Here is a 56,964-nt window from a genome sequence, read left to right as displayed (position 1 = left end):
CCGCGACCGCGACTGCGGTGAAGGCCAGCGCGGCGACCGCACCGCCGACCTTTCGGGATGCCGCTGCCCGCCACACTCCGGGCCGGTCCGCGGCGGCGCTCGCGATGGCGTCCACCACGTCGTCGAAGAGCATCGGGGTGGCTCGTCGGTCGACCGTGTCCAGGTAGAGCACCTCGCCGTCGCGCACCCCGGCGCCGCTGACGGTGACCGCACCGTCCAACGGCGGCCCACCGAAGCGACGCAGTTCCCAGCCGACCCCGCCGGCCCGATCGGCCCGGTCGGCGTTGGTCGCCAGCAGCCGGACCAGTTGCGGAAGCAGCTCCGCCACCGTGCTCTGTATCGGCAACGACACGTCGAGACGGGCGTGGGGAGCTACCACGGTGACCCGCCGAGGGGCAACCGCAGTGGTCACTGCTGCGCCTCGCCGAGCAGCGGAGCGTACTTCGCCTCGTTGGCCGCCGCCAGCTTGGCCAGGCCGTCGTTCACCGCCTCCAACACGAGTTGACCGAGGGTGTGCGCGTCGTAGCGACGCAGCACCTGCGGGTCGATGGTCACCTCGGTGAACCGGCCGTCACCCTTGAGCTTCACGGTGACGTCGCCGTTGCCGGCGTACGCGGTCAGCTCCATTGTCGCCACCGAGCGCTGAATCTCCTCGATCCGCTGCTGCTGCTCACGCACCTGGGCGAGCAGATCCTCGATCGCCGGTTCCATCTGTCGTCTTCCCTCCGGTGTCACCGCTACCCGCCCGTGCCGTGGCCCGCCAGTGGGCTACGGCCGCCGCCCCTGCACGTCGTATTGGATCGACTCACGGGTATGAGTCGCAAGGTTTGCGAGATACACGTACTGCGCGGCGGTGGTGTAGGCGTCCATGTAGTCGGCCCGGCCCGGGTCGGCCCGGGCCCACCGTACGGCTTCCTCCGCGGCCGCGCCATGCAGCGCGCCAACCGGTACGGTCGGGGCCGATCCGCCGTTGCGTAGCTCGAAACTGGCGAGGTCGCCGGCCGCCGTGTATACGGTCCCGTTGCCGGTGAACTGCGGGTGGTGGAACACATCGGTGGGCACGCTCTGTGGATGCACCGGAGCGGGTGCCTGCAGGGCGCCGGTGACCACGTCGGCCGCCTGCCCGAAGGCGAAGCCGGCGAACTCGCCGACCTGTGGCAGCTTGCCGACACCGAACCCGACCACGTCCTTGACCGCGTTGGCGATCGCCACCTGCCGGGCGTACGCCTCCTGCGCCGTACGGGTGGCCTGCTCGGCGTCCTGCACGTTGGCGTACCAGATCGCGTTGGCGGCCGCGGCGTTGGTCAGGCCGTCGACGTTGCCGGCGTACCGGCCCGCCTGTTCCATCGGGATCGTGCCGGCGTCGGCCTGGCGCAGCAGGTACTCCTGGTACAGGTCCGCGGCCGCGCTGATCTCGTCACGACCGTCCTGGGTGACCTGACCGAGCATCAGCATGTGCCGGGCGTCGGTGCTGCCCAGGCGCTGCGCCGCCGGATCGGTGTCCAACCCGTCGAGCGGCTGGGCGTACAGATCCAGGTTCGGCACGGTGGCCCGGGCGATCGCCTCGGCGAAGTGCGGGTTCTCCCGCATCGCGGCCAGGGTCTGCGGGTACGACGCCGGGTCGGTCATCGTCTGCGTGAGGTTGACGTAGGCACCGCGGGCCAGGTCGTGCTCGGCGGGATCGGCGGTTCCGGCACCGATCCAGTCGACGACCCGGCCCGCGGTGCTGCCGTCGTCCGCCCACCCGAAGCCGGCCAGTCGGCGCAGTGTCTCGCCGTCGCTGGCCAGCGCCGCGTCGGCGACGTGGTTCCGGGTGGACACGTCGAGCAGCGTGGTCATCGTCGCATCCACCCGGGGCTTGTCCCAGAGCACCGCGTCGTCGGTAGACACGTAGTACCCGGGCTGGTCGGGGCTGTGCCGGGAGAGATCGTCCAGTCGCTGGGTGACGTCGGCCATCTCGCCGACCCGACGGGTCACCGCGGCGGAGTAGTCGGCTCCGGCGACGAGATCGCGGTCGGCCGCGCCGGTCAGCTGCGACAGCGCCTCCCACTGGGCGTAGCGGGGCACGTCGAGCCGGTTGGTGTAGACCGTCTCGCCGAGCACCCCGGTCAACGGTGCGCGGCCCGGCGTCGCCGGCACCTCGTGCGTGAAGCCGAACGAGTTGGTGCCGATGTTGGTCTCGGTGGCCGCCGGGGTGTGCACGAGGTCGCGGACCGCGGCAGGCAGGTCGGCCGGGTCCTGTGACAGGGTGAGGATGCCGTTGCCGACGGTCCGCAGCATCTCCTGCCGGTCGGCGGGGGCGAAGCCCGGGGCGGTCTCGCCGAAGATGCCGAACAGACTCGTCTGGTAGCGGTGCTCGGTGGCGTTGACGTAGCCCGGCAGGTCGAACACCCGGTCGCCGAGCGCGCCGTAGAACGAGGTCAGGAAGGCCTTGTCCGCAGCGGACGGTGGTTGGCCGGTGCGTACCCGGTCGGTGATCACGGCGAGTTGCGCCATGCTCTGGCGGAACTGCGCTGGCGAGGCGTCTCCGGCGAGCGCGGCCCGCACCGCCTCTCCCGCCAGGCGTCCGTCGGCGCCGGCTGCGGCGGCCGGACCGGCGGCGCCCACCGGGTGCGGCCCGCCGAGCTCGGTGGCGACCTGCGCCAGCACCACCCCAAGCCGGTCCCACACTCCGCGCATCGCACCCAACGCCTGCTCACCGATGTTCCGGGCGTGCCCGAGCAGAGCGGAGACCTGGCTGCTCGGCACCGCCCCGGCGGCGGCCACCAGGAGCTGGGCGTTGGCCCGGAACCGGGCGATGACCGTGTCGGCGGTGCTCGCGGCGGCCTCCAGGCCGCCGGCTGCGCGTTCCAGCGCGGCGGCGTGCCGGCGCAGCCGCGCCTCGGTGCCGTCCAGCCCGGTGGTGACCCGGCCGGCGGCGGCGCCGAACGCGTCGTACGCCGAGCCGTGCCACTGCGCCGAGAGCCCGGTGCGGCGTCGGACCAGCTCGCCGGAGACGCCCGCCGCCTGGTCGGCGATCGCCAGATAGGAGTGGGCCACGGCCCGCAGCCCGGCCGGGTCGCCGGTCATCTGCCGGCGGTATTCGGCGAGCACCGTGGCGTACCGGGAGAGCAGCCAGGACAGCGCGCCCGACAGGTTCACGGTGTGGCCGACGAGGGCGGGAGAGACGCCGGTCACCGGTCAGTCCACCTTGATCGAGCCGTCGGCGCCGACGCTGATGTCGGCGTTGACGCTCTGCCCACCGGAGCTGGCGGTGACCTCGATGTCGAACGCGCGTCCGGTGTCCACCGGCACCTCGACGGTCAACGTCATGTCACCCTTGCTGGCCGTAATCGTCACGTCGTCGTCGCCGTCGTCGCCGGGCCCGGACGGGGCGGGCGACGCCGGCCCGTCAACCGGCGCGGCCGGTGGGATCGGCAGGGTCTGCACCGGGCCGTGTGGCGTCATCGTCACCGGCGCCGCACCGGTAGGGAGCGAGGGCTGACCGGGTTGGACCGCGATCCACTGGTCGGTGCCGAGCGCCGGCGGCATGTAGTTGCTCATCGAACCGCCGGCCGGGTAGCCCGCGCCGGTGAACGACGGCATGCCGTAGCCGCTGGTGCCGTAGCTGCCGCCCAGGGCCACCTGTCCCGCGCCGGTGGCGACGCTGGCCATCGGTGGTGGCGCGAGCACGGGGTTGCCCGCGCTACCGGGCGGCAGCGCCGGAGCGGGCACCGAGCCGCCGTCGTTGTTCTTCGAGAACAACTGCTCGACCTGGCCGACGATGGTGGCCAGACCGGTCAGGATCTGGCCGAGGTTGGTCACCCCGATGGCGGTGAGGATGCCACCGATTCCGGTGAGGAACGCCTTGAGGATCCCGGTGGTGCTGACCGCCAGGGCCCGACCGGCCGCCCGGGTGTACGGATTGGACATCAGGGCGGCCACTGTCGGGTTGACCGCGCTGACCACTGCCCGGTAGGCCGCCTGCGCGGTGGTCAACTGCGCGGCGGCGCCCTCGAGTTCCCGGACGCCGGCGTACACGGTCTCGATGATCTGCTGGAAGCTGGCGAAGGACTTGTTCAGCTTCTGCACCACGGAGTCGCTCGCCGACCCGGCGGACCACACTTCACGCAGTTGCTGGCGGGCCCGCTCCAGGTCGGCCAACAGAGTGACCAGCCGGGCCACCCGCGCGGTCAACGCCGCAGAGTGGGCAAGGATGGCTTGCGGGTTACCGCCCACGATCGTGGGCAGTGCGACGGTGCCGGGCCCGCGTCCGCCGGCGGCGGCGTCCATCGCGCCCGAGTTGGGGATGTCAAACACGACGCACCTCTCTCGGCTTCAGGCCGTCGGGGTTCACCACAGCGAGGTCGCATCCGTCATCGGGCGGTAGACCCGGACGCGTCCGAACTCCGCCGCCGACCCGACCGCCCCGTGGTTGTAGAGCTGGCCGCCCGCGCCGGCGACACCGATGACCGGGCCACCGTCACCGACGACGGGCTGCACGACCACCACGTCGCCGGGGTGCACCAGGCCGGAGACGTCCCGCCCGCTGCCCGAGTAGACCGCCAACAGGCCGACCCGTTCCTGGTTGGCCGGGCTGCGGTCGAGCCAGTCGGCGAAGTCCCGGGCGTCGCGGAAGGTCACCTCGGTCAGGGGCCGGGCCGAAAGCTCACCGAGCCCCGCCCGGCCCAGGTAGTCCAGGATGTTGCCGACCGACCCGGGCTCCCCCGCCGCGCCCGCGCTGTCGTTGATCGCGTAGCCGGCGAGGGCGGCGCTGGGCGCCGCACCAGTGCCGGTGGGCGCCCCGCCCAACGCGGCGGCCACCGCCCGGTCCGCGTCGTCGTAGTCGTTGGCGCTACGGTGCACCAGGTCGTTGATCTCCTGCAGCAGTTGCAGCAGCGTCCGCATGGTGCCGACGACCTGCCCCTGCATCGCGATGTTCGCCGACGCGACCGGCGAGCCCAGCTTCGCGAACGACGTCGGCGCGAGGGTGAGCCGCTCCAACTCCATCACCGTGCTGTACGCCTGGAGCAGAATGCCGACGACGTTGCCGACCACTCCACGTACGGCATCCGGCCGCACGTTGTACGACGAGCCTGTCGTCATCGTTCGCACCTTCCCGCCAGATCGCCCACGCCGGGCCGGGCAACTCGGCCGCGCTGGGGCGGTTCCCGGATCGTTGCGGGTCATCGTAGGTTGGTGCGCGCGAGCCCTTAAACGGCAAAACTACCCACTACCTGCTCTGTCAAAGTGACCACGGGTTCCGACTCTTCGGGCCGAGGAGGCACCGCCGGATGTCCGCCGACACCTTCCGCCGCCGGGCTGTACTGCCCGAACCACCACGCGGCGAGATCATGCTGCAGTCCCCGCCCGCCCTGCCCCGCGGGTCCGGCCAGGCCGGCATGCAACTGATGTTCATGCTGCCGATGATGCTCGGCATGGGCGCCATGTCGTTCGTCTACATCGGGCGGTCCGGCGGGGCGATGACCTGGATCTTCGGCGCCCTGTACATCAGCGCCATGGCCGGCATGCTGATCATGAGCCTGTCCCGGGGCGGCGCCTCGAAGAAGGCGCAGATCAACGACGAACGACGAGACTACCTGCGCTACCTCGGCGGCCTGCGCGGCCAGGTCCGTGAGGTGGCGGTCCGCCAACGGGAGACGGCCCTGGCGGCGCTGCCCGACCCGGCCGACCTGTGGTCGTTCGCCGGCACCGAGCGGCTCTGGGAACGGGCCCGCACCGATCCCGACTTCGGCCGGGTCCGGGTCGGCACCGGGCCGCAGCGGCTGGCCACCGCGCTGCGGGCGCCGCAGACCGCCCCGCTGGAGGACCTCGACCCGGTGGCGTCCACCTCGCTGCGGCACTTCATCCGCACCTACGCGACCGTCGGAGGGCTGCCGGTGGCGGTGTCCCTACGTTCCTTCCAGCGGGTCACCCTGGCCGGCGACCGCCCCGAGATCCTGGCCCTCGCCCGGGCCCTGCTGGCCCACCTGGTCACCTTCCATTCCCCGGACAACCTGCGCGTCGCCGCCTGCGTCGGGCCGGACCGGCAGGACGGCTGGGACTGGCTGAAGTGGCTGCCCCACGCGGTGCATCCGGGCCGGGCCGACGCGAGTGGACCGACCCGGTTGGTCGCGCCCACCCTCAGCGAGTTGGCCGCGCTACTGGCCGACGATCCGGCCGACCCGGCGGCCCGCGGCCCGTTCAGACCCGGTGCCCGGCCCGAGGAACCGCACCTGCTGATCGTGCTCGACGGGGCCGGCACGCTGCCCGATGCCGGGCTGGCCCCGCCCGGCGGCCTGGCCGGCACCACCATGCTGGAGCTCGGCGGCGGGTCTGGTGGTGGCGCTGGCACGCTCGACCTGGTGATCTTCGAAGGTCGGCTCGGCATGCGCACCCCGGACGGCGTCTCGCTGGTCGGTGTGCCCGACCGGCTCAGCGTCGCCGGCGCCGAGGTGGTCGCCCGGCAGCTCACCGCGCTGCACACCGGCACGGCGGCGGTCAGCGAGCAACCGCTGTCCACCACCTTCGGCCTGGCCGACCTGCTCGGCATCGGCGACCCGCGCCGGCTCGACCCGGCGGTCACCTGGCGCCCCCGGTCGGCCCGGGACCGGCTGCGCATCCCGATCGGGGTGGATCCCGACGGGCGCCCGGTTGACCTGGACCTCAAGGAGTCGGCCGAAGGGGGCATGGGCCCGCACGGGCTGGTCATCGGGGCCACCGGGTCCGGCAAGAGCGAGCTGCTGCGCACCCTGGTCACCGGGCTCGCCGCCACCCACTCCTCGGAGACGCTCAACCTCGCGTTGATCGACTTCAAGGGCGGCGCCACCTTCGCCGGCATGACCGGCCTGCCGCACACCTGCGCGGTGATCACCAACCTCGCGGCCGACCTGACCCTGGTCGACCGGATGGCCGACGCGCTCCGCGGCGAGCTGGTCCGCCGCCAGGAACTGCTGCGGGCCGCCGGGAACTACGCCTCGGTACGCGACTACGAGCGGGCCCGAACCGAGGGCACGCCGCTGCAACCGCTGCCCTCGCTGCTGGTGATCATCGACGAGTTCAGCGAACTGCTGTCCAGCCGGCCCGAGTTCATCGACCTGTTCGTGATGATCGGTCGACTCGGCCGCAGCCTCGGCGTACACCTGATGCTCGCCTCGCAACGGCTCGAGGAGGGGCGGCTACGCGGCCTGGACAGCCACCTGAGCTACCGGATCGGGCTGCGCACCTTCTCCGCGGCGGAGAGCCGGGCGGTGCTCGGGGTGTCCGACGCGTACGAACTGCCGCCGGTACCCGGCTCGGCGTACCTGAAGTGGGACACCACCACCCTGCAACGGTTCAAGGCCGCGTACGTCTCCGGCGAACTGCCGCCCGAGCAGGCCGCCGCCGTGGCCGAGGAGATCCCGTACGAGCGGCGGGTGCTGCCGTTCGGGCTCGCCCCGCTGGCGCCGGCCGAGCCGGTCCGCGCACCGGCACCAGCGAACGGCCCCGACACCGCGGCGACCAAGGGCGAGACCGTGCTGAGCGCCATGATCGGCCGGCTGCTCGGCAACGGGCCGGCCGCGCACCAGATCTGGCTGCCGCCGCTGGCCGAACCGCCCGCCCTGGACCAACTGCTGCCGCCGCTGGGCATCGATCCGCGGCGCGGTCTGACCCCGGTGGGCTGGGCCGGCAACGGTCAGCTCACCGTGCCACTGGCCATCGTGGACAAGCCGTTCGAGCAGCGCCGGGACCTGCTGTGGGCGGAGCTGTCCGGGGCGGCCGGGCACGTGCTCGTGCTCGGCGCACCGCAGAGCGGCAAGAGCACCCTGCTGCGTACCCTGGTTACCGCGCTGGCGCTCACCCACACCCCGACCGAGGCGCAGTTCTTCCTGCTCGACTTCGGTGGCGGCGGCCTGGCCACCCTCGCCGGCCTGCCGCATGTCAGCGGCTACGCCAACCGGATGGACACCGAACGGGTCCGCCGGATCGTCGCCGAGCTGACCGGCCTGCTGGCCGAGCGGGAGCAATCGTTCGCCGCGCACGGCATCGACTCGATCTCCGACTTCCGGCGCCGCCCACCGCCCAGCCCGGACGGGCGTACGTTCGGCGACGTGTTCCTCGTCGTCGACGGCTGGATGACCCTGCGCCAGGAGTTCGAGCCGCTGGACGAGTCGGTCACCACACTCGCCGCCCGCGGCCTCGGGTTCGGCCTGCACGTCGTACTGTCGGCCAACCGGGCGATGGAGATCCGACCGGCCCTGCGCGACCTGATCGGCACCCACGTCGAGCTGCGCCTCGGCGACCCGGCCGACTCGGCGTACGACCGGCGGGCCGCGGCCGACGTGCCGAAGGGGGCTCCGGGACGCGGACTCACCGCCGACAAGCTGCACTTCCTCGGCGGGCTGCCGCGCATCGACGGCCGCACCACGGTCAGCGACCTGCCCGACGGCGCGAGCGACCTGGTCAAGCAGGTGGACGCGAGCTGGCACGGCCCGCGCGCTCCACAGGTGCGGTTGCTGCCCAGGCTGGTGCCGGCCGCCGACCTGCCCGGTCCGGTTCCCGGTGACCGGCGGATCCCGATCGGGCTGGCCGAGGCGGACCTGGGACCGGCCTACCTGAACTTCGACGCCGACCCGCACTTCATCGCCTTCGGCGACGTGGAGTCCGGCAAGACCGGGCTGCTGCGGGTACTCGCCCAGCAGATCGCGGCCCGCTATCCGGTGGCCGAGGCCGCGGTCATCGTCGCCGACTACCGGCGCGGCCTGGTGGACGCCCTCACCGGCCCGCACCTGCTCGGCTACGCCGGTAGTGAGCCGGTGCTCGAGCAGCTCGTCGCCGAGGCCGCGGAGGGACTGCGGCGACGCCTGCCCGGTCCGGAGGTGACCGCCGCCGAGTTGCGCGAGCGCAGCTGGTGGAGCGGCCCTGAGCTGTTCGTCCTCGTCGACGACTACGACCTGGTGGTGTCACCGAGCCGCAACCCACTCGCGCCCCTGCTGGACTTCCTGCCCCAGGCCAAGGACGTCGGCCTGCATCTGGTGCTCACCCGCCGGTCCGGCGGCGCCAGCCGAAGCCTGTTCGAGCCGGTCGTGCAGCGGCTGCGCGACCTGGGTACACCGGGCCTGCTGCTCTCCGGTTCCCGCGACGAGGGCGCACTGCTGGGCGACGTCAAGCCCAGCAAACAGCCGCCCGGACGTGGGCAGTTGGTGGACCGGCGGACCGGGGTGTCGCTGGTGCAGCTCGCCTGGTCGCAGACCGACCCGGCCTGATCCGAACCGGTCGGCGCACGGACCCGGCGGCCCCGGCCGCCGGGTCCCTGTGGGTAATAGTGCCGTGTCGGCGACGGGTACTTGTGCCGTACTACCAAGGGTGACGGATGCATAGCATCCCCAGCGTGTACGGCGCCGCAAGTCGGCGCGCGACCCTGCCAAGAGGAGGTGACCCGACGTGGCCAGTCCTGGATACCAGAGTGATGCCGCCGCGATGACGCGAGCGGTCAGCGGGTTCGACGAAGCCGCCACCAACACGGCTCGGAGCATGGCACAACTCGAGAGCGAACTCGTGTCGGTACTGAGCCGGTACGCCGGTAACCAGGCCACCGCTTTCTGGCAGCTGCAAGGCCGGCTGCAGGAGAGCATGCGGGTTGCGTCACGGGAACTGCAGACCATGTCCGGTCTGGTCAACGAGAGTTTCCGCAACTACAACACCGGTGACATGGCGGCCGCCGATTCCCTGCGGGGCCTCACCGGCGCCGTGGGCGAGGGCAGCCCCGTACTCAGCCGGCTGGCCGGTGCCTGATCTGCCCGGAAAGGGGTGATGTGAGATGACCGCCGATGTGATCAATGTGGAATTCGGCGCGCTGCGGGCCGCCGCCGACTCGCTGCAGGTGAAGGCCCAGGCGTTGAACGGCCACGTGGAACAGCTGCAGAGCAGCCTGGCCCCGATCAAGCAGACCTGGTACGCCTCCGGCAGTGCCGCCGGTCAGGCCGCGGAGCAGTCCGAGACGCGGCTGCGCGCCGCACTGGCCGACATCATCGCGGTGATCGGTCAGTTCTCCGGCAAGGTGAACGAGGCGCACGACACCCAGTTGGCGCTGGAGAACAGGAACACCAGCTTCTTCGCCTGAGCCGGTGCGATCAGCGGCGGCGTGGGGTGGGGCGGGATCCGCCTCCACCCGACGCCGCCGCCCCGCTGGCCGGCGTTGTTCTCAGCCGAGCTCCGAGACAGGAGAGCGCGACGATGTCCCACGAGGAGTCGTTCCGGGTCCACCTCGAATCGCTGCTGGCGTTCGCCCGCGAGTTGGAGGACCAACTGGAGGCGATGCGCAAACCGACGGACGGCCTCGGCCAGTTGCGCATCCGGCCGGTCCGGCTCGGCGAGTTCGGCGAGGCGGCGTCCCTGGCCGAGCGGCACCGGGCCGCCGCCGAACAGATGCACGAACTGCTGCACACCGTGCGGGAGGCGATCGCCTTCGCCAACGACGTGACCCGCATGATCGCGGACGGGTACGCCGACTACGACATCGGCGTCGCCACGTCCTTCCGGGCGTACGGAAGGGACTGACACGATGCCGCGTGGACACGGTCGGGCGCGTAGCGACTTCAGCCAGTACAGCCATCACGAACTCGTGCGGATGCTGCACGCTGGCGAACCGAAGTCGGTGACCGAGGCGGCGGAGGGCTGGGGAGCCGCCGGCACCGCGCTGCACGAGCGCGCCGGCGACATCGAGCGCCAGCTCCGCGAGTTCGAGCAGTGGTGGGACGGCGGCGCCGCCCGACAGTACAAGTTGATGATCAATGATCTGACCTCGGGTATCCGGCAGGTGGCCAGCACCGCGTTCACGGTGCGTGACCTGGCCTACTCCTCCGCCGAGGCGCTCACGACGGCCCAGAAGGCGATGCCCGCCCCGGTCGCCGTACCCGATCTCGCCCCCTCCGTCGTCGCCGCCGCGACCACGCCCCTGGTCGTACCCGCGGACACTCCGGCCAGCACGGTCGACGCGCTCCGCCAGCACCAGGCCGAGGCGGTCGCCGAGGTCAACGCCCAGCAGCGGGCACAGGCCGCCTCGAACGCGGCCCACCAGCAGGCGGTGCAGGTGATGTCCACCCTCGCCACCGAGTACGTCACCACCGAGGACGCGATGCCGGTCACCCCGAGCGCCGCGTCCCGGCCAACCGCCGGCACGCCGATCGAGGAGCCACCGCCGGTCACGCCAGCCCCACCGCTGGCTCCGCAGACCGGTAGCGGCCTGCCGTCCGTACCGGCCGAGACACCGGTCGACCCGGACAAGGCACCCGTCGACCCGGACGCGGCACCGCCGGTGACCCAACCCCGGCCGCTGTTCGGCACGATGTTCACCGCCGGGTTGGCCGCGGCCGCCGCCGCGCTCGGCGGGCGGTTCGCCACCGTGCCGCCTGGCCTCGGGGCCAAGCCGAAGGACGAGAAGAAGGAAACCGCCCCGGTGGCCGCGGCCAACGACAAGGCCACCGCCGGCAGCGCCCGGATCCCCGCCGGCGGCGCGGGTGGCGGTGTGGGTGGCGGTGTGGGTGGCGGCGGAGGCGGCGTCGACATGTCGCCGGTGGCGAACCAGTCCTTGGCCGGTCAGGCCGGCGGCCCGACGGCGAGCGGGCTCGCCGGAGCCGCAGGGGCCGCCGCCGGGGTAGCCGCGGCGAAGGGCATGGCCGGCGGCTTCATGCCGGCGATGCCCTTCGCCCCGATGGGCGCGGGCGACGCCGCCGGCGGCCGGCGCATCCCGCCCTGGCTGGTCGAGACCGAAGACGTGTGGGGCGAGCAGTCGGTGGTGACGCCCGCGGTGATCGGCGAGGAGCCTGAGTCGGACCAGTCTGGGGCCAGGTCATGGAGGTGACCACCGCCGGCTTCCGAGCCGTCCCGACCGCACTGGACGCCGCGGCGGCCGACCTCACCGGAAGCGCCGACCGGTTGAACACCATCCGCGGGCAGCTCACCACGCAAGCCATCAACGGCGAGGCGTTCGGGTTGGTGCCGCAGTCCCAACGCGCCATGCAGGCACACGGCAACAGCCTGCAGCTCAGCAGCACCGAGCTGGAGTCGGCGGCGACGCAGACCCGGCGGTTGGCCACCGGGGTGACCGCCGCGGTGACCAACTACCGGCAGGGCGACACCCAGGTCAGCCAGGCATTCCGACAGCTGCTCGGTGGTCTGGCCGGTGGCACCACCACCCTGGCCGCCGCCGGGGCCGCCGCGCCCGCCGGCACTGCCCCGTTCGGCACCCGGATCGAGGCCAACCGGGCGGCGATCACCGCCGAGTTGGCCGCCGAACGGCAGCGCCTCGCCGGCTATCAGGCCCAGCTCACCGGGGACCCGGTCGTCGACCACCGTCTGCAGGAGACCATCACCAAGTCGCAGGCGCGCATCGACCTGTACGAGAACGTCATCGCCGAGAACCGCAAGATCCTCTCGTTCGACCCCTCCGGTGACGGATCGATGGTCGAGCTGGTCGGCGACATCGACGCCGGCACCCGCAACGTCGCCGTGTTCGTTCCGGGCACCTTCTCCGAGCTGGCCAACTTCGAGCGGTACCGCGACGCGGCGGCCGGTTTCGTCGACGCCGCCCCCCGGCGGGACCTGGCCATGGTCACCTGGATGGACGGCGACCTGCCCTCCAACCTGTTCCCGCAGGCCCCGTCGGCCAGCTACGCCGACGACCTCGGGCCCCGGCTCGCCGACTTCTCCCGTGAGCTGCGTGCCGAGATCGCCGGCTCCGCCGCGGCCGGCAACGACGTGCAGGTCACCTTCGCCGGCCACTCGTATGGCGGCGCCGTGGTCGGCACCGCCGAGCAGCACGGGTTGGACGCCGACCGGGTCCTGCACATCGAGTCGGCGGGCATGGGTCACCGCGTGGACGGCCCGGAGGACCTGCGCCCCGCCCAGCCCGATGTGCAGCGCTACTCGATGACCGCCCCGGGCGACCCGATCGCCTGGGTCCGGGACATCAACATCTTCAACTGGGGGCACGGGGCCGACCCCGACGAGTTCCCCGGTGTGGTCCGGCTGGAGACCGGCAACTACCCCGACGGCCGACCGCTGGAGGGCACCGCCGCGCACTCCGACGTGCTGACCTACCACAGTGACGCGTGGTGGAACATGTACCAGGTGTTCACCGGCGGCCCGGTGGTGACGGTACCGTCGACGCCATGACCAGCCCGATCGACTACGAGCCGCTGGCCGCCGTGGCGGGGCCGCTGCGGGCCGTGCTGCACGCGGTCGCCGCGCGGTTCGGCGCCGACGCCCGGATCAGCCGCGACGAGCAGCTCGACTGCGACCCGTTCCGGCCGGCCGGCGTACCGAGCGAATCGGTGCGCTGGGAGTACAACCTACGGGTTCCCGTCCCGCCCGGCGCCGCCGAGATCCTGTTGACCGAGGTGGTGCCGGAGCTGAGCGCGGACGGTTGGCGAGCCACCGACCGCAGCAGCGAGACCGAGGTGGCCTACCAGTTCCAGCGGGACGGGGCGAACCTCGGCGTACACATCTCCCGGGACGGCACCGGCGAAGTGGTGGTGGGCGGCTCCAGCCGCTGCGTACCGACCGAGATCCCGTAGCGCCGGCCGCACCACGGGTGGGGCCGGTCAGCCGCCGGGACGCCAACCGCGGGCCCGGCCCCGACGCGCCACGGCCGTACCGATCCCGAGCAGCAGCGCCGCCCCGAGTCCCGCCGACGCCAGCGGCAGCACCAACGGATCCACACGGGAACCAGGGTTCGCACGGGCCGCGGCGACCGGCTGCGCGCTCGCGCCCACGGCTCCCGGCGGATCCTCGACGCCCTCTGCGGCCACCGCCCGGTACGGATCCACCATTCCCCAGCCGAGCTGCGGGTGGTGCCCGTCAACCGCGGTCCGGTGCGCGGTCGACTCGATCCGCCGCACCACCTCGGCGGCGCTGAGTTCTGGCCGGTACGACCGCAGCAGCGCCGCCGTGCCCGCCACGTACGCCGCCGCGTAGGCCGGATCGTCGACCGTGGGTGAGTGTCCCAGCCGACCGTCCGCTCCGGCGGAGAGGCTCACCAGTTGTCTTCCGGGGGCGGCCACCCCGATGTAGTCACCGGATTCGGTAGAGGCCACCGCGCCGTCCGGCCCGAAGGCACCGACCGCCAGCACCCCGGGCAGGGCGGTCGGGTAGCTGGTCGCACCCTGGGTCCGCGCGCCGGAAGCCGCCGGCGACACCACCACGATGTCGGCCGCGATCGCCCGTGCGGTGGCGTCCCGCAACTGGGCACTGTTCCTGGTTGCCGGCAGTACCACGTAGATCACTCGGGCGCGGGCGGTGACCGCGAAATCGATGGCGGCGGCGAGCCGACCGGGGTCGACGTTCCCGTCTCCCTGTCTGGTGGTCTGGGTGTAGCGAACCGGGAGCACGGACACGCCGGGAGCCAGACCGGCGAAAGTGGTCTTGTCGTGCGGCCGGGCGGCGATCAGGCCGGCGGCGAAGGTACCTCGGCCATCACAGTCGTCGGTCGCCCCGTCTCTGTTGGCCAGGACGTCCCGACCGTCCTCGACCTGACCTGGGCGAAACTGTGCGTTACGGTCGTCGACGCCGGTGCCGAGCACCGCGATCCGCACCCCGGAGCCCGTGCTCAGTGGCCACACCCGGCGCGGCCCGAGCAGCTCCATCGCCCACGGGGTGCCGGCGGTGTGCACTCCCACCGGGTTGGCGCAGCCGGCCGGCGCACCGTAGCTGGCCGGCGCGGCTACCGGCAGCGCCCCGACCAGCGCGCCGACGACACCCGCCAGCGCGCCGAGAGCAGGTCGTGAGCCAGCCGGCCCCGGTCGGGCCGCCGTGCCGGCGCCGCGCCTGGGACTGCCCAACCGGATCATGCCGGCACCCGCAGGGTCACCCGGGTGCCGCGACCGGGCCAGGACTCCACGGTCGCCTTGCCGCCGACCTCGCGCAACCGGGCCACGATCGACTCCCGGATGCCGAACCCGGGTCGGCCGGCGACATCGAAGCCGCAGCCGTGGTCACGGACCACCACGACCAGGCCGCTGCTCTCCTCGTCGGCGCGGACCACCGCGTCACCGATCCCGGCGTGCTTGGCCACGTTGCCCAGAGCCTCCCGCACCCCACCGAGGACCGCGTCCCGGTACGGGCCGGACATCCGACTGCCGGCGCCGGCGGCCACGGCCAACTCCACCCGCAGCCCGCGTTCCGCGAGTTCCTCCACCAGTTCGGCCAACCCGTCGGCGAGCGGGTTGTCGCTGCCGCCACCGGGATCGTCGAGCGTCCTACGCAGCCGAGCGGCCTGGACCCGGGCGGTGGCCCGCACCTGGGCGAGCTGCACCGCTGACGCCGTCTCATCCGCCGCGCTGTGCAGGGCGATCGCCTCCAGGGTCTGCAACACCGTGTCGTGCAGCGACCGCAGCCACCGGGCCCGCTCGGCCTCCCGACCGGCTTGGATCCCGTACGACATGGTCAGGTGCAGACTCAGCCCGCAGATCACGAGCGCCGCCAACGCGACCACCACCGCCAGTCCGAGCCACCCGGCCCGGCCGGCGAGCGTTCCGCTGTCCACGGCGGCGCCGAACGCGACCGTCGCCAACTGGACCGGCATCGACAGCAGCACCGCGAGCACGCCACCGACCAGGCCGTACGCGCCGGTCACCAGGACCACGGCACCGGCCAGGTACGACCAGAACACCTCGGTGTGGGGCACCACCGCACTTCCCACCACGTTCACCCCGTACGCCACGGCGAGGTCGACCAACACGGCCCCGCGTACCCGTTCGAGGTCCACCGTCGACCGCCGGTAGACCGTGACGATCGCCGCGACGTTGGCGGCCAGCAGCAGAGCCGCAACCGGCAGCAGAGCAACCAGTGCCACCGGCTCCCCGCGCAGCACGAGCAGGCCCATGGCGACGGGCAGGACGCACACCCGGTATGCCAGAGCACCGAGCAGCAGGAAACGCGAGGTCTGGCGATGCAGCACGGCAGCGGCGGTGCCGTCGACCGGACCGGAACCCTCCGCGAGGGCCGCCGGCGTCCACATCGGAGGGCGACGCGGGAAGACGACCCCCGCCATGGCGGCGCGGGTCAGCAGCGCGAACACCATGGCCGGCATGGCGACACTGTCGACTGTCACGGACCCTCCCCCGCCGCGCCGACCAATGCCCACGTGTCAGCTCCTTGTCCATCACCGACCGCGCGTCGCGACTGGCCCCACGAGGATCATGGACAGTTTTCCCGACATTTGACCTTCGAAGCAAGAGCCGGCCGCGCATTGATCCGCGCCGACGCCGAATGGCGCCCGGACCCGCGAAGGTCATCCCGCTGTGGCCCGCCCCACCCCCGGTGGGAGTCGCTCGCCTCTACAGCGATGAGCCACAACAATCCGTCGAAACCCGGTGAACGTTGGTGGACACCGCACCAGGGCTGGCACAGCGGAGGGCTGCCCACAGCGCGAGAGGTGTCTTCTCGCTGGAGAGCGTGCAGCTGATCGCCCACGAGGTGCGTCACCATCCGCCGTCGAAGAAGGCCAGGAGTGCCGGCGCCGGGTCCGCTGCGGTGGTCGTGTTCGCCACAGCGACAACGATCACGACCAGCGACAACAACGCCGAGAGAACACCGAAGGACCCCAACACGCGCCTCGTCCGCCTGTCGGACCGCCCTGTTCTCGCAAACCTCTTCCACAACACCACGCTCGTGCCGACGAGGACGACCGCCACGATCCCAGCAACCACGGCCATCGCCACGTGATATCGAGAAAAGTCGCTGACCATCACCTCGAGGGCCGGCGGGGTCCGGTCACTCACACTCAGGGAGTCCGCCAGTCGCTGCCTGACCTGATCGAGCGTGTCGGCGAGCTCTCCGTCGGTTTCGCCGGCCGTCAACATCGGCAACAGCGAGGCGTAGGGCGCTACCGCACCCTGCACGTTGGCCATCACCATCGCCAACGAGAACAGCGCGAGCATCGTGACAAGAACGCCGCCCGACGTGAGGGCGGCCCTCCTTCCCGCCCCGAGACCGCCGGCCCTCAGGAATGCCTTCCAGAGAAGAAGGCCGAGTGCGACGAGCACGATCAGCAAGATCGCAGCGATCACGGCCTTGGCCAGGTGGTAACGGAACCAGTAATCGACAACCCTCTGCATTCCCGGGGAAAAATCCCGGTCGCCGGAACGCCAGTACTTGACGAATTCTTCGCCCAGGGCTTCTACGAGGTCGCGCCTCTCGACGAAGCCGCCGCCCGACCCGCTCGCCGCCAGCGTGCGCGGGGCGACGACGAAGGCGGCGGCGAGGGCCACAGCGAGGGCGACGAGCATAACGAGGATGCGACCGGAGATGCCTGCGGATCGCGACGGGGCTGCGGGACTGCGCAAGGAGATTCCTTCGGCTCGGTCGAGTGTGTGTAGACGGCCCGGCCGCAGCCAGGAGGGCCGCCGCCACCATGAGTCGGTTACCGCGTCGGCGGTGAGCGGATCGTGTTCGGGAACGTTCGTGCGCGCCGGCGGGTTGTGATGCTGTCGTTCGTTCCGATCACCATCCCGCACCGGCGGTCGCCCGGTCACGGGGGTGCGCCGGACACTTGGAGGTGGGGCCTGCCCCACCTCTCAGGGCAGGGCGGGCGCAGAGAGTCGGCCGCGACAGGCGTCGGCCCCGCAGCCCACGCTCGGTCAGCCTGGCGTACGGCGCGCGGTGTGATGGCCGGCGCATCCCCCGCTGATCGCGCTCATCGGCCTGGGCATCGGCGCGACCATCCGGCACGCCGCGGGCGTCATCTGTGCCCTTGTCGGCGTGCTGATCGTGCTGCCGCTGCTGTCCGTTCCGGCAAGCCCTCGATTCCGGACACGGTGCAGAAGTTCCTGCCCAACGCGATGCCGAACTCGCTGACCGCGGTCAAGCCAGTCGCGCACATGCCGTCGCCCGGCTGACCTTCCGGCCTGCTGCGCCCGTATACGATGGACGCGCCAGCGGCCGGGGTTGGGCTCTCACCCGCCGTGATGCCTGAACCGCCACGGCAGCACCACGATGTCAGAACCGCTGCGCCAGAACAGGGAACAATGGGGCATGAACACGGTCCAGCGGGCCGGGCGACGAGTTACCGCCAGCGCACGTCGGCGCTGTGCATCCTGCTCTTCGAGGACCACAGCCGGACCGGCACCGGGTCACCTCCACCGGGCAGATGGTCGACCTGAAGGCGGATCGGCGTGCGCTCGACGGTGGGGAATCCGCCGTCGTGGTCGGTCCAGGCCGAGCGGTGGCGAGCCGCGGGCGTCGGTGGCGGGCGGGCGTCAGGTTCGTCTTCCGTACGGGGCGTCGCACGGTCGTGGAGTCGCTGTACCTGCTCACCGCGCCGGTGACCGCCGCGGCCGGCCTGCTGCTGGTGCTCACTGGTCTGTGTATCGGAGCGGTCGGTCTGCTGTTGCCGGGCCGGTCGCCGGTCGTGGCCGGCGGTTTGGCGCTGGTGCGGTGGTTCGCCGACGTGGAACGGTGGCGGATTGCCAAGGTGCGTCCCCCGGCCGTCGGCGTGGAGGGTGTGGGCCAGCGGCGGAGACCGAAGGAGACAGCCGCCGCGGCCGGCCCGGGGCTGTGGCTCGGTGTGGCGCACGCGGTGGCGGTGCTCCCTGTCGCCCTGGTCACCTCGGTGGTGACGGTGCTGTGGTGGTTCGTCGGGCTCGGTGCCGGCACGTCCGCCCTGCGCAGCCCCTGCTCCTCCGCGGGGCCGATGCGGCCGACGACCCTGACCGTGGGCAGCCCCCGGTCCCACATCGCCGTGACCCTGGGACTGACGTCGCCGACCGAGCGGCTCGCCTTCGGGACCGCGGTCGGCCTGCTGTTGCTGTTCACCCTGCCGCTGGTGACCCGGGCGTGCGTCGCCGCCCAGGCCGGACTGGGGCAGACGCTGCTGTCTGACGCGTCCGCGTTGCACCGCAGGATCAGCGGAAGGGAGCGGGAGCGGGACACCGCCCGCGGGCGGACCGTCGCCGCGGTGACGGCCGAGGCGACCGCGCTGCGCCGGCTCGAACGCGACATCCACGACGGGCCCCAGCAGCGGCTGGTCCGCCTGGCGATGGAACTGGGCCGCGCCCAGCACCACCTCGACAGCAGGCCGGAGGCCGTCCGCGCGGCGCTCGCCGACGCGATCGTCCAGACCGAGGAGGCGCTGGACGAGCTACGGGCCCTGTCGCGTGGCATCGCCCCGCCGATCCTCGTCGACCGTGGCCTGCGCGCGGCGCTCACCGCCCTGGCCGCGCGCTCGACCGTACCGGTTGAGCTCGATGCCGACCCCCTGAACGACCGGCTGGACGCGGCGGTCGAGACGGCCGCGTATTTTGTGATCGCCGAGGCCCTGACCAACGTGGCCAAGCACAGCCGCGCCGCCCGGTGTGCGATCGGGCTGCGCCACAGTGAGGGAACCTTGCGGGTCTGGGTGGCGGACGACGGGGTGGGCGGCGCCGCGCTGGACAAGGGACACGGGCTGCGCGGGTTGGAAGACCGGCTGCACGCGGTCGGCGGCCGGCTGTGGGTCACCAGTCCCTACGGCGGCCCGACGGCGATCACCGCGGAGCTGCCGTGCTGCTGAATCCGCACGAACCACCACCGGACCGCGCGGCCCGCGGTCCGCTGCGGATCGTCCTGGCCGACGACGCGGTACTGCTGCGTGAGGGCCTGGTCCGCCTGCTCGCCGAGGACGGTCACCAGGTGGTGGCCGCGATCGGTGATGGCCCGGCCCTGGTCGAGGCGGTGCTCAGACACCGCCCGGACGTGTCGATCGTCGATGTGCGGATGCCGCCGACCTACACGGACGAGGGCTTGCGCGCGGCGATCACCGCCCGCTCGCAGTTGCCCGGCGCCCCCATGCTGGTGCTCAGCCAGTATGTGGAGGCGTCCTACGCCGGCGATCTGCTCGCGGACGGCTCCGGTGCGGTCGGGTACCTGCTGAAGAACCGGGTCGCCAGGGTCGAGGAGTTTCTGGATGCCCTGGATCGCGTCGCCCGGGGCGCGACGGTGCTCGACCCGCAGGTCGTTGCGCAGTTGCTGGCCGGGCAGCGCCGGGACAACGCCCTGGGGGCGCTGACCACGCGTGAACGGCAACTCCTGGCGCTGATGGCCGAGGGTCATTCCAACACGGCCATCGCCGAGCGGCTGGTGGTCTCCGCCAGCACGGTGGAAAAGCACATCGGCAATGTTTTCGCCAAGCTCGGCCTGCCGCCTGACGACGCCCAGCACCGTCGGGTGCTCGCCGTCCTTGCCTACCTCAGGTCCTGACGGCGGCCCGTCCGCAACCTCTCTCGGTGGGGCCTGCCCCACCGAGGACGCCGGCCGGGCCCGCGAGCGTCCCTCAGAGAGTGCTGCGGTACGGCGGCATGAACCGCAGTCGGGGCATCTGGTCAGCGAGCACTCCCCCGTCGACGACCAGGTGGGTGCCGTTGATGTAACGGCCGGCCTCGGAGGCGAGCAACAGGAGCGCGCCGACGCAGTCGGCCGGCGTACCGTAGCCGCCCCGCAGGGGGATCCGCTCCTCCCAGGCTGCCTCGAACGCCTGGCGGTCCAGGGAGAACTCACCGTCGATCGGGGTGGCGATCATCCCGGGAGCGATCGTGTTGGCGGTGATGCCGTGCGGCCCCAGCTCGGCGGCGAGCGACCGGGTGAGTAGCTCGACGGCACCCTTGGATGCGTTGTAGTGGGCCAGCCCGGCCTCGGCCATCAGCCCGTTCTTCGAGGAGACGTTGACGATGCGGCCAGCCACCCCGTCGGCGATCATGTGCTCGGCGACGCGTTGCGCGAGGAAGAAGACGGCGTCCACGTTCACGCGCATCACCTCCCGCCAGTTGGCGACGGTGATCTCGTTGAAGTGCTCCAACCGGGCTACCCCGGCGTTGTTGACCAGGACGTGCACCGGCCCGTGGGCGCGCCGCAGGTCGTCCACCCAGGGTGCGATCGCCTCGGTGTCGGCCAGGTCGAAGGCGTACGGGTGGCAGGCGCGGCCGTGGTCGGTGACCGCGGCGGCGACCGCGCCGAGGTCGACGCCGGGCCGGTCGACGACCACGACGTCGGCGCCGGCGGCGGCGAGCCCGGTGGCGAAGGCCGCCCCGAGCCCGCGCGCCGCACCGGTCACCACGGCCAGCCGGCCGGACAGGTCGAAGGAGGACGGGACGATGGTCATGCCAACCCCAGCAGGTCGAGCGACGGGCGGTGGATGAGCTGCTCGATCTGCTCGGTGTCGAGCGGGTCGAGGCCGGGGATGCCGGGCACCCGACCCACCGCCCGCAGCCCCTCGATCGAGGCGTCGACGGTGGTGAAGGGATAGTCGCTGCCGAACAGCAACTTGTGCCACACCCCGTAGTCCTGGACGAGCCGGAGGCTGTGCCAGAGTTGGAAGGGTCGGTAGTGCAGCGCGGAGACGTCGGCGTAGACGTGCCGGTGCTTGCGGATGACCGCGATGCACTCCCCCTCGTACGGGTGGCCGAGGTGGGCCAGCACCATCCGCAGCTCCGGGTGGCGGATCGCCACCTCGTCGAGGTGCACCGGAAGGGCGAAGCGCAGCGGTGCGGTGGAGACGAAGGTGGTCCCGGTGTGCACGAGCAGCGGCAGTCCGTGCCGGACGGCGTAGGTGTACAGGTCGTCGTAGGCCGGGTCGGCGGGGTCGAACCCGGCGTACATCGGCATCAGCTTGATGCCGCGCAGGCCGAGGTCGCGGTGCCCGTGCTCCAGCTCGTCGCGCCAGCCGGGCTGGGTGGGGTCCAGGGCGAGGTAGCCGACCAGCCGGTCGGGCTGGGCGGCGACGTACGCGGCCACGGCGGCGTCGTCGACCCACAGCCCGGAGCGGCGGGCCTTGCCGCCGACCACGATCGTCTTCGTGTCCTCCGGTGCGGTGGCCGCGTACTCCGACCACCGCACCGTCAGGTCGACCTCGCCGCCGTGCGCCCGGGCCGCCTCGGCGGCGAACGGGTCGCCGACGTGGTCCGGGCAGTCGAACAGGTGCGAGTGCACGTCGACGATCATCGGCGGTCCCGTTTCTCCCAACCCTCGGCGAACATGTTCCAGAAGCCGTGGCTCGGCGGGTGCTCGACGAACACCTCGTCGACCAGCTCGACGCCGAGGCCGGGTGCGGTGGGCAGGTCGATGTGCCCGTCGACCACGGGCAGGGCACCGCGCACGGCGTCGAAGACGTATTCCTCCAACAGGCCGTCGAACGTCTCGAGGATCTTGAAGTTCGGCATCCCGAGGACCGCGTGCACCGAGGCGGTGGTGCACAGCGGCGAGTTGGAGTTGTGCGGGGCGACCACCATGGCGTGCTGGTCGGCGATGGCGGCGAGCTTGCGTACCTCGGTGAACCCGCCGGCCATGGACAGGTCGGGTTGGATGATGTCGACCGCGTTGGTGGCGAACAGCCGGGCGTACTCGTAACGGTTGTGGAAGTGCTCGCCGCCGGAGATCGGCATGGTGGCGCGGGCGCGCAGCTCGGCGTACCGCTCGATGTGGGTCCACGGCAGCGGTTCCTCGAACCAGCCGAGGTCGAACGGCTCCAGCTCCCGGACGAGCCGGGCGGCGGTGTGCATGGCGAAACGGGCGTGGCCCTCGACGAACAGCTCGGTCTCGGGCCCGACGGCCTCGCGGACGGCGGCGACGATGTCGACCGATCGGCGCAGCTCGGCGCGGGACAGCTCGCCGAGACCGGCGCCGAACGGGTCGAACTTCAGCGCGGTGTACCCCTTGGCGACGGTGGCGACGGCCCGTTCGGCGAAGGCGGCGGGCTCCCGGTCGCCGGTGTACCAGCCGTTGGCGTAGACCCGGACGCGGTCGCGACAGGCCCCGCCGGTCAGCCGGTACGCGGGCACGCCGAGGGCCTTGCCCATGATGTCGTAGAGGGCCTGGTCGACGCCGGAGACGACGATCCCGCCGACGTCGCCGCCGCGCAGGAAGTCGCCCTGGTACATGCGCAGCCAGATCTCCTCGACGTCGAACGGGTCGGCGCCGATCAGGTGCCGCCCGGCCATCGCCTCGGCGAGCTGGCAGGTCTCCCGGGCCCGGTACGGGTGGGTGATCTCGCCGACGCCGGAGAGCCCGGCGTCGGTGTGCACGCGTACGTAGGAGAAGTCCCGCCAGGCGGTGCCGAGGGTGAGGGTCTCCACCCGGCTGATCCGCCCGGCCGGGCCGACCGGGCGTGTCTTGTCGACGGTCAGCATCACCGCCGCCCTCCCCCGGTGGGGGTCGCGCCGCCCATGGTGGCGGTGCCGGCCAGCTCGGTCACCCCGCCGGCGGCGAGGGTGTCGCGGACGGCCGCCCGGGTGGCGTCGACGAGGTGGTCGATGTCGGCGTCGGTGTGGGCGTACGAGATGTGGTTGCGCTTGAGGTTCAGCGGCAGCTCGAAGATGCCGTGCTCGGGCATCCGCCGACGGTAGCCGATGAACATGCCGGCATCGTTGCGCAGCAGGTCGTCGTAGCTGCGCGGCGCCGGGCCGGCCATGAAGTACGTCACGAAGACGGAGCCGTGGCCGGTGACCACGGCGGGGACGCCGAGGTCGGCGAGGACCTCGGTGATGCCGGCGCGGGCCCGCTCGCCGAGCCGGTAGACGTGCTCGTGCACGGGCTCCGCGCGCAGCTTGCCGAGGGTGGCGATGGCGGCGGCGACCACGGCCGGGTGGCCGTTGTAGGTGCCGGCGAAGAACGCGGGCGCGCCGGGGTGGGTGCTGAACATGTCCATCAGGTCGGCCCGGCCGCCCAGGGCGCCGATCGGGTAGCCGTTGGCGATGGCCTTGCCGAGGGTGGTCAGGTCCGGGGTGACGCCGCTGATCTTCTGCCAGCCGCCGAGGTCGTGCCGGAAGCCGGTGATCACCTCGTCGAAGACGAGCACGCTGCCGGCCCGGGTGCACTCCTCGCGCAGGGTGCGCAGGAACTCCTGGTCGGGCAGGAGGCAGCCGACGTTGTGCGGCACCGGCTCGACGATGACGGCGGCGATGTCGTCGCCGTGCGCGGCGAAGGCGGCCCGGACGGCGGCCACGTCGTTGAAGCGCAGCACGAGGGTGGCGTCGAGGACCTCGGGCAGGATGCCGGTGGAGATCGGGTCGGCCACGCCCACCTTGTCCGGGGCGGAGATGACGTTGAGGCTGACCGAGTCGTGCCAGCCGTGGTAGCAGCCCTGGAACTTGACCACCAGGCGCCGGCCGGTGGCGGCGCGGGCGACCCGCAGGGCGTGGAAGGTGGCCTCGCTGCCGGTGCTGGTGAGCAGCACCTTCTCGATGCTGGGCACCAGCTCGGCGAGGGTCTCGGCGAGCTGGACCTCGCCGTCGGTGACGGCCACGCCGCACAGGTCCAGCCGCCTGCCGGCCTCGGTGACGGCGGCGTTGACGTCGGGGTCGTTGTGGCCGAGCAGGGGCGGCCCGAAGGCCGCGTGGTAGTCGGTGTACTGGCGTCCGTCGGCGTCCCAGAAGTGCGCTCCGGAGGCCCGGGCGATCACCAGCTCGGTGAGGCCGGGGATGCTGCGCTGTCCGCTGTTGACGCCGCCGGGGATGACCCGACGCGCCCGCTCGGCGAGCGTGGCGCCGGTCGGGGCCGATCGTGAATTCACACCTTCTCCTCATCGGTGCGGCGCGGCGACCCAGCCCGGTCGCGGCGCCGCGGGGTGTCCGCCGCAGGAGGAACACTTCGAAATTTCGGAACACTGTTCGGCATTGCCAAACGATGTTCGGCATACTAAGCACGCTTGTTCGCCACGGTCAACACGCCGGGATGCCAAATCTCGAACAGCTTTGTTACGCTGTTCGGCCATGGCGAACAGCTCCGGCTTCCCCCTGCCCGAAAGAAGGACCATGACCACCACCGAAGACGGGGACAGCTCCCGCTACCTGGTGCGCAGCGTCAGCCGCGCGGCCGAGGTGCTGGAGGCGTTGTCCGCCGCCACCCCCGGCGAGGGGCTCAGCGTCACCGACGTCGCCCGCGCCTGCGGCCTGTCCAAGAGCGCCGCGTTCGCCACCCTGCACACCCTGTGCCACCACGGCCTGGCCGCCGACGACGGCGAGGGGATGAACCGGCGCTACCGGCTCGGGATGTCCCTGGCGCGCCTCGGCGTCCGCGCCCAGGAGCAGCTCTCGCTGCGCGACATCGCCCGCCCGGTGCTGACCCGGCTGACCCGCGACACCGGGCTCAGCTCCCGGCTGGCCGTCCCCGAGGGGGCACACGCGGTCGTCGTCGACCAGGTCAGCAACGGCGAGCGGATCCAGATCGAGCTGCGGATGGGCACGCGCGAGCTGCCGCACTGCACCGGGCTGGGCAAGGCCCTGCTGGCCGAGATGACCCCGCCGCAGGTCGCCGAGCTGATCGGCCGCGTCGGGCTGCCCCGGCGCACCGACCACACCATCTGCGACCTGGACTCCCTGCTGGCCCACCTGGCCGACGTCCGCCGCGCCGGGTACGCCCTCGACGACGAGGAGGACGCCGAGGGGGTGTTCTGCATCGGCAGCGCCCTGCGCGACCACACCGGCGCGTGCTGCGGAGCCATCAGCGTGACCGGGCTGAAGCTCGGCCTACCCAGCTGGCGATACCAGGAGCTGGGACGACAGGTGCGCCAGGCCGCCGACGCCATCTCCGGCCGGCTCGGCCACGTCCCGGCGGAACAGACCCCTTGACAGCGGGTTCACCTGCTGTTTAACGTTCCGCCAGCGTCGCGGCCCGGCCGCGACCGTCTCGGGCGAACCAGCTGACTCCCGTCGTGCCGCAGCCCCGGCACCGGGCGTTCCGGTCAGCAGCTCCGCCGCCTGCGCGCCTCGCGCGTTTGCCCGACCTTCCCCCGTCCTGTGGCGCCCCGCGGCGCCCACAGACCCCCAGCACCGCCGTCCGGCGCACCCGCCGGCCGGCGGGACCGCGAAGGTTGAGGCTCTCCATGGGTCTACTCGGCACGTCCGTTCCCACCCCCCACGACCAGGTCCTGCGCGTCGACACCGTCGCCGACCTGGCCGACCTCACCCCCGCCGCGCTGACGGCCCGCACGCTGGCACGGGTCGCCGGCTACCACACCCCCGGCGACGGCGGCGGCATGCTGCTGCGCTGGGACCCCACCAGCACCGCCGCCGGCAACGGCGGCACCGTGCACGACCCGTACCCGGGCGGGCGCGGTGACCGGCGCGGCCGGTGGTCGGCCGTGCACGACGGGGTCGGCGACTTCCGGATGTTCGGGATCTTCGGCCGGGACACCCCCGCCGACGCCGCGCTGGACGCGATGGTCGCCGACCCGGCGATCCGTCGGATCGAGGCCCACACCGACCTGCGCTTCGTCAAGCGGCACACCTTCGGCCGCAGCGACATCGAGCTGGACTTCGGCGGGCACACGGTGCACACCGACGGCATCGAGCGCAACACCCACGACAACCCGTTCGGCGCGGTGCTCTACTTCCGGGGTGCGGTGACCGACACGACGGTCACCCACACCCTCACCGAGACCGTGCCCGAGCTGACCGACGTGTTCCCGGTGCCCGACTCGGGGCGCTTCACCGTCGGCCAGTGGTGGACCGCCACCAGCAATGCCCTCACCGGCGCCGACGAGCGCGAACTACAGAAGATGGTCCAGGTCACCGGGATCGTCGACGGCACCCACATCCGGGTGGGCTACCTCAACGGCTGGACGCTGGAGCCCGGACGCACGATCACCTGGCGGCGGGTCGAGCCGGTCCAGCACGCCCACGTACGCAACATGGTCTTCCTCGGCCACGTCGCCTTCACCGGCGAGTACCCCGGGTCCGGGCCGGACGACCGCGAGTACAGCGGCTCCCACCCGGTCGCCTACGAGTACGCGGTGCGCTGCGACGTCTCCGGAATCGACGCCACCGGCACCTGGTGGCCGGTGATCATGCGCCGCTGGTGCACGCACTTCACCACCGCCAACTGCACCCTGAAGAACCCGCCGACCGTGATGTACGGCGGCGCCGGCTACCTCACCCAGCAGATCTACTGCCTGTACGGGCACGTCGTGGACTGCCGCAGCTCCAACGCCCGGCACCTCAACGACCTCACCGCCTCGGCGTACTGCACGGTGGAGAACTGCCACGGCGACGGCGACGACGCCGGAGGCAACCCGTTCACCACCCACGGCCAGTACGAGCACGACCTCGTCTTCACCGGCAACTCCGGCCTGATGGACATCGCCAACAGCGGTGGCCAATGGGGCATCAGCGCCAAGCGGATCACCGTCCGCCGGCACGTCTGCTCCTGGTTCGTCGCCGGCACCAAGATCACCGACCTGACCCTGGAGGACGTGCGGGTCGTCGCCCGCTCCACCTTCGACCCGGCCGGCACGCTCCAGGTCAACGCCGACGGCGCGCAGCTACGCGGCTGTTCGGCGCGGACGCTGAGCATCGCCCAGCGCTCGACCCGCTCCCGCCGGCCCACGGTCATCGCCGACTGCGACTTCGACCAGCCCGCCGGCACGGTGATCGTGCAGACCCCGGTGAGCAACCCGGTGCACTTCGTCCGAACCACCTTCCGCGGCCTGGACGGCGCGATCATGCGCGGCGCCGGCCCCGTCCACTTCACCGACTGCACCCTGACCGGGGCGCCGGGCGCGGCACCGCTGCTGATCGGCGCGGCCGAGGTGGTGGTACGCGGCGGCACCCTGACCGACACCGGCATCGAGCTGTCCGCCGTCCGCGACCAGCGCCTCGTCGTCGACGGCGGTGCGGTGGTCACCGGCAGCAACGCCCGCCGGGCGCTGCTGACCCGGGCCGCCGGCACCGGCGCGGTCCGGATCGAGCTGGGCGACTACCGCAGCGCGGCGGCCGACGCGGAGACCGCGCACGTGCGCATCGACACCGGCGTCAACCGGTACCGGGCCGTCGGCGCCCGCTTCTCCGGCGGGCGGCTGGCGCTCGCCGACGCGGCCTTCGGCGCCGCCTCCACCCTGCTGCACACCGGGTGCGTCGAGGAGGGGGTCGCCCGCGAACTGCCCGCCGACTCCGCCCGCGTCGCCACCGGCGACAACCTCACCCTCTGATCGCCTCGCCCCCCTGGAAGAGGAGACACCCCCATGGACCGTTCCGAACCGACCTCCCGCCGCACCCTGCTGCGCGCCACCGGGGTCGGCGGGCTCGCCCTCGCCGGCGCCGCCCTCACCCTCGCCCCCGCGACCGCCGCGTCCGCCGCCCCCGAGCCCGACAGCACGGCGAACCCCCTGGCCCCCGGCCTCGACGCGGTCCTGCACGTCGGCACCGTCGCCGCCCTGCTCAGCCTGAATCCCGGCACCCTGCACGACGGGCGGGTCGTGCACGTCGACGGGCACTACGCCGCCGGCGACGGCGGCGCCCGTTTCGTCCGCTGGAACGCGGCCAGCACCGCCGCGGGCAACGGCGGCACCGTGCTCGACCCGCACGGCGACCGGCCCGGCCCCGGACGCTGGCTCCAGCTGCACGACGGCGTCGTCGAGTTCCGGCACTTCGGCATCTTCGACGCGAAGACCCCCGCCGACGCCGCGTTGGACGCCATGGTGAACGACCCGTCGGTGCACCGCATCGAGGCCCACTCCGACCTGCACTTCGTCAAGCGGCACCGGTTCACCCGCAGCGACCTCGTGCTCGACTTCGGCGGGCACACCATGTCCACCGACGGGATCGAGGACGCCGGCCGCGACGACCCGTTCGCCGCCGTGTTGTTCTTCCGTGGCACGGTCACCGACGAGGTGCGCACCCACGCCCTGACCGAGCCGGTCCGGGAGGGCTGGGACTCCTTCCAGGTCGCCGACTCCGGCGCGTTCGCCGTCGGCCAGTGGTACGCCGTCGAGGTCAACCAGCTCGCCGGCCGCTGGGAGAAGGAGCTGCAGAAGCTCGTCCAGGTCACCCAGATCGTCGACGGCACCCACATCCGGGTCAACTACAAGAACGGCTGGGAGCTGGCCCCCGGACGCACCCTCACCTGGACCCGGGTCAAGCCGGTCAGCCGGGTGCACGTACGCGACCTGGTGTTCACCGGCAACGGTGGCGACCAGTACACCGGCTCCCACCCGATCGCCTACGAGTACGCCGTGCACTGCGACGTCGCCGACGTCGACGCCACCGGCACGTTCTGGCCGGTGATCATGCGCCGCTGGTGCACGTACTTCCACACCACCCGGTGCACCCTGAAGAACCCCACCTCGGTCACCTGGGGCGGCGCGGGCTACCTGACCCAGCAGATCTACTGCCTGTACGGGCACGTCGAGGACTGCCGCACCTCCAACGCCCGGCACCTCAACGACTGGACCGCCTCGGCGTACTGCTACGTCACCAACTGTCACGGCGACGGCGACGACCAGGGTCCGTTCGTCACCCACGGCCAGTACGAGCACGACCTCGTCTACACCGGCAACTCCGGGCTGATGACCTTCGCCAACTCCGGAGCGGCCTGGGGCTCGGCGGCCAAGCGCATCACCGTACGCAAGCACGTCTGCTCCTGGTTCGTGGCCCGGGTGAAGGTCACCGACCTGACCCTGGAGGACGTGCAGGTCATCCGCAAGGCCGGGCTGGCCGGCTCCGGGATGATGTGGGTCAACGCCGACGGCGTGCAACTGCGCGGCTGCTCCGCCGACGACACGCTGATCATCTCCCAGCAGTCCACCCGGTCGCAGCGGCCGAACGTCATCGAGGGCTGCTCCTTCACCCTCGCCACCGCCGGCACCGACGTGGTGCAGGCCAGCGTCACCACCCCGGTGCACCTGGTCCGCACCACGCTCCGGGGGGTCAACGGCCACACCTTCAGCGGCACCGGGCGGCTGCACCTGACCGACGTGACGTTCGTCGGCGCCCCCGACGCCGCGCCGGTCACCGTGAAGTCCGCCGACCTGCGCCTCTCCGGCGGCACGTTCACCGACACCGGCATCCGCCTCGCCGGCACCGCCGACCAGCGGATCAGCGTCGGATCCGGGGCCCTGTTCAGCGGGACGAACGCGGCGAAGGCGCTGCTGTCCCGCGCCGCGGCGACCGGCGTCGTGCGGTGGGAACTGGGCGGCTACCGCAGCAGCACCGTCGACGCCGGCACCGCCCACGTCAGCGTCGACGCCGGCACCAACCGGTACTCCGCCGTCGGGGCGCAGTTCACCGGCGGGAAGCTGCGGCTCGCCGACGCCGGCTTCGGCGAGGGGTCGTACCTGCACCACACCGGGTGCGTCGAGGAGGGCGTGGCCCGGGAGCTGCCCGCCGCCTCGCCCCGGGTGCGCGACGCCGGAAACCTGACGGTCTGAACGCGGCGACGGCGAGCGAGAGAGAAGGCGAGGAACAGGTGGAACAGCAGGACCGGCCGGTGCGGGTGGCGCTGGTGGGCGCCGGAAACCGGGGACAGACGTACGCCCGGTGGGTGGCCGCCAACCCCGCACGCGCGCGGCTCGTCGCGGTCGCCGACCCGCGCCCCCACCAGCGGGGGCTGATCACCGCCGCCCACCCCGGCGCGGCGGAGTACGCCGACTGGCGGGACCTGCTGGCGGCGGACGCGCCGGCCGACGCGGTCGTCGTGGCCACCCAGGACCGGATGCACGTGGAGCCGGCCGTCGCGTTCGCCAAGGCGGGCCGGCACCTGCTGGTGGAGAAACCGCTCGCGCCGACGGCGGACCAGTGCCGGGAGATCGTCGACGCGGTCCGCGCCACCGGGGTGCTGTTCGCCGTCTGCCACGTGCTGCGCTACACCCCCTACACCGACCTGGTGAAGCGGGTGGTCGACAGCGGGGTGCTGGGCGAGATCGTCAGCGTCCAGCATCTCGAACCGGTCGGCTGGTGGCACTACGCCCACTCCTACGTGCGCGGCCCGTGGCGGCGGGAGGACCTGGCCACCCCGATGCTGCTGGCCAAGTCCAGCCACGACCTGGACTGGCTCGGCTACGTCACCGGCCGGCGCATCGAACGCGTCGCCAGCTTCGGCGGGCTGCGCCACTTCCGGCCCGACCAGGCCCCGGCCGGCGCCGCGCAGCGGTGCCTGGACTGCCCGGTCGAGCCGGACTGCCCGTACTCGGCGCCGAAGCTGTACCTGCCGGTGCTGCGTGAGCACGGGCCGATCTGGCCGGTCAGCGTGGTCACCGACGGCACCGACGAGGCCGCGCTGGTCGAGGCGCTGCGCACCGGCCCGTACGGGCGCTGCGTCTACGCCGGCGACAACGACGTCGTCGACCACCAGGTCGTGGCGATGGAGCTGACCGGCGGGGTCACCGCCACCTTCACCATGGCCGCCTTCACCGAACAGACCCACCGCCAGACCCAACTGTTCGGCACCCACGGCTCGCTCTCCGGCGACGGCGAGCGGGTCCGGGTGCACGACTTCCGCACCGACCGGATCGAGGTCCTCGACGCCGGCACGGTCGGCGGGTCCACCGCCGCCGACGACCACGGCGGCGGCGACACCGGGCTGATGGACGCCTTCGTCCGCGCCGTCGCCACCGGCGACGGCCGGCACATCCGGTCCGGACTGGACGAGACCCTCGCCAGCCACCTCGCGGTCTTCGCCGCCGAGGCGGCCCGGCACACCGGCACGGTCGTCACCGTGCCCGCGCAGTGAACCCTTCAGAGAGGAACGGACAGATGCGAGTTCGCAGGTTCGCGCCGGTCGCGGTCGCCGCGCTGGCGGCCGGGCTGCTCACCGCGTGCGGCGGCGAGTCCGACGCCGGCGGCGACAAGCAGAACGTCACCATGTGGATCTACCCGGTGATCCCCGACGAGGCCACCCACCGGGGCTTCTGGGACAAGCAGGTCGCCGCGTTCGAGGCCGACCACCCGAACGTCGACGTGAAGGTCGAGATCTTCCCGTGGGCCAAGCGGGAGGAGTCGCTGACCGCCGCGATCGCCGGCGGCAAGGGCCCCGACGTGGTCTACCTGATCCCCGACCAGCTCGGGAAGTTCGGCAAGATGATCGAACCGGTCGACGAGTACCTGCCGGCCGACGCGAAGGCCGACTACCTGGACAACCTCCGCGAGGCGGTCACCCAGGACGGCAAGATGCTCGGCGCGCCCATCCTGACCAGCGCCAACCCGCTGATGTGCAACGCGAAGGTGTTCGCCGCCGCCGGCGTCACCAACTACCCGAGGACCTGGGCGGACCTGCTCGCCCTCGCGCCGACGTTCAAGGCCAAGGGCTTCGACGTGACCAACTACTACGCCGACCCGAACGCCACCCTGAACCAGTCCTTCTACCCCCTGCTGTGGCAGGCCGGCGGTGACGTGTTCGGCGCCGACGGCAAGTCGGTGGCGTTCGACGGCCCCGAGGGCGTCAAGGCGCTGACCTTCCTCAAGCAGCTCGTCGACGGCGGCTACGTGGAGAAGGACCTGCTCACCAACATCCCCGCCTTCGAGCAGACCAACGTCGCCAAGAACAAGGTGGCCTGCACCTGGCAGCACGTCCCGGCCGACGTCGAGACGTTCTGGGGCAAGGAGAACATCAAGATCTTCCCGCCGCTGACCGACGTCAGGAGCGTCGGCTACGGCGCGGTGGGCAGCCTGTCGATGCTCAAGGGCAGCAAGGCCAAGAAGGCCGCCGGCGAGTGGATCACCTTCGCCACCCAGCCGTCCGTGGCCACCGCGTACGACACGGCGGGCGGCTACTTCTCCACGAAGAAGTCCGCCGGCTCGCTCTACGCCCAGGACCCGGTCAACGGCGAGCTGGAGAAGACCCTGCCGAGCATGACCGTCGGCTCGCTGAACGAGAAGAGCCGCGAGGTGATGGGCGTGCTCGGCCCCGAGATCCAGGCCGCGCTGATCGGCAAGAAGACCCCCGAGCAGGCCCTCGCCGACGCGGCCAAGGCCGCCGACGCGCTGCTCTGACCCACACCGGCCCCGCCGTCGCCGCGTCGCGGCGGCGGGCCGGGCACCACCAGACCGGCCACGTCGGCCGGTCCGTACCCGCGAAGAGGATGGCGAGATGGCCGTACCTGCTCAGCTGCCGGCCCGCAGGGCCCGGCGGGTGATCGCCCGGCGCGAGGCACGATGGGGTCTGCTCTTCGTCCTCCCCGCGTTCCTGCTGTTCCTGGCGTTCCGCTTCGGCCCGGCCATCGCCGGGCTGGTGCTCGGCTTCATGGAGTACACGATCGGCGGCGAAGCCGAGTGGACCGGGCTGGACAACGCCCGCCACCTGGTCGACGACCCGGTGTTCTGGCAGTCGCTGCGGGTCACCGTCGCCTACACCCTGCTGTACGTGCCGCTGACCGTGGCCGTGTCCGTCGGGCTGGCGCTGCTGGTCCGGCGCGGCTTCCGCGGCGTCGGCCTCTTCCGGTCGGTGTTCTTCCTGCCGGTGGTCACCAGCCTGGTCCTCGTCGCCACCGTCTTCTCCTGGGTGTTCTCCTCCGACGGCCCGTGGTCGCGGATCATGGGCTGGCTCGGCCTGCCCGACGACTCGTGGCTGGCCTCCAGCACGCTGGTGGTGCCGGCGCTGGCGCTGGTCGGCGTCTGGTCACACTTCGGGTACGGCATGCTGATCGTGCTGGCCCGGCTCCAGGACCTGCCCCGCGAGCAGGAGGAGGCGGCGCTCACCGACGGCGCCGGCCCGTGGCAGCGGTTCCGCTGGATCGTGCTGCCCCAGCTCAAGCCGGTCCTGTTCTTCCTGCTGGTGATCGAGACCACCGCCTCCTTCCAGGTCTTCGACCTCGTGTACGCGATGACCGGCGGCGGCCCGGCCCGCGCCAGCTACACCCTCGTCATGGCCCTGTACGACCAGGGCTTCAAGTACTTCGACCTCGGCTACGCCAGCGCGATCGGGGTGGCCCTGTTCGTGATGACCCTGGTCGTCGCCCTGGTCCAGCGGCTGGCCCTCGGGAGGAACAAGTGACCGCCACGAGCACCGCCCCCACGCCCGCGCCCACCACGCCACCCCCGCCGGCGATGCGGCGGCGTCGGTCGTACCGGGCGTTGCAGCCCGGACTGGCCGGCACCGCGCTGCGGTACGTGCTGCTCGCCGTCGCCAGCGTGGTCACCCTGTTCCCGTTCTACGCGATGGTCGTGTTGAGCCTGAAGCCGACCGCTGCCGTCGAGTTCCCCGGCAGCCTGCTGCCGTGGCCGATCGACCTCGACGCGTACGCCACCGTGCTCGACTCGCGGAGCATCCTGCGGTGGCTGCTGAACACCACGATCTACTCGGTGGTCAGCGTCGTCGCGGTGCTCCTGCTCGCCGCGATGGCCGGGTACGCGTTCGCGAAGAAGCGCTTCCCCGGCCGGGAGACGATGTTCTGGTCGTTCCTGGCGATGGTGATGGTGCCCTACCACGTCACCCTCATCCCGACCTTCATCCTGATCGCGAAGGTCGGCGGGGTGGACACCTACTGGGGGCTGATCCTGCCGACGCTCGCGAACGCGCAGGCGGTCTTCCTGATGCGGCAGTTCATCCAGGGCCTGCCGGACGAACTGTTCGAGGCGGCGCGCATCGACGGCGCGTCGGAGTGGCGGATGTTCGTGCAGATCGTGCTGCCGCTGTGCAAGCCGATCCTGGCCACCCTCGGCGTGTTCGTCTTCCTGTGGCACTGGAACGACCTGCTCTGGCCGCTGATCATCGGGCAGAGCGGGGACATGCGCACGCTCACTGTCGGCATCGCCTCCCTCCAGCAGGAGAACGTGCCGCTCAACGTCATGCTCGCCGGCTCGGTCGTCGCGTTCGTGCCGATCTTCGCCGCCTACCTCGTCGGCCAGCGGTACTTCACCGAGGGCGTCACGATGTCCGGAATCAAGGGTTGACATCCTCACCTCCCTGAAGGAAGGGGATTCCCTGGGTCGCCCCAAAGTTTTCCTGCTTCACCGCCGGCCGCCCCGTCCGGGAGGACTCCCGTTGAGGTCTTACACCAGCTCCACAGGCAGACACCGCCAGCCCGGCGGCCAGAATGTTGCGCGCCGCGGTCACGTCCCGATCGTGGACAGCACCGCATCGGCACGCCCACGTCCGCACGTCCAGCGGCATCCTCTCGGCCAGCGCCCCGCAGGCCGAGCACAGCTTGGAGGACGGAAACCAGCGGTCGACCGTGATCAGCTCACGGCCGTACCAGTCGGCTTTGTACTCCAGCATCGTGCGGAACTGCCGCCACGCCGCGTCCGAGATGGCGCGGGCCAGGCGGTGGTTACGGAGCATGTTCCGCACGGTCAGATCCTCGATCACGATCGTTTGCGTCTCACGAACGAGTCGAGTGGTCAACTTGTGCAGGTAGTCCCGTCGCCGGTCGGCGATGCGGGCGTGAACCCGGGCCGCCCTGAGCCGGGCTTTGGCCCGGTTCGCCGAGCCTTTCTCCTTGCGGGACAGGTCCCGCTGGGCGCGGGCAAGTCGGGCCCGGTCGGCGCGTTCGTGCCGGGGGTTGACGATCTTCTCGCCGGTGGAGAGAGTGAGCAGGCTGTCGAGTCCGGCGTCTACCCCGACGGCGGCGTTCGCGGCCGGGGCGTCCGGGATCACGTCATCGCAGAGCAGGGACACGAACCAGCGGCCAGCCGCGTCCTGGGAGACGGTCACCGTGGACGGCGTCGAACCCTCGGGCAGGGGGCGCGACCACACGATGTCCAGCGGCTCGGGCATCTTCGCCAGGGTGAGCTTCCCGTCTCGGTAGCGAAACGCGCTGGTGGTGTACTCCGCCGACCGGCGAGATCTTTTCTTGCTCTTGAAGGTGGGGTAACCGGCCCGCTTGGCGAAGAAGTTCGTGAATGCCGCCTGCAAGTGGCGCAGCGCCTGCTGCAACGGCACGGAGGAAACCTCGTTGAGGTAGGCCAGTTCCTCAGTCTTCTTCCAGGCGGTCAGCATCGCCGAGGTGGCGTTGTAATTGACCCGTTCCTGCCGCAGCGTCCACGCCTCGGTACGGGCGGCCAACGCCAGGTTGTAGACCTTCCGGACACAGCCGAACGTGCGCTCAAGCTCAGCGGCTTGCGCCCCGGTCGGGTAGAAGCGGTACTTGAAAGCCCGCTTCACGCTCCTGGACACGGCTCACATATTCGCACATCTGTTTGTAAACCTGCGACGCCATGCGGGTAGACGCCGATCCGCCCTTGACGGCGAATCGACTTTTCTACCTGCTCCGCAGAGTTTCCGTTTCCCTCCTGCCTGAAGGCGGGGTATCCACGAAGGAATCCGATGAGAAGACCAGTGTTCAACAGTGAGTCCGAGTTGGAGGACCGGCTGACCCGGCCGTCGGCGGCGCTCGTCGCCGACCTGGCCGGCGACTCCGGCGACCTGGTGGTGCTCGGCGCCGGGGGCAAGATGGGCCCGTCGCTGTGCCGGCTGGCCCGCCGGGGGCTCGACGCCGCCGGCCGCACCGGCGACCGGGTGTACGCGGTGTCGCGCTGGTCGGACCGGGCGGCGGCCGACGCGCTGGCCGCCGACGGGGTGGAGCCGGTGGCGTTCGACCTGCTGGGCGACGGCGACCTGGGCGGCCTGCCCGACGCCCGCGACGTGATCTTCATGGTGGGCGCGAAGTTCGGCACCGCCACCGCCCCCCACCTGGCCTGGATGGTCAACGCGGTGCTGCCCGCCGCGGTGGCCCGCCGCTACCCGGCCGCCCGGATCGCCGCGTTCTCCACCGGCAACGTCTACCCGATGGTGCCGGTGGCCTCCGGCGGCTGCGTGGAGACCGACCCGACCGGCCCGGTCGGCGACTACGCGATGAGCTGCCTCGGCCGCGAGCAGGTCTTCGCGCACGCCGCCGCGACCCGGGGCACCCCGGTCGCGGTGCTGCGGCTCAACTACGCCGTCGACCTGCGCTACGGGGTGCTCGCCGACATCGGGCAGGCGGTGCTGGCCGGCGACCCGGTCGACGTCACCACCGGCCACGTCAACGTGGTCTGGCAGGGCTACGCCAACGAGGTCGCCCTGCGGGCACTGCGGCACGCCAGCGCCGACGTGTGCACCCTGAACCTGACCGGCCCGGAGACCGCGCCGGTACGCCGGATCGCCGCCCGGTTCGGCGCGCACCTGGGCAGGCCGGTGACGTACGCCGGCACCGAGGCGCCCACGGCACTGCTCAACGACGCCACCCGCTGCCACGCGCTGTTCGGCTACCCGGACGTCCCGCTGGGCACCCTGATCGACTGGCAGGCCGACTGGCTGGCCTCCGGGCTGCCGACCTCCGGCAAGCCCACCAAGTTCGCCGTCCGCGACGGGAGGTTCTGACCGTGTCCCTGGAACTGCTGCGCGAAGGCACCGTCATCCCGGCGCACCCGCTGGCGCTGACCGCCGACCGTCGCCTCGACGAGCGGCGGCAGCGAGCGCTGACCCGCTACTACCTGGCCGCCGGGGCGGGCGGACTCGCCGTCGGCGTGCACACCACCCAGTTCGCCGTCCGGGAGGCCGGACTGCTGCGGCCGGTGCTCGCCCTGGCCGCCGAGACCGTCGACGCCGAGGCCGGCCGGCCGGTGGTGAAGGTCGCCGGGGCGTGCGGCCCCACCGTCCAGGCCGTCGCCGAGGCCGAGCTGGCGGCCGGGCTGGGCTACCACGCCGTGCTGCTGTCCCCCGTCGTGCCGGGCGCCGACGAGGCGTACCTGCTCCAGCGGGCGCGCGCCGTCGGCGAAGTGCTGCCGGTGATCGGCTTCTACCTCCAGCCGGCCATCGGCGGCCCGCGCCTGTCCCCGGCGTTCTGGCGGGCGTTCGCCGACCTGCCGTCGGTGGTCGCGGTGAAGCTGGCCCCGTTCGACAGGTACCGCACCCTGGAGGCGGTGCGCGGGATCGCCGCCGCCGACCGGGGCGCGGAGGTGACCCTGTACACCGGCAACGACGACAACATCCTCGGCGACCTGCTCGGCGAGTTCGCCGGCCGCCGGTTCGCCGGCGGGTTGCTCGGCCAGTGGGCGGTGTGGACCCGCGCGGCGGTGGCGATGTTCGACCGGGTGCGGGCGGCCCGCTCCGGCGACGCGGCGGCGCTGGCGGAGCTGACCGCCCGCGCGGCGGCGCTCACGGACGCGAACGCGGCGGTGTTCGACGCGGCGAACGACTTCGACGGCTGCATCGCCGGGGTCCACGAGGTGCTGCGCCGGCAGGGGCTGCTCGACGGGGTGTGGTGCCTCGACCCGGCCGAGGGGCTGTCGCCCGGCCAGGCCGAGGAGCTGACCCGGGTGAGCACCGCCTACCCGTGGCTGACGGACGACGACTTCGTCGCGGAGCGTCGCGATGACTGGCTCCGGTGAGCCCCCCGGGGCCGGCGCGGCCGGCAGGCTCGAGCCGGTGGACGGCCGGCCCGTGACCACGCTCCCCGGCGGGCACCGTCCGGTCACCGTGGTGTCCGTACCGGCCACGCTGCGCGCCCAGTTCTTCCCCGACCGGGTCGGCGACCGGCTGACCACCGTCACCGACGCCACGCTGGTCGACGACCACGCGGCACTCACCCGCACCGACCTGGCGCCGCTGCTGGCCCGGGCCGAGGTGCTGGTGACCTCCTGGAGCGTTCCTCGGCTCGACGCGGCCCTGCTGGACCGCGCCCCCGCGCTCCGGCTGGTCGCGCACACCGGCGCGTCGGTCAAGCCGTTCGTGACCCCCGAGGTGTTCGCCCGCGGCATCACGGTCACCCAGGCGGGGCAGGGCATGGCCCGGTCGGTGGCCGAGGTCGCGCTCGCGTTCACCCTGGCCCTGCTGCACCAGACGCCCCGCTTCGACCACGCGCTGCGCGGCGGCACGACCTGGAGCCGGGCGGAACAGGCGCCACCCCGGCACGAGATCCTCGGCTGCCCGGTCGGCGTCGTCGGCGCGTCCCGCACCGGGCGGGCGTACCTGGAGCTGGTCCGGGCCCTGGGGGCGGAGACCAGCGTGTACGACCCGACGCTGACCACGGCGGACGCCGCCGCGCTCGGCGTCCGGCTGGTCGGCCTGGACGAACTGCTCGCCGGTAGCCGGATCGTCGCGCTGCACGCACCGACCCTGCCGGAGACCCGGCACCTGCTCGGTGCCCGCGAGTTGGCGCTGCTGCCCGACGGCGCCGGGCTGGTCAACACCGCCCGGTCCTGGCTGGTCGACGAGGCGGCGCTCGTCGTGGAGCTGTCCCGCGGCCGGATCGACGCCGCGCTGGACGTCTTCGACGAGGAGCCGCTGCCCACCGGCCACCCGCTGCGGGCGCTGGCCAACGTGCTGCTCACCCCGCACCAGGCCGCCGGGACCGTGCAGGGTCGCCGGCGGCAGGGCGAGATCGTCGTCGACGAGATCATCCGGTACGTGACCGGTCGACCCCTCGCCCACGCGGTGACGCCCGAGATGCTGGCCCACACCGGCTGACCCGCCGTCCCCCACCCGATCCGTACGCGCTGGACCCGGGCCCGCCCGCGGCCCGCTGTCGGCAGAGAGGAAATCATGAAGTTCATGCGAATCGGCCCGGTCGGCGCCGAGCGGCCGGTGCTGTTCGACGGCGCCAACCACTTCGACCTGAGCGGGATCACCGCCGACATCGACGCGGCGTTCCTCGCCACTGACCCCGTCGAGCGCGTGCGAGCGGCGGGGCCGCTGCCGCTGCTCGACGTGACCGGGGAGCGGATCGGCGCCCCGATCGCCCGCCCCGGGGCGGTGCTCTGCATCGGGCAGAACTACAGCGCGCACGCCGCCGAGTCCGGGGTCGCCCCGCCCGGCGAGCCGATCCTGTTCCACAAGTCGCCGAACACCGTGGTGGGCCCGTACGACCAGGTGCTGGTGCCGCGTGGCTCGACGAGGACCGACTGGGAGGTGGAACTGGCCGTGGTGATCGGGAGACGCGTCCGCTACCTGGACTCCCCGGCTCAGGCGCTGGCCCACGTGGCGGGTTACGCGGTCACCAACGACGTGTCCGAACGGGACTACCAGTTCGCGGATCCCGGTGGCCAGTGGTCCAAGGGCAAGTCGTGCGAGACCTTCAACCCGCTCGGCCCGTGGCTGGTCACGCCGGACGAGGTGGGCGACCCGCAGGCGCTGCGGCTACGTTCGTGGGTCAACGGCGAGCCCCGGCAGGACTCCCGCACGGCCGACATGATCTTCGACGTGGCGTACCTGATCTGGCACCTGTCCCAGTTCACCGTGCTGGAACCGGGCGACGTCCTCAACACCGGCACCCCGCAGGGGGTGGCGCTGTCCGGCCGGTTCCCCTACCTGGCGGCCGGCGACGTGATGGAGACGGCGATCGACGGGCTCGGCCGGCAGCGCAACGTGCTCGCGCCCGCGTGACCGCCCCCGTCGAGTACCGTCCGGCCACGCCGGCGGACGTACCGTCGCTCTACGCCACGTGGGCCGAGGCGTTCCCGGACGCGCACGTGACCCGGCTCTACGCCCACGACCGCGACCGCTTCCGACGCACGTTCGTCGCGGTGGAGGCCGGAGCGGTCGTCGCCGCCGTCTACTACCTGCCCCGCCGGGTACGCAACGCCGCCGGCGGCGTCGACCTGGTCGGCGGCGTCGCCAACGTCGCCACCCGGGTCCAGGCCCGCGGTCGGGGTCACATCCGCCGCCTGCTCGACCTGGCCGTCGCGGCGATGGCAGCGGACGGCTGCGCCTGGTCGTTGCTGTTCACCGGCACACCGGGTGTCTACCTGAGCAGCGGCTACGACACGTTCACCCTGCGCCACCCGAGCGGTCGACCGGCAGCGGGCACTCCCCTGCCGCCGGACTGGACCGTGCGGGCGCGATCCCCGGTGGACTGGGCGGAACTCGCCCCCGTGCACGAGTCGTTCAACGCGCACCGGCCGCTGAGCACCGTGCGGGACGCCGACGACTGGCGGCTCCGGGTCCCGGTCTGGTACGCCCCACCCACCGAGCTGCTGGTGGCCCGGCACCGCGGCCGCACGGCGGGCTACCTGGCCGCGCAGTGGTCTCCCGGGCGCGTCCGAGTGGTCGAGGCCGCTGCCCGCCCCGACCGGCCGGACGCCCTGCGCGCCCTGTTCGGCGTCGTCGCCCGCACCGCCGCCGAACGCGACGTACGGCACTGTACGGCCCGGCTGCCGGCCGACCCGGCGATCGAGGCGGCGCTACCGTGTCTCCTGGCCGACCCGGTGACCGAGGCCGACGCCACCGGCATGGTCCGGCCGATCCACGCGGCACCCGACCACCTGGCCGCGATCACCGGCGCGCCCGGGGCCTTCCACTGGCCGGCCGACTATCTGTGAACACCGCACGAGCCGCACCCCGCCGGCGACGGTGACACGGGGCGGCCCACGCCACGTACGGCACACCAGGGAGGTCCGATGGTCGTCGCGGAACAGGTCACGCCGGCGGTCGCGGGACACGGCGAAGGGCCGGTGTGGTGCCCCGACGACCAGCGTCTGCGCTGGGTCGACATGCTGGTCGGGGACGTCCTGGCGCTGGACCCGGCCACCGGGGCGGTCAGCCGCCGGCACGTCGCCCCGGTGGTCGCGGCCCTGCGCCCGCGATCCGGCGGTGGCCTCGTCGCCGCCGTCGAGCGGGGCTTCGCGCTGCTCGGGGACGACTCGGTGGAGTTGCTGCCCGAGCTCTGGTCGGACCCGTCGATCCGGATGAACGACGGCGGATGCGACCCGCTCGGGCGCTTCTACTGCGGCTCGATGGCGTACGACGCCGCGCCGGGTCGGGCCGCGCTGCACCGGCTCAGCCCGAGCGGTGCCGTCGAGACGGTGCTCACCGGGCTCACCGTCTCCAACGGCCTGGCCTGGACCCGGGACGGCAGGACCGCCTGGTATGTCGACTCGGCCACCCACCGGGTGGACGCCTTCGCCTTCGACCTGACCACCGGCGAGCTGCACGACCGACGGCCGGTGGTCGCGGTGCCGCCCGACGCGGGCACGCCGGACGGGCTCTGCCTCGACGTCGAGGGCGGTGTCTGGGTCGCCCTGTGGGACGGGGGCGCCGTCCACCGGTACGCCCCGGACGGCCGCCTCACCGCCGTCGTGGAGCTGCCGGTTCGGCGCCCCACCGCGTGCGCGTTCGGCGGCCCCGACCACGCTGACCTCTACGTCACCACCTCCCGCCAGGGCCTGCCGGCCGACGACCGTTCCCCGGCGGGGGCGCTGTTCCGGATCCGACCCGAGGTGCCGGGGTTCCCCGAGCACACCTTCGCGGGCTGACAGCGGCGCCGGGCCAGCGGATGGCCGGGTTGACCACGCCGGCGGCGCCCGGTCGCTGGCCGCGGCGCCAGGCCCGATCGCGCGCCACGTCTCGCGACGCAGGTGACCGCCCGCCGCTGATCGGCGTCGCCAGGGGCGCTCGTCGGCGACCAGCACGTCGCGGTCGCCGGAAAGGGTGTGGTTCAGCGTCGGCCCGTCTCGGCTCCGATCGCCGACAGCATGACGTCACGAGCCGGCACGGGTGAATCCTCGGTGATGCGGGTGAGCCCGGCGAGCCCGACGCCGAGCATGAGGATCCGCCAGGCAGCCGTTCGCGCCCGCGCTGCCTCGGAGTCCCCGGCCAGGACCGCGGCGAGGACGTCGGTCAGCCGTGAGAGCGTCTCGACGTAGCTCCTCGCGACGAGGGGGCGCTGCTGTGCGTGTGCGCCCGCCTCGGCCCACCGCGCCAGCGCGTGCCCGTCCCCGTCGGTGCTCACGAGGTCGGCGAAGAAGAGCACGAGCGCGTCGTACGCCTCGAGGCCGTCGACGTTGCGCTCGTACTCGTCGATCTGCTGCGCGGCGTAGTGCCGCCAGGCCTCGGCGGCGAGCTCGTCGGTTGACGCGAAGTGGTGGTGGATCTGGCCCTGCGACCCGCCAAGTTCGTCCGCCACGATTCTGGCCGTCACCGCACTCAGGCCGTCGCGCTCGACCACGGCGGCCCCCGCCTCGACGATCGAACGGCGCCGCTCCGCACGCGCCAGGTACGCCATCACTTCCTCCCTCGTACGGTTCTCGGAGTGCTCGACACCGAGCGTAGGAACGCGACGGTACGCATCCGCAGCCCCTCCCTGCGCTCCCGGATGATCTCGTCGACCGGTGGGTCGAACGGTCCGAGGACGGGCGCGCTGTGCACCTTCGTGGCGCAGTCGAGGTCGGTGCACACGAGGATGCCGAGCGTGCTCAGCCGCTGGCGCTTGTCCGCAGAGGGGCGCGGCGCGGAGAAGAGGGCGACCTCGTTGAAGCGCCGCATGAAGTGGCACAGCGAGCACATGACCGCTCGCCCGCCGAGCTCAGCCCGGCTCGGGCTCTGGCGGAGCAAGGCACCCGACGCCGTGCCGTCGATGTCGGTGACCAGGTAGGCGCGCAACGGCGCTCGGGGATCTCGCCACCCGAGGTAGTCGAGCTTGCCCCACGCGACCTCGTCGAACCAGGCCGGCAGGCGGACCTTGCTCTCGACCGCGTCCAGGTTCGCGATCGCACCGCGCACCTCGTCCCGGCTCATGACCCGCACGACGTCACCTCCTGGCCAATCCTGTACACGTGTACAACTTGTAACTCGATACAAGTTCCCTGTCTACTCGATTTCCGGTGCGACCCACCGTGCGAACTTCCTTCGCCAGCCAGCAGGAGCGCTCACCTCGTCGACCCCTGCGTCGAGTCCCCGTCCACCTGCCGCGTCGCCGATCACCACAGAAGTGCGCAGGGCGTCGCGAGCCCAGTCGCCAGACGCCGGCGAAGCCTGGCCTGCGGAAGGGTCAGCGCCGCCGCAACGCGTAGAGCGCCGCGCTGGCGGCGAAGAGCGCCCCGCTGATCGCCAGCCAGCGGGCCAGCAGCGGTCGCGGGGCCAGGCCGGTCGCCGCCGTGTATGTCTCGTCGCCGAGACCGAGGATGCCGGGAAGGTAGACGAGTAGCAGCAGCCCGGCAGCAAGCGCGGGCACCCGCACGTGGTTCAGCGCCGACGGTGCGCCTCGGTGCCCTAGGGTGGCGCGCAGCCCCCGGTCGATCGACGCGTAGACCGGGAACAGGAGCAGGTCGTGGGCGATGACCGCGCCGAGGAACCAGAGCAGCATCTGGCCTACGGCCGGTTCCCCGGACAGCCGCAACGCGATCCAGCCCGTCACTGCGAAACAGCCGAGCAGGAGCAGCAGGTGCCAGGGCGCGGCGCCGTAGCCGCGCCGGAACTCAACCATCGGCACGTTCCTCGAAGGCGATCTCCCGGACCCACTTGGTGCAGTGCACGCCGGGCAGTGCCGGCACGATGATCCGCGCCGGGTAGCCGTGGTCGAGGGACAGGTCGACACCGTTGACCCGTAGGGCGAGCAACGATTCCGGGTCGCGGACCTGGTTGGGCTGCAACCGGGCCTGACGGAACAGGCCGCTCCGTTCCAGCGATCGGACCCGCGCCGGGGCGGACTCGGGCACGCCGACCAGGGCGGCGAGGTCGCGCAGCCGCACCCCGGTCCAGGTCTGCGCCGTCGACCAGCCCTCGACACAGGCGATCGGCAGGTCCGCGGTGTGCTGGGCCATCGCGAGCAGGCCGTTACGGTCCAACTCCACGCTGCGGCCGCCGCCCCGCACGCTGAGCCGCCAGTTCGCCCCGGTGTCGGCGGACCGGATGCCGGCTGCGGCAGCGCTGCGGTTCACCGGGAAGCCGTTCGGCCCGTCGCCGTGCTGCCGCCCCCGGGGCAGCAGCAGCGCGGTGCGGCGCAGCACGCCGTCCATGCTCTGCCCGACGGTCAGCGCCGCGAGCAGCAACGCGGCGCCCCCGGTCAGGGCCAGGACACCGCGTCGGCTCATCGTCGCCGGACCCGGGCGCCGGGCAACCAGCCCGTCCGGGTCCGCCGGCTCCGGTCGGGTCCCGGCCGGCGGGGTACGCGCGAAGCCCGGACCGCGCAGCGCGGAGACCATCCGGGGCAACTTGATCGCCACGTGGGTGACCAGGGCGGCGGTGAAGACCCAGGCGCCGTACCAGTGCGCGGTGTAGAAGTCGAACCCGAACAGGTAGGCGTACTGGATGTCGAGCAGGCCGGTGGCCATCTCGAAGAGGATCCCGCCGACCAGCAGCAACAGCGACAGTCGCTCCAACGCCTGAGCCGCCGACCGAGCCGGCGGCCAGTCGAAGAGCTTTGGCACCACCGACCAGAGTTTGGCCAGCACCACCGGCACCAGCACGATGCCGAGTGTCACGTGCAGGCCCTGGGTGACCCGGAACAGCCAGGCCGGGCGGGTCGGCCAGTCGAAGACGGGCGGGTGCAGCCAGCCCACGTCGCGGGGAAGGGCCTGGCCGAGGCGGGGACCGTAGGCGATCCAGTCCAACAGTCCGGTGATGATCACCAGCGGTAGAGCGGCAAGCAGGACGGCACCGAACACCGAGGTCAGCCACGGGCCGCGTACCGGGCTGCGCCAGGCGCCGGCGGCAGCCTCGGCACCCGGTGGGCGGTGCCGGTCCAGCGCCCGCCACAGCCGCGCCGGGTAGGCGTACCCCTGGCTGTCGGTCGTCCCGGCGGCGGGCGGCCGGGGTGGCACGGCGGAGGGCTCGGGCCGGCCGGACGCCCGCGTCGGCTCTCCGGGGTCGGGCCCCGGAGGCGGGTCTGGCGGCGGATCGGCGGGCACGTTTCTCCTGGCAGCGGGTCGTCGAGCCCGGCGCGGCGGGCCCTCGTGCAGCACGCTAACCGGTAGCACCGCCCGCCGGCTGGCTTTGCCGCATTACCGAAGGCTCACCGCCGGTCCGCATTACCGGGGGGCTCACCGCCGGTCCCTTTCGGAAATGCTGACGTCGACCCGAACCGGCCCGCGGGGCTATCGGTTTGACTAGCGTGACGGGAATGCGCGTACTCGTCACCGGCGCCGCCGGATTCATCGGATCGCAGGTCGCGGACCTGCTCGTCGCCGAGGGGCACCACGTGGTGTGCCTGGACGCGCTGCTGCCGCAGGCACACGGCGGTGCCCTTCCCGAATGGTCCCGCCGGCACGACCCGGTGGTCGGGGACATCCGGGACGCGAGGCTGCTCGACGACCTGCTGAGCGGCGTCGACGCCGTCTGTCACCAGGCGGCGATGGTCGGACACGGGCTGGACCCGTCGGACGCCCCCGACTACGCCAGCCACAACGACTACGGCACCGCGGTGCTGCTCGCCGCGATGCACCGGGCCGGAGTGTCCCGCCTGGTGCTGGCCAGCTCGATGGTGGTGTACGGCGAGGGGCGCTACGTGTGCGCCCGGCACGGCGTCGTCCGGCCCGCCCCGCGGCGCCCGGCCGACCTGGCCGCCGGCCGGTACGACCCCACCTGCCCGGAGTGCACCGGCACCCTCACCCCGGCGCTCGTGCCCGAGGACGCCCCGCTGGAGCCGCACAGCACGTACGCGGCCAGCAAGCTGGCGCAGGAGCACCTGGCCGCCGCCTGGGGCCGGCAGACCGGGGGCGGGGTGTGGGCGCTGCGTTACCACAACGTCTACGGTCCCCGGATGCCCCGCGACACCCCGTACGCCGGGGTCGCGTCGATCTTCCGGTCGGCGCTGGCGGACGGCCGGCCGCCGCGCGTCTACGAGGACGGCCGGCAGCGGCGCGACTTCGTGCACGTCACCGACGTGGCGCGGGCGAACCTGCTGGCCCTGACCGCGCCGGCGCCGGACGGCCTGGTGCCGGTGAACGTCTGCTCCGGCGAGCCGCACACCGTCGGCGACCTGGCCGCCGCCCTGGCCTCGGCGATGGGTGGGCCGGCGCCGGTGGTGGTCGACGGGGCCCGGGCCGCGGACGTGCGGCACGTGGTGGCCGACCCCGCTCGCGCACGCGAACTGCTCGGCTACACCGCCCGGGTCGGCTTCGTCGACGGGGTGACCGCCTTCGCTACCGACCCGCTGCGCGAGCCCGCCGCCGTGGCGGTCTGACCACCCCACCGCACCCGCCGCCCGCTGGCCCGCCCGGCGACTCCGCCGGCGGACCGCCCCGGCCGTCCCGGGTCGCGGCCCCACCCGCTCCCCGACGAGGTCGGCGTTCGGTCAGGAGACGGTGAACAGCAGGTGGTTCACGGCGAGGGCGGTCAGCGCCTGCCCCGCCAGCCACCAACGCCGAGCCGGCGCGGGCAGGTGCGCGACGGCGACCAGCAGCCAGACCGCGAACGGCAGCCAGATTCGCTCCACCTCGGCCTTGCTCATCCCGGACAGATCGGCGGCGGCCACGGCCAGCGCGGCGGCGGCCGGCAGCAGCACGGTCGGTCCGCGCCCCCGGACCCGCCCCGCGAGTGCGACGAGCCGGTGGTGCCGCACGAGGCCGCGCACCGCCGCACCACCCGGCTCCGGGCCGCCGGCCACCGGGACCGACGGACCACTTCCGACCCGTGTCACCGCCCCCCGGCCCGCCCGAGCCGCGAGCAGTGCGCGGCGCAGCGCCGGCCCGGCCACCGGTCCGGCAGCGAGCAGCAGCGCCGCCAGGTTCGCCCAGACCCAGTAGCCGTACGGGCGGTCGGCCGCCCAGCCCTGGTAGTAGCGCTCCACCACCAGGTCGTACCCCCGCCACCACTGAAAGCCGGCGACGGTGAACACCACCACCACCGCGACGACCCCGGCCGCACCGGCGAACATCGCGCCGCGCCGACGCGCCGGCCGCAACGCCAGCACCGCGAGGGCCAGTGCCGCAACCAGCACGAAGCCGTACGACAGGTACAGCGCGAAGCCGAGCAGCAGCCCGCCGGCCAGCGCGATCACGGGCCCCCGTAGCGCCAGCAGGGCCAAGCCGGCGGCGACCACACCGGCGAAGACACCGTCGGCGGAGGCGCCCACCCAGACCGCCCCGGGCAGCAGCACCAGGAACGGCAGCACCGCCCGAGCCGCCTCGCCTGCGCCCAGCGCCCGAAGCGTGACCGGCACGGACACCGCCACGGTCGCGCCGACCAGGACGCAGGCCAACGCCGCCGCCGTCCCGCCGCCCAGGCCGATCCGGTCCAGCCCGACGAAGAGCAGCAGGGCTCCCGGCGGATGGCCGGCGGTGTGGGTGGACCACGAGTCCGGCTGGAAGTCGAGGATCCGGTCGGTGAAGCCGACCAGCATCCGCCCGACATCGGTGACCCGCGGCACCTCGTGCAGGTACTCCGCCTGCGGAGTGAGCCGCCGGGCGAGCCCGTCCGACCAGCCGTCCACCAGCGCCAGGGCGAGCGTCCAGGCCACCGCCGCCAGGTAGCCGGCGAACAGCAGCGGACCCCACCGGGCCGCTCGGACCCACCGCAGCCCCGGCCCGAGCACCGCCACGGCGACCACCAGCGCGGCCGGGGTGCCCCAGCCCAGGTGCGGCCGCCAGGTGGCGTAGAGCGGGGCGGCCTCGGCGTGCAGGTCCAGACCCCGATGGTTCAACACCGCGCCGATCACCACGGCCGTGGCCAGCAGCGCCGCCTCGACGCCCAGCACGACCAGGTCGCCCCCGTCGCGCGCCGGGACGCGGTCGGAAACGGGCGAGCGGGAAAGTGTGGCACCGGGTCTCATGTCGACCGGACGGTACGGTCTGCCCCGCCCCCTGTCAGCCGAATCGCCGCTACGTCACCGGACGGTAAGAAGTGCCTGTCCGGTAGGCGTTCCGTAAGGCCGAACGCGGAACGGGTGGCCCCGCGCGGACTTAGCGTCGGGGTATGCCGACACCGATCGACGTGGTGCTGCCGTGCCTGGACGAAGCCGCCGCGCTGCCCGCCGTGCTGACCGCGCTGCCGCCCGGATACCGGGCGATCGTGGTGGACAACGGCTCTCGAGACGCCTCGGCCGAGGTGGCCGCCCGGCACGGCGCCCGGGTGGTCCATGAGCGCCGTCGGGGGTACGGCGCGGCCGTGCACGCCGGGATCGAGGCCGCCGAGACCGAACTGGTGTGCGTCCTGGACGCCGACGGCTCATTCTCCCCTCGGGAGCTGCCCGCCCTGGTCGCCCCGGTCGCCGGGGGCAACGCCGACCTGGCCGTCGGCCGTCGCCGGCCGGTCCGTGTCGGGGTCTGGCCCTGGCACGCCCGGGCCGGAACGGCGCTGGTCGCCGCGCTGCTGCGGCACCGGGGGGTCCCGCTGCGCGACCTCAGCCCGATGCGGGTGGCCCGTCGGGAGGCGTTGCTCGGTCTCGGCGTCACCGACCGGGCCTTCGGCTACCCGCTGGAGCTGCTGATCCGGGCCGCCGCCGCGGGTTGGCGCATCCACGAACTCGACGTCGCGTACGCCCCGCGTGCCACGGGCACCCGCTCCAAGGTCTCCGGCTCGTTCCGGGGCACCCTACGCGCCACCCGGGACTTCGCGACCGTGCTGCGCACCGTGGGGCGCCCCCGGTGACCGTGCTGCTGGTGGTCGCCAAGGCCCCCGTGCCCGGCATGGTCAAGACCCGGCTCTGCCCACCGGCGACCCCGGTCCAGGCCGCCCAACTGGCCGCCGCCGCGCTGCGCGACACCCTGGACGCCGTCCGGGACACTCCCGGGGTGACGCCGGTGCTGGCGTTGGCCGGGCGCCTCACCGACGCCGAGGACGCCGCCGACCTGACCGCCGCCGTCGCCGGTTGGCCGGTCCTGCCGCAGCGGGGCGTGGATTTCGCGGCCCGACTCGCGAACGCCCACGTCGACGTCGCCGACGCGTTCCCCGGCCGTCAGGTGCTTCAGATCGGGATGGACACCCCGCAGCTGACGCCGGCGCGGCTGGCCGCCGCCGTACGCCGGCTGACGGACGCCGAGGCGGTGCTGGGACGGGCCGCCGACGGCGGCTGGTGGGCGCTGGGGCTACGCGACCCGCGGCAGGCGGTGGCGCTGCGCGGGGTGCCGATGTCCACTCCGCGCACCGGCCGGTCGACGTGGTCCGCGCTGACCGGGCGAGGGCTGCGCACGATGCCGCTGCCGGTGCTGCGGGACGTGGACGACTGGTCGGACGCGCGGGCGGTGGCCGCGGCGACCCCGGGTGGCCGCTTCGCCCGCCAGGTCGCGGCGGTGCGCCGCGCCATGGTGGTGCGGGCATGACCGGGGACGGTTTCGCCGCCGCCCTGCGCGACCGGGGCGACAACGCGCACTGGCTGGTGCCCGCCGACGGACTTCGCCGCCGACTGCCGGTGCACCGGTGGCACGGGCCCGCCGGGATGGCAGAGGCGGCGGTGGTCACCCGCTGCACCGGTCCCACCCTCGACCTGGGTTGCGGCCCGGGCCGGGTGACCCTGGCACTGACCGTGGCCGGGCTGACCACCCTCGGGGTGGACGTGTCGGCCCGGGCGGTGGCGCTGACCCGGGCCCGGGGCGCGGTCGCCGTGCGGGCCGACCTGTTCGGCCCGTTGCCGGCGGAGGGACGCTGGGCACACGCGGTCCTGCTGGACGGGAACATCGGCATCGGGGGCGACCCGATCGCGCTGCTGCGCCGGTGCCGGGCGTTGCTGCGGCCGGCGGGAACAGTGCTGGTCGAGCTGGAGCCGCCCGGATCCGGCACCTGGCAGGGACAGGTCCACGTGGCATCCGGCCGGCACCGGGGCCCGACCTTCCGCTGGGCGTGGCTCGACACGTGCGCGGTGGCGGGCACGGCGGCGGCGGCCGGGTTGGCGGTCGGCGAGGTGTTCCGCTCCGGCCGCCGCTGGTTCGCCGAGTTGACCCGGCCGGAGCGTCCGGGCGTGCCCCGACGCGCACCCGTCGTGGCACTGCCACAGCCGTGATCTGTGCGGACGACGAAGCGGCCGTCTACTGTCCGCTGCCGCCTGAGCCGCTGCGCAACCGGACTTCGGCGCCATTCTGTTCGTAGCTCTGCTGCGACACCTGGACGAGCACCGCGTCGCGGTGAAAGTCCGGCAATGTGATGGCGCCGCAGCTGACGATGGTGGCGCGCAGTTTCGCGACCGTGCGGGCAATGTTGGGGTAGAGGCTGCCGGCATACGGCACATAGCCGTCGACGATGCCTTTCTGGTCGCGGGTGATGCAGATCGACCCGCCGCCGATACCGACCTTGACGAACGCGGCACCGGCATCGGCGAGGTAGCGGAATCCGCGGCCGTCGACGACGTTCCCTGCGCCGACCGGGACAGCGCCGTTCAACTCGCCAACGGCGTACTGCAACGACTTCTGCTGCCAAAGACCGAGTGGCCGTCGGAGGAGTCGATGCACAGCACGTCCGCGCCGGCCTCGACGAGGGCGGGGATCCGGTCGCGGTAGTCGCGGGTGTTGATCCCGGCGCCGACCCGGAACCGCTTGTCGCCGTCGATGGACTCGTTGCGGAACTGTTTGTGCAGCTCGTAGTCGCGGCGCAGCACAATCGAGGCGAGGCGACCGTCGGCGGTGACGATCGGCAGCAGGTCGAGGCGGTGGTCCCAGATGAGGGTGTTCGCGTCGGACAGCGAGATCGTCGGTGGCGCGGTGACCAGCCCGTTGGCCGGGCGCATCCGGGACTCGACCGTGTCGTTGAGGTCGTGCCGATGGGGATGGAAGTCGGCGGTGGAGATCAGGCCGATGAACAGGCCGCTCGAGGTGCCGTCGTCGGTGACGACCGCGACGTCCCGTTCGGCGGCCCTGAGCAGGCGGCTGACCTCGCCGAGCGTCGCGGATGGCTTGGTGTTGATGTCGGAGTGCCGGAAGCCCGCCTTGTGGCGCTTGACCGCGCTGACCGACTCAGCCTGCGCCTCGACGGTCTGGTTCTGGTGGATGAAGCTCAGCCCGCCGGTCTGCGCGAGCGCGATGGCGAGACGGGGCGAGGAGACCGCTTGCATGATCGCGCTGACGAGCGGTACGGCGATGCGCAGCGGCGAGGACGCTACCAGCGCCGCAGCAGCCACTGCGGTCGGTCCCACCGCCGGGCGGGTCGGCGCCGAAGGTGGGGCTGGCCTCCACGTTCGGCGGGAGGTCCGTGTCCGCTTGCACAGCTGCCACGGTCGCCACCCAGTGCCCAGCCGCCGCGATCCGCGCGCCGCCGACCGTCACGCCGGGCCGGCCCGGTTTCAGCGAGTGGGGCACGTTTCGGACTGCCGAATTGAGTGCGCCGACCGGGTGGCGTCGTCTTGTGACCGGACATCTGCTCGCGGTCACCGCTGTCATCCCCCAAATGTGCCCGGCTGCTCGATCGTGTTCAGTCTGCGCCGTAGGAGATCCCGTTCGGGTGCGGTGCCGGCCAGGTGGAGCGCCTTCCGGTAGGCGACGGCCGCCTCGGCGTGGCGGCCAGCCCGGTGCAACAGGTCCGCCCGGGCGACCGTGTAGGGGCGGTAGCCGCGCAGCAGCGCCTCGCCGGCGAGTTCGTCCAGCAGCGCCAGGCCCGCCTGCGGGCCGTCGCGCATCGCCACGGCCACTGCCCGGTTCACCGCGACGATCGGGGACCCGGTCAGTGCCAGCAGCACGTCGTAGAGCGCCACGATCTGTGGCCAGTCGGTGGTTGCCACGTCGGCCGCCTCGTTGTGCAGCGCGGCGATCGCCGCCTGCACCCCGTACCGGCCGGGCGGCCCGCCGGTCAACGCGACCCGGACCAGCCCGATCCCTTCCTCGATCATGGCGCGGTCCCAGCGGCTGCGGTCCTGATCGTCGAGCAGGACCAGTTCGCCGTCCGGGCCGGTGCGCGCGTCGCGTCGGGCATGGACGAGCACCATCAGGGCGAGCAGCCCGGCCACCTCACGCTCTGCGGGCAGCAGCCGGCGCAGTATCCGGGCCAGCCGGATGGCCTCCTCGGCGAGATCGATCCGTTGCAGCCGCGGGCCGGCGCTCGCCGCGTACCCTTCGGTGAAGATCGAGTACACCGCTTGCAGGACCCCCGGCAACCGTTGCGGCAACTCGTCCGTGGAAGGCACCCGGAACGGGATCCGCGCTTGGCTGATCTTCTTCTTCGCCCGCGTGATCCGCTTGGCCATCGTCTCCGCCGGCACCACGAACGCCCGTGCCACCTCGGTCGTGGTCAACCCGGCAAGGAAACGCAGCGTGAGCGCGCCGCGATCCTCGGCCGCCAGCGCCGGATGCGCGCAGGTGAAGAACAGCAGCAGCCGCTCGTCCGGCAGGTCCCCGCCTTCGGGGGCAGGGACGGGGCCGGCCCGGTCCGCCTCCACCTGGAGGATGGCCAGCCGCGCCGCGTACGCCTGGTCGCGGCGCAACCGGTCGATCGCCCGGCGCCGGGCCGTGGTCATCAGCCACGCTCCCGGCCGGGGCGGAACCCCGTCGACCGGCCAGGACACCAGCGCCGCCTCGACCGCCTCGGAGGTCACCTCCTCCGCCAGGTCCAGGTCGCCGAAGCGGCGGACCAGGGCGGCCAGCAACCGGCCGCGTTCCTCGCGGAACACCGCCGCCACCAACGCCACCGGCGTCTCATGCGCCGATGCGTTGTCCGGCGCTCCAGCGCCGGCCGCCCGTCCCTCCATCGGCGGTCAGAACCCGAACTCGGCCACCGGCCGGACCACGACCGAGCCGTCACCGCGGGCGCCGGGGCAGCGGGCGGCCCAGTCCAACGCGGCATCGAGGTCCGGCACGTCGATCACGTAGAAGCCGCCGAGCACCTCGCGCGTCTCGGCGAACGGTCCGTCGGTCACGACCCGCTGGCCGTCCGACTCGACCCGCACCGTCGTGGCGGTCACCAGATCGGCCAGCGACTCCCCGGAGACGAAGATGCCGGCGTCCTTGACCTCCTTGTCGTACGCGATCCAGTCCTCGACCGTGCAGCCGGTGTTCACGCCGTTCGCGTCCACCGCACCGGCGTTGATCAGCAGCATGTACTTCACGATCTGTCTCCTGTCCGTCTCACCGTCGTGCGGCGGCCGCCGCACCCAATCTCTACGAACGAGACCCCGCCAGATGGACACCCCACCAGAAAATCAGGCGAGATGTCTTCGCTGGGGCCAAGGGCGTACATGGCCTCCGGGACACAGCGCCTCTCGCGGCCTTGCCGATGAGCGGTCGGTGCGCGAGGGCTGTGGGGCGCTGCTGTGGGGTTGCCGCGTACGGATGTCGATCAGGCAGGGGTGCAGCGGTCGCGCAGGGTTGCGACACCGTCGCCTTCGAGTTCGTCACAGTATGTGGTACGCCCAGTCATCGCCATGGTCAGTGCCAGGGTGGTGCCGGACACGAGTGGCCCGGAGCCGGTGGTGAAGGGGCCGTCGTTCGCGACGAGTCGCAGGCCGCGGATGCGGCCTTTGGCCAGGACCACCTGGTCGGAGCCCTGGTAGTACCGGGCGATCTGCGTGATGGTCTCGATCGGGTAGGGCCGGCGGATGTCCAGGGGGCGCCGGATGTCCTCCCCGTGCACGAACGTTTCGCCGAGCATCGCGATGGTCGGCAGTGGCGGTTTGGTCCTGCTCATGACGATGCCGCGGAATCTTTCCACTGTCTCGGCCGCAGTTGCGCCCAGCTGCTCGTTCAGCCGCATGGTCACCTGCTTGTCGAAGTCGAATCTGCAACGGATGACCCCTGCCAGCCATTGCCAGGAGTTCAGGCTTGCCCCTGCGGTGAGGTGAGCGAGCACCTCGCGTACCGTCAACCCGGTGCACAACGACGGCGTCGCGAACTGCTGATCAGTCAGGCCCGCGAGGTCGGCCGCCAGGGCCGCGCGTTCTGCGTGGATCCGGGACCAGGTGTCGCTTCCACGATCGATGCGGGCTGTTGCTTCCTTCTCGGTCATGTCGAGGTCTCCTATCGTGTCGAGTGTCGGTGTTCATCAGGGCGAGACAGGTGCCGGTCCAGCGGTAACCGGCTGCGGTGGTGAGGTCCGTCGGAGTGGAGACCGCCGCTGCGGGGCAGAATCGTCGCTCGTGAGCAGAGATCCTTCTGGGTCGGCTGGAGACTCGGCCGCGGTCCCCGACGAGAATGTCGATCTTGGCCGGGCGCGCGAGGGTGACGACGAGGCCTTCACCCGCTTGGTCCAGCCGCTGCGCCGGGAGTTGCACGCCCACTGCTACCGCATGCTGGGCTCAACCCATGATGCCGATGATGCGGTGCAGGATACCCTGCTGCGGGCTTGGCGAGGACTCGCGCGATTCGAGGAACGCAGCTCTCTGCGCTCGTGGCTCTACACCATCGCGACCCGGGTCTGTCTGAATGTCGTGGAGTCCCGTGGTAGACGGCCGCTACCCGTCGACCTTGGCCCCTCCAGTGACCGTGCGGTGCTCGATGATCGGCCGCTGACGGAGTTCGCCTGGCTGGGCCCCTACCCTGACGCCGGCCTCGGCGACGGTCCATCAGTTCCCAGCGCAAGGTACGAACAGCGTGAAGCCGTCGAACTTGCCTTCGCCGCCGCGTTGCAACATCTACCGGGCAACCAGCGGGCGGCGCTGCTGCTCTTCGACGTCCTCGGCTTCTCTGCGGCCGAGATAGCCAACACGATGAACACCTCAACCACCTCGGTGAACTCCGCCCTCGCCCGCGCCCGTCGGGTGATCGCGGAGAAGGTGCCACCGCAGTCCCAGCAGCAGACCCTACGGAAGATCGGCGACGCTCGCGTACGGCAGATCGTCGCCGGATTCTCCACCGCGTTCGAACGCGGTGACGCCGATGCGCTCGTTGCCCTGCTCACCAGCGACGTCACGTGGTCGATGCCCCCGATGGCGCACTGGTATCGCGGGATCGAGGCGGTCACCGACTTCGCCGTTCAGGTCCCGCTGACCGGTTGCGGGAGTTGGCGGTGTCGTCCGACGACTGCGAATGGTCAGCCTGCCGTCGGGTTCTACCTCGGCAACGACCAGACGGGCCCGCACCTTGGCTGGTCGATCACCGTGTTGACCTTGAGGGATGAGCGCATCGCGGAGATCACGTCGTTCCTCGGCGCGGAACACTTCCCGGCTTTCGCGCTGCCGACGTCACTACCGTGATCCGGACAGCGGCCCAACGCACGTTGACCGACCGCACGCTCACGCCGCTGCAGCGCGTCGGCGGCAATCAGCTTCAGACCAGTCGATAGAGTCGCTCGGATAGGGCTGGGAAGCGGAAGGCGCGGATGGGCAATCTGGGGAACTACCAACTGATGACGACCATCGCCAAGAAGGTCGGTGGCCCAGCGACGCTTCTGATCGCGACTCTCGCCAGTGGGTACATCATCGGTCGGACCACTGAAGCGGGTGGCAAGAAGGCGTTCAAGGCATGGGTAGCCGCGCTCAAAAACAGGAACACGCCGTGCGCGACGAAGGGCCAGCTCTTCAGGGTCGTCACCGACGGCGAGGACAGCAGCGGCTTGAAGCTCCGTGCTGGTGACGAGTACCGGGTTCTGGAGTGCGACGCCGATGCGATCCTCATCGAAGTCCTCAACGATCCCGACAACCCGTACTTCGTGTCCGGCGAGTTCTTGACGACAATCTCAGACTTCCCGGCAGAGGACACCGGCGAGGTCCAAACAGGCGACTGATTCCCGGACGCAACAAGACCGCCGGGTAGACGGCGGGAGTCTCACCCGCCGCCCCCACAGATCCGTACGTGACAGTCTCCCGTCATGCGGCTCTTGCCATCCTGGTCATCAGAGGGTGGCGACCCATGCCCAGTGGGCGAAGGCTCTCGGGTACTGGCTGGTTACGCGCTGCCAGGTCGCCTTGGCCTTCTTGAAGTATCGCAGTCGTTCGAACTTCTTCCGCAGCCAGCGCTGGAGGCAGGTGTTGATCCGCTGGAGAAGGCGATACAGCGCGGAGCACTCGCACCCATGGCGAGACGAGGTTCTCGCGCCGGACTGAAGACGCCGGCGCGGAGGGCAGCGGCGGCCGCGGCGGCGGCACGTCGGGCGAACTCCTCGTCGATGGGTTCGTCGATGACGAGCAGCCGCAGGAAGAAGGGCGCGCCCAGGACCTCGATCGCGGCCCGGGCATCGGTGCCCTCAGCCAGTTCGCCGCGGGCGACGGCGTGGTCGACGACGGCCTCGGCCAGGCCGAACCGCTCGGCGAAGAAGCCGCGGACGATCTGCGCGGCGCGCGGGTTGCGGGGCGCGGCCGCGGCCAGGGCCGTGATCAGCTCACCGGGTTCGCCGGTCATGCCGCGCCGGATCAGCAACGCCAGTTCCTCGAGGTCGGTGCCGAGGTCGCCGGTGTCCGGGATCGGGACGACCTCACTGGCGTACTCGCTGAGCAGGTCGCCGAGGACGCCTTCCAGGTCGGTCCACCGGCGGTAGACCGACGTCTTGTTGACGCCGGCCGCCTGGGCGATCCGTTCGACGGTCAGCTCGGCGTACCCGTCGGCGAGAAGGCCACGGGCGGCCGTGAGGACCGCGGCCCGGACGCGGGCGCTGCGCCCGCCCGGTCGCTGACCGGCAGACATCGGACACCTCCTTTAACGCACCGACTGTTGCGTTACACCATCCCATTCGGCAGACTCAAAAGGCAACACGAGTTGCGATTGGAGGCACCTATGAAGGCCACTGTCTGCGTCGTCGGCGGCGGGCCCGCGGGGCTCGTCCTGGGGCTGCTGCTCGCCCGGCAGGGAG

General features: G+C 72.4%; 52 protein-coding genes and 1 pseudogene (2 of these 53 only partly in view). 29 read left to right on the top strand and 24 right to left on the bottom strand.

Annotation, left to right across the window (positions count from 1 at the left end; translation table 11 throughout):
• The 5 genes in view from eccD to ABT006_RS13225 are tightly spaced (at most 57 nt apart) and all read right to left on the bottom strand, a layout consistent with a single transcriptional unit that may run on beyond the window.
• On the bottom strand, positions 1-379 hold the 5' end (the start) of the coding sequence (gene eccD / locus ABT006_RS13245) for a type VII secretion integral membrane protein EccD (RefSeq protein WP_350706188.1). Its footprint begins 971 nt before the window's first position; 379 of the gene's 1,350 nt are visible here — the first part of the coding sequence; the start codon lies at positions 377-379; its stop codon lies off the left edge, out of view.
• Positions 380-408: 29 nt separating this feature from the next.
• Entirely contained in the window at positions 409-711 is a 303-nt protein-coding gene (locus ABT006_RS13240) for a YbaB/EbfC family nucleoid-associated protein (RefSeq protein ID WP_350705968.1), read from the bottom strand.
• Between the two features lie 57 nt (positions 712-768).
• Positions 769-3,177, bottom strand: a complete 2,409-nt coding sequence (locus ABT006_RS13235) for a TPR repeat domain-containing protein (protein WP_350705966.1) — start codon at positions 3,175-3,177, stop codon at positions 769-771.
• Positions 3,178-3,180: 3 nt separating this feature from the next.
• Positions 3,181-4,299, bottom strand: a complete 1,119-nt coding sequence (locus ABT006_RS13230) for a hypothetical protein (protein WP_350705964.1) — start codon at positions 4,297-4,299, stop codon at positions 3,181-3,183.
• 33 nt (positions 4,300-4,332) lie between these two features.
• The gene (locus tag ABT006_RS13225; protein WP_350705962.1) at positions 4,333-5,085 is read right to left on the bottom strand and encodes a WXG100 family type VII secretion target; all 753 of its coding nucleotides are present in this window, start codon (positions 5,083-5,085) and stop codon (positions 4,333-4,335) included.
• 188 nt (positions 5,086-5,273) lie between these two features.
• On the opposite strand from ABT006_RS13225, the gene eccCa reads away from it, so the two are divergent.
• The 7 genes from eccCa (at position 5,274) to ABT006_RS13190 (ending at position 13,535) form a co-directional block, all read left to right on the top strand.
• Positions 5,274-9,224 (top strand): type VII secretion protein EccCa, encoded by a 3,951-nt coding sequence (gene eccCa / locus ABT006_RS13220; protein WP_350705960.1) that lies wholly within the window; start codon positions 5,274-5,276, stop codon positions 9,222-9,224.
• A gap of 178 nt (positions 9,225-9,402) precedes the next feature.
• Complete coding sequence (locus ABT006_RS13215) at positions 9,403-9,753, top strand: WXG100 family type VII secretion target (protein ID WP_350705959.1); 351 nt, start codon at positions 9,403-9,405, stop codon at positions 9,751-9,753.
• A gap of 25 nt (positions 9,754-9,778) precedes the next feature.
• Complete coding sequence (locus tag ABT006_RS13210) at positions 9,779-10,081, top strand: WXG100 family type VII secretion target (protein WP_350705957.1); 303 nt, start codon at positions 9,779-9,781, stop codon at positions 10,079-10,081.
• A 113-nt stretch (positions 10,082-10,194) separates the two neighbouring features.
• On the top strand, positions 10,195-10,518 hold the full coding sequence (locus ABT006_RS13205) for a DUF2563 family protein (protein ID WP_350705955.1): 324 nt from the start codon (positions 10,195-10,197) through the stop codon (positions 10,516-10,518).
• Positions 10,519-10,522: 4 nt separating this feature from the next.
• The gene (locus ABT006_RS13200; protein WP_350705953.1) at positions 10,523-11,821 is read left to right on the top strand and encodes a WXG100 family type VII secretion target; all 1,299 of its coding nucleotides are present in this window, start codon (positions 10,523-10,525) and stop codon (positions 11,819-11,821) included.
• A complete protein-coding gene (locus tag ABT006_RS13195) occupies positions 11,812-13,134 on the top strand; it encodes an alpha/beta hydrolase (RefSeq protein ID WP_350705951.1) in 1,323 nt (440 codons plus the stop codon). The genes ABT006_RS13200 and ABT006_RS13195 overlap by 10 nt, the downstream gene beginning before the upstream one ends.
• The gene (locus ABT006_RS13190; protein ID WP_350705949.1) at positions 13,131-13,535 is read left to right on the top strand and encodes a hypothetical protein; all 405 of its coding nucleotides are present in this window, start codon (positions 13,131-13,133) and stop codon (positions 13,533-13,535) included. The genes ABT006_RS13195 and ABT006_RS13190 overlap by 4 nt, the downstream gene beginning before the upstream one ends.
• Before the next feature lie 27 nt (positions 13,536-13,562).
• On the opposite strand, the gene ABT006_RS13185 is transcribed toward ABT006_RS13190, so the two are convergent.
• From ABT006_RS13185 to ABT006_RS13175, 3 genes are all read right to left on the bottom strand, one after another.
• On the bottom strand, positions 13,563-14,807 hold the full coding sequence (locus ABT006_RS13185) for a S8 family serine peptidase (RefSeq protein ID WP_350705947.1): 1,245 nt from the start codon (positions 14,805-14,807) through the stop codon (positions 13,563-13,565).
• Entirely contained in the window at positions 14,804-16,069 is a 1,266-nt protein-coding gene (locus ABT006_RS13180) for a sensor histidine kinase (RefSeq protein WP_350705945.1), read from the bottom strand. Before ABT006_RS13180 ends, ABT006_RS13185 begins: the two co-directional genes overlap by 4 nt.
• Before the next feature lie 370 nt (positions 16,070-16,439).
• A complete protein-coding gene (locus ABT006_RS13175; protein ID WP_350705943.1) occupies positions 16,440-17,246 on the bottom strand; it encodes a hypothetical protein in 807 nt (268 codons plus the stop codon).
• A gap of 1,004 nt (positions 17,247-18,250) precedes the next feature.
• Between ABT006_RS13175 and ABT006_RS13170 the strand changes: the two genes are divergently transcribed.
• The gene (locus ABT006_RS13170) at positions 18,251-19,507 is read left to right on the top strand and encodes a sensor histidine kinase (protein ID WP_350705941.1); all 1,257 of its coding nucleotides are present in this window, start codon (positions 18,251-18,253) and stop codon (positions 19,505-19,507) included.
• Positions 19,508-19,548: 41 nt separating this feature from the next.
• The gene (locus tag ABT006_RS13165) at positions 19,549-20,193 is read left to right on the top strand and encodes a LuxR C-terminal-related transcriptional regulator (RefSeq protein WP_350706187.1); all 645 of its coding nucleotides are present in this window, start codon (positions 19,549-19,551) and stop codon (positions 20,191-20,193) included.
• A gap of 73 nt (positions 20,194-20,266) precedes the next feature.
• Here the strand turns inward: ABT006_RS13165 and ABT006_RS13160 are convergent, their stop codons facing one another.
• From ABT006_RS13160 to ABT006_RS13145, 4 genes are read right to left on the bottom strand one after another with little or no spacing between them, the layout of a single operon-like run.
• Complete coding sequence (locus tag ABT006_RS13160; RefSeq protein WP_350705939.1) at positions 20,267-21,091, bottom strand: SDR family NAD(P)-dependent oxidoreductase; 825 nt, start codon at positions 21,089-21,091, stop codon at positions 20,267-20,269.
• Positions 21,088-21,930 carry an amidohydrolase family protein gene (locus ABT006_RS13155; protein WP_350705937.1) on the bottom strand — a complete coding sequence of 281 codons (843 nt, stop codon included), beginning with the start codon at positions 21,928-21,930 and terminating at the stop codon, positions 21,088-21,090. The genes ABT006_RS13160 and ABT006_RS13155 overlap by 4 nt, the downstream gene beginning before the upstream one ends.
• The gene (locus ABT006_RS13150; protein ID WP_350706185.1) at positions 21,927-23,114 is read right to left on the bottom strand and encodes a mandelate racemase/muconate lactonizing enzyme family protein; all 1,188 of its coding nucleotides are present in this window, start codon (positions 23,112-23,114) and stop codon (positions 21,927-21,929) included. The genes ABT006_RS13155 and ABT006_RS13150 overlap by 4 nt, the downstream gene beginning before the upstream one ends.
• Positions 23,114-24,496, bottom strand: a complete 1,383-nt coding sequence (locus tag ABT006_RS13145; RefSeq protein ID WP_350705935.1) for an aspartate aminotransferase family protein — start codon at positions 24,494-24,496, stop codon at positions 23,114-23,116. Before ABT006_RS13145 ends, ABT006_RS13150 begins: the two co-directional genes overlap by 1 nt.
• Before the next feature lie 241 nt (positions 24,497-24,737).
• Between ABT006_RS13145 and ABT006_RS13140 the strand changes: the two genes are divergently transcribed.
• The 7 genes from ABT006_RS13140 to ABT006_RS13110 all read left to right on the top strand — a co-directional run bounded on the left by ABT006_RS13140 (position 24,738) and on the right by ABT006_RS13110 (position 34,586).
• Positions 24,738-25,553 carry an IclR family transcriptional regulator gene (locus ABT006_RS13140; protein WP_350705933.1) on the top strand — a complete coding sequence of 272 codons (816 nt, stop codon included), beginning with the start codon at positions 24,738-24,740 and terminating at the stop codon, positions 25,551-25,553.
• A gap of 254 nt (positions 25,554-25,807) precedes the next feature.
• The gene (locus ABT006_RS13135; RefSeq protein ID WP_350705931.1) at positions 25,808-27,910 is read left to right on the top strand and encodes a putative phage tail protein; all 2,103 of its coding nucleotides are present in this window, start codon (positions 25,808-25,810) and stop codon (positions 27,908-27,910) included.
• Positions 27,911-27,943: 33 nt separating this feature from the next.
• Positions 27,944-30,127, top strand: coding sequence for a putative phage tail protein (locus ABT006_RS13130; protein ID WP_350705929.1), 2,184 nt, complete (start codon positions 27,944-27,946; stop codon positions 30,125-30,127).
• Between the two features lie 38 nt (positions 30,128-30,165).
• The gene (locus ABT006_RS13125) at positions 30,166-31,428 is read left to right on the top strand and encodes a Gfo/Idh/MocA family protein (protein ID WP_350705927.1); all 1,263 of its coding nucleotides are present in this window, start codon (positions 30,166-30,168) and stop codon (positions 31,426-31,428) included.
• Positions 31,429-31,451: 23 nt separating this feature from the next.
• Complete coding sequence (locus tag ABT006_RS13120) at positions 31,452-32,687, top strand: ABC transporter substrate-binding protein (RefSeq protein ID WP_350705925.1); 1,236 nt, start codon at positions 31,452-31,454, stop codon at positions 32,685-32,687.
• A gap of 97 nt (positions 32,688-32,784) precedes the next feature.
• Positions 32,785-33,687, top strand: a complete 903-nt coding sequence (locus ABT006_RS13115; protein ID WP_350705923.1) for a carbohydrate ABC transporter permease — start codon at positions 32,785-32,787, stop codon at positions 33,685-33,687.
• Entirely contained in the window at positions 33,684-34,586 is a 903-nt protein-coding gene (locus ABT006_RS13110) for a carbohydrate ABC transporter permease (protein ID WP_350705922.1), read from the top strand. The genes ABT006_RS13115 and ABT006_RS13110 overlap by 4 nt, the downstream gene beginning before the upstream one ends.
• On the opposite strand, the gene ABT006_RS13105 is transcribed toward ABT006_RS13110, so the two are convergent.
• The gene (locus ABT006_RS13105) at positions 34,576-35,808 is read right to left on the bottom strand and encodes an RNA-guided endonuclease InsQ/TnpB family protein (RefSeq protein WP_350705920.1); all 1,233 of its coding nucleotides are present in this window, start codon (positions 35,806-35,808) and stop codon (positions 34,576-34,578) included. The genes ABT006_RS13110 and ABT006_RS13105 overlap by 11 nt on opposite strands.
• A 150-nt stretch (positions 35,809-35,958) precedes the next feature.
• Here ABT006_RS13105 and ABT006_RS13100 point away from each other — a divergent pair, with 150 nt between their 5' ends.
• The 6 genes from ABT006_RS13100 to ABT006_RS13075 all read left to right on the top strand — a co-directional run bounded on the left by ABT006_RS13100 (position 35,959) and on the right by ABT006_RS13075 (position 41,864).
• Positions 35,959-36,993 (top strand): NAD-dependent epimerase/dehydratase family protein, encoded by a 1,035-nt coding sequence (locus ABT006_RS13100; RefSeq protein ID WP_350705918.1) that lies wholly within the window; start codon positions 35,959-35,961, stop codon positions 36,991-36,993.
• Positions 36,994-36,995: 2 nt separating this feature from the next.
• Positions 36,996-38,003: a dihydrodipicolinate synthase family protein gene (locus ABT006_RS13095; RefSeq protein ID WP_350705916.1), complete on the top strand. Its 1,008-nt coding sequence runs from the start codon at positions 36,996-36,998 to the stop codon at positions 38,001-38,003.
• On the top strand, positions 37,987-39,081 hold the full coding sequence (locus tag ABT006_RS13090) for a hydroxyacid dehydrogenase (protein ID WP_350705914.1): 1,095 nt from the start codon (positions 37,987-37,989) through the stop codon (positions 39,079-39,081). Before ABT006_RS13095 ends, ABT006_RS13090 begins: the two co-directional genes overlap by 17 nt.
• Positions 39,082-39,156: 75 nt before the next feature.
• Complete coding sequence (locus ABT006_RS13085; RefSeq protein WP_350705912.1) at positions 39,157-39,996, top strand: fumarylacetoacetate hydrolase family protein; 840 nt, start codon at positions 39,157-39,159, stop codon at positions 39,994-39,996.
• Complete coding sequence (locus ABT006_RS13080; protein WP_350705910.1) at positions 39,993-40,931, top strand: GNAT family N-acetyltransferase; 939 nt, start codon at positions 39,993-39,995, stop codon at positions 40,929-40,931. Before ABT006_RS13085 ends, ABT006_RS13080 begins: the two co-directional genes overlap by 4 nt.
• 78 nt (positions 40,932-41,009) lie before the next feature.
• Positions 41,010-41,864: an SMP-30/gluconolactonase/LRE family protein gene (locus ABT006_RS13075; RefSeq protein WP_350705908.1), complete on the top strand. Its 855-nt coding sequence runs from the start codon at positions 41,010-41,012 to the stop codon at positions 41,862-41,864.
• A gap of 182 nt (positions 41,865-42,046) precedes the next feature.
• Here the strand turns inward: ABT006_RS13075 and ABT006_RS13070 are convergent, their stop codons facing one another.
• From ABT006_RS13070 to ABT006_RS13055, 4 genes are all read right to left on the bottom strand, one after another.
• Positions 42,047-42,613 (bottom strand): TetR family transcriptional regulator, encoded by a 567-nt coding sequence (locus ABT006_RS13070; protein ID WP_350705906.1) that lies wholly within the window; start codon positions 42,611-42,613, stop codon positions 42,047-42,049.
• Complete coding sequence (locus tag ABT006_RS13065; RefSeq protein ID WP_350706183.1) at positions 42,613-43,125, bottom strand: FBP domain-containing protein; 513 nt, start codon at positions 43,123-43,125, stop codon at positions 42,613-42,615. Before ABT006_RS13065 ends, ABT006_RS13070 begins: the two co-directional genes overlap by 1 nt.
• A 253-nt stretch (positions 43,126-43,378) precedes the next feature.
• Entirely contained in the window at positions 43,379-43,813 is a 435-nt protein-coding gene (locus ABT006_RS13060; RefSeq protein WP_350705905.1) for a hypothetical protein, read from the bottom strand.
• Complete coding sequence (locus ABT006_RS13055) at positions 43,806-45,149, bottom strand: molybdopterin-dependent oxidoreductase (RefSeq protein ID WP_350705903.1); 1,344 nt, start codon at positions 45,147-45,149, stop codon at positions 43,806-43,808. The genes ABT006_RS13060 and ABT006_RS13055 overlap by 8 nt, the downstream gene beginning before the upstream one ends.
• Before the next feature lie 299 nt (positions 45,150-45,448).
• Here ABT006_RS13055 and ABT006_RS13050 point away from each other — a divergent pair, with 299 nt between their 5' ends.
• Positions 45,449-46,510: an NAD-dependent epimerase/dehydratase family protein gene (locus ABT006_RS13050; protein ID WP_350705901.1), complete on the top strand. Its 1,062-nt coding sequence runs from the start codon at positions 45,449-45,451 to the stop codon at positions 46,508-46,510.
• A 111-nt stretch (positions 46,511-46,621) separates the two neighbouring features.
• On the opposite strand, the gene ABT006_RS13045 is transcribed toward ABT006_RS13050, so the two are convergent.
• Complete coding sequence (locus ABT006_RS13045; protein ID WP_502890931.1) at positions 46,622-48,097, bottom strand: hypothetical protein; 1,476 nt, start codon at positions 48,095-48,097, stop codon at positions 46,622-46,624.
• Positions 48,098-48,240: 143 nt separating this feature from the next.
• Between ABT006_RS13045 and ABT006_RS13040 the strand changes: the two genes are divergently transcribed.
• The 3 genes from ABT006_RS13040 to ABT006_RS13030 are packed head-to-tail and all read left to right on the top strand — an operon-like array spanning position 48,241 to position 50,263.
• Positions 48,241-48,915, top strand: a complete 675-nt coding sequence (locus ABT006_RS13040; RefSeq protein WP_350705899.1) for a glycosyltransferase family 2 protein — start codon at positions 48,241-48,243, stop codon at positions 48,913-48,915.
• Complete coding sequence (locus tag ABT006_RS13035) at positions 48,912-49,586, top strand: TIGR04282 family arsenosugar biosynthesis glycosyltransferase (protein ID WP_350705897.1); 675 nt, start codon at positions 48,912-48,914, stop codon at positions 49,584-49,586. Before ABT006_RS13040 ends, ABT006_RS13035 begins: the two co-directional genes overlap by 4 nt.
• Complete coding sequence (locus ABT006_RS13030) at positions 49,583-50,263, top strand: methyltransferase domain-containing protein (protein ID WP_350705895.1); 681 nt, start codon at positions 49,583-49,585, stop codon at positions 50,261-50,263. The genes ABT006_RS13035 and ABT006_RS13030 overlap by 4 nt, the downstream gene beginning before the upstream one ends.
• A gap of 25 nt (positions 50,264-50,288) precedes the next feature.
• On the opposite strand, the gene ABT006_RS13025 is transcribed toward ABT006_RS13030, so the two are convergent.
• From ABT006_RS13025 to ABT006_RS13005, 5 genes are all read right to left on the bottom strand, one after another.
• A complete protein-coding gene (locus ABT006_RS13025; protein ID WP_350705893.1) occupies positions 50,289-50,660 on the bottom strand; it encodes an IMP dehydrogenase in 372 nt (123 codons plus the stop codon).
• Positions 50,636-51,388 (bottom strand): IMP dehydrogenase, encoded by a 753-nt coding sequence (locus tag ABT006_RS13020; protein WP_350705892.1) that lies wholly within the window; start codon positions 51,386-51,388, stop codon positions 50,636-50,638. Before ABT006_RS13020 ends, ABT006_RS13025 begins: the two co-directional genes overlap by 25 nt.
• A gap of 240 nt (positions 51,389-51,628) precedes the next feature.
• A complete protein-coding gene (locus ABT006_RS13015; RefSeq protein WP_502890943.1) occupies positions 51,629-52,864 on the bottom strand; it encodes an RNA polymerase sigma factor in 1,236 nt (411 codons plus the stop codon).
• Positions 52,865-52,939: 75 nt separating this feature from the next.
• Positions 52,940-53,281 (bottom strand): YciI family protein, encoded by a 342-nt coding sequence (locus ABT006_RS13010; protein WP_466023770.1) that lies wholly within the window; start codon positions 53,279-53,281, stop codon positions 52,940-52,942.
• 239 nt (positions 53,282-53,520) lie between these two features.
• Positions 53,521-54,186 (bottom strand): maleylpyruvate isomerase family mycothiol-dependent enzyme, encoded by a 666-nt coding sequence (locus ABT006_RS13005; RefSeq protein ID WP_350705886.1) that lies wholly within the window; start codon positions 54,184-54,186, stop codon positions 53,521-53,523.
• A gap of 130 nt (positions 54,187-54,316) precedes the next feature.
• Here ABT006_RS13005 and ABT006_RS13000 point away from each other — a divergent pair, with 130 nt between their 5' ends.
• Together ABT006_RS13000 and ABT006_RS12995 are read left to right on the top strand one after the other, a co-directional pair.
• Positions 54,317-55,372 (top strand): sigma-70 family RNA polymerase sigma factor, encoded by a 1,056-nt coding sequence (locus tag ABT006_RS13000; RefSeq protein WP_350705884.1) that lies wholly within the window; start codon positions 54,317-54,319, stop codon positions 55,370-55,372.
• 152 nt (positions 55,373-55,524) lie between these two features.
• Entirely contained in the window at positions 55,525-55,902 is a 378-nt protein-coding gene (locus ABT006_RS12995; RefSeq protein WP_350705882.1) for a hypothetical protein, read from the top strand.
• A 311-nt stretch (positions 55,903-56,213) separates the two neighbouring features.
• Here the strand turns inward: ABT006_RS12995 and ABT006_RS12990 are convergent.
• Positions 56,214-56,798: pseudogene (locus ABT006_RS12990) on the bottom strand (TetR/AcrR family transcriptional regulator); the annotation flags it as partial.
• Positions 56,799-56,888: 90 nt separating this feature from the next.
• On the opposite strand from ABT006_RS12990, the gene ABT006_RS12985 reads away from it, so the two are divergent.
• Positions 56,889-56,964, top strand: the 5' portion of a protein-coding gene (locus ABT006_RS12985) for an FAD-dependent oxidoreductase (RefSeq protein ID WP_350705880.1). Its footprint extends 1,124 nt past the window's final position; the window shows 76 of its 1,200 coding nt (coding positions 1-76); the start codon lies at positions 56,889-56,891; the stop codon falls past the right edge of the window.

It is taken from the genome of Micromonospora sp. NPDC002717 (assembly GCF_040295705.1).
In the GTDB taxonomy this organism is placed as follows: Bacteria; Actinomycetota; Actinomycetes; order Mycobacteriales; family Micromonosporaceae; genus Micromonospora.
Note: the sequence above shows the minus strand (reverse complement) of the source record. Positions and strands in the feature narration are given on the sequence as shown.

Bases quoted from the DNA above. Each gene is read 5' to 3' on its own strand.
- ABT006_RS13240 (WP_350705968.1), bottom strand. From the start codon at position 711: ATGGAACCGGCGATCGAGGATCTGCTCGCCCAGGTGCGTGAGCAGCAG.
- ABT006_RS13085 (WP_350705912.1), top strand. From the start codon at position 39,157: ATGAAGTTCATGCGAATCGGCCCGGTCGGCGCCGAGCGGCCGGTGCTG.
- ABT006_RS13100 (WP_350705918.1), top strand. From the start codon at position 35,959: ATGAGAAGACCAGTGTTCAACAGTGAGTCCGAGTTGGAGGACCGGCTG.
- ABT006_RS13130 (WP_350705929.1), top strand. From the start codon at position 27,944: ATGGACCGTTCCGAACCGACCTCCCGCCGCACCCTGCTGCGCGCCACC.
- ABT006_RS13070 (WP_350705906.1), bottom strand. From the start codon at position 42,613: ATGGCGTACCTGGCGCGTGCGGAGCGGCGCCGTTCGATCGTCGAGGCG.
- ABT006_RS13120 (WP_350705925.1), top strand. From the start codon at position 31,452: ATGCGAGTTCGCAGGTTCGCGCCGGTCGCGGTCGCCGCGCTGGCGGCC.
- ABT006_RS13065 (WP_350706183.1), bottom strand. From the start codon at position 43,125: ATGAGCCGGGACGAGGTGCGCGGTGCGATCGCGAACCTGGACGCGGTC.
- ABT006_RS13225 (WP_350705962.1), bottom strand. From the start codon at position 5,085: ATGACGACAGGCTCGTCGTACAACGTGCGGCCGGATGCCGTACGTGGA.
- ABT006_RS13010 (WP_466023770.1), bottom strand. From the start codon at position 53,281: ATGCTGCTGATCAACGCCGGTGCGGTGGACGCGAACGGCGTGAACACC.
- ABT006_RS12995 (WP_350705882.1), top strand. From the start codon at position 55,525: ATGACGACCATCGCCAAGAAGGTCGGTGGCCCAGCGACGCTTCTGATC.
- ABT006_RS13030 (WP_350705895.1), top strand. From the start codon at position 49,583: ATGACCGGGGACGGTTTCGCCGCCGCCCTGCGCGACCGGGGCGACAAC.
- ABT006_RS13200 (WP_350705953.1), top strand. From the start codon at position 10,523: ATGCCGCGTGGACACGGTCGGGCGCGTAGCGACTTCAGCCAGTACAGC.
- ABT006_RS13210 (WP_350705957.1), top strand. From the start codon at position 9,779: ATGACCGCCGATGTGATCAATGTGGAATTCGGCGCGCTGCGGGCCGCC.
- ABT006_RS13150 (WP_350706185.1), bottom strand. From the start codon at position 23,114: ATGCTGACCGTCGACAAGACACGCCCGGTCGGCCCGGCCGGGCGGATC.
- ABT006_RS13190 (WP_350705949.1), top strand. From the start codon at position 13,131: ATGACCAGCCCGATCGACTACGAGCCGCTGGCCGCCGTGGCGGGGCCG.
- ABT006_RS13195 (WP_350705951.1), top strand. From the start codon at position 11,812: ATGGAGGTGACCACCGCCGGCTTCCGAGCCGTCCCGACCGCACTGGAC.
- ABT006_RS13060 (WP_350705905.1), bottom strand. From the start codon at position 43,813: ATGGTTGAGTTCCGGCGCGGCTACGGCGCCGCGCCCTGGCACCTGCTG.
- ABT006_RS13075 (WP_350705908.1), top strand. From the start codon at position 41,010: ATGGTCGTCGCGGAACAGGTCACGCCGGCGGTCGCGGGACACGGCGAA.
- ABT006_RS13005 (WP_350705886.1), bottom strand. From the start codon at position 54,186: ATGACCGAGAAGGAAGCAACAGCCCGCATCGATCGTGGAAGCGACACC.
- ABT006_RS13040 (WP_350705899.1), top strand. From the start codon at position 48,241: ATGCCGACACCGATCGACGTGGTGCTGCCGTGCCTGGACGAAGCCGCC.
- ABT006_RS13140 (WP_350705933.1), top strand. From the start codon at position 24,738: ATGACCACCACCGAAGACGGGGACAGCTCCCGCTACCTGGTGCGCAGC.
- ABT006_RS13045 (WP_502890931.1), bottom strand. From the start codon at position 48,097: ATGAGACCCGGTGCCACACTTTCCCGCTCGCCCGTTTCCGACCGCGTC.
- ABT006_RS13205 (WP_350705955.1), top strand. From the start codon at position 10,195: ATGTCCCACGAGGAGTCGTTCCGGGTCCACCTCGAATCGCTGCTGGCG.
- ABT006_RS13135 (WP_350705931.1), top strand. From the start codon at position 25,808: ATGGGTCTACTCGGCACGTCCGTTCCCACCCCCCACGACCAGGTCCTG.
- ABT006_RS13175 (WP_350705943.1), bottom strand. From the start codon at position 17,246: ATGCTCGTCGCCCTCGCTGTGGCCCTCGCCGCCGCCTTCGTCGTCGCC.
- ABT006_RS13050 (WP_350705901.1), top strand. From the start codon at position 45,449: ATGCGCGTACTCGTCACCGGCGCCGCCGGATTCATCGGATCGCAGGTC.
- ABT006_RS13155 (WP_350705937.1), bottom strand. From the start codon at position 21,930: ATGATCGTCGACGTGCACTCGCACCTGTTCGACTGCCCGGACCACGTC.
- ABT006_RS13160 (WP_350705939.1), bottom strand. From the start codon at position 21,091: ATGACCATCGTCCCGTCCTCCTTCGACCTGTCCGGCCGGCTGGCCGTG.
- ABT006_RS13090 (WP_350705914.1), top strand. From the start codon at position 37,987: ATGACTGGCTCCGGTGAGCCCCCCGGGGCCGGCGCGGCCGGCAGGCTC.
- ABT006_RS13185 (WP_350705947.1), bottom strand. From the start codon at position 14,807: ATGATCCGGTTGGGCAGTCCCAGGCGCGGCGCCGGCACGGCGGCCCGA.
- eccCa (WP_350705960.1), top strand. From the start codon at position 5,274: ATGTCCGCCGACACCTTCCGCCGCCGGGCTGTACTGCCCGAACCACCA.
- ABT006_RS13115 (WP_350705923.1), top strand. From the start codon at position 32,785: ATGGCCGTACCTGCTCAGCTGCCGGCCCGCAGGGCCCGGCGGGTGATC.